This window comes from Candidatus Thiodictyon syntrophicum (assembly GCF_002813775.1).
In the GTDB taxonomy this organism is placed as follows: domain Bacteria; phylum Pseudomonadota; class Gammaproteobacteria; order Chromatiales; family Chromatiaceae; genus Thiodictyon; species Thiodictyon syntrophicum.
In genome coordinates, this window is record NZ_CP020370.1 from 5,101,455 (window position 1) to 5,159,125 (window position 57,671).

Below are 57,671 nucleotides of genomic sequence, written 5' to 3' on the forward strand. Positions count from 1 at the left end.
ATGGCCCCCTGCTCATCGCGGTAGATCACCCCCTCGGCCATGGTCTCGAAGAGGCTGCGGAAGCGCAGCTCGCTCTCGCGCAGGGCCCGGAAGTTCGCGGCCAGTGACCGCGCCATCTCGGCCACAGCGTCCGCCAGGTCGCCGGTCTCGGCCAGCAGGCCGGGGACCGGCGCGGGCCAGGGACGGTCCTCGCGGATGGCCGCCGGCAGGGTGCGGCTGTCGTCGGCCAGTTCGCGCAGGGGCCGCGCGATGCGCCGGCTCAAGCCATGCGCCACCAGCAACCCCAGCAGGGCAACGGCCAGCAACAGCACCAGGAGCCGCGCCGCCGCCCCCTGCAACTGATCGATCAGGGGGGCGGCACGCAGTTCCATGACCAGACTGAAACCCTGGGGCGCCGAGTCGGCGGGGTCGACGGGGTAGGCCGCGTCGAGGGCCGGGATCCCGTGGACCGGGATCGCCATGCGGTAACGGGCCTCATGCCACCAGGCCAGGCGCGAGGAATAGTGACCGCTCGGCAGGATCAGCGAGAACCCGGGGGCGGCGGTGGGAATGACCTGGCCCGGTCTGGCTTGCCGACCGAAGACCCAGGTCAGGGGGGACCAGGCCGCGGGCACCCGGGTCTCGGGCACCGGGGCCGGCCCGCGCTCCAGGCGCAGTTGGGGGGCGCAGGCGGCGGGCAGGTGCTCGGCCAGCGCACTGCGCATCACTTGAAGTTGCGCCTCCACGAAGGTGGGGTCGGCGACGCGGCCGGGCGGCAGTGCCATCAGTTGACGGACCGCGAGTTCGCCGAAGAGCCGCAGGCGGTCCGCCTGGGCGACCTCCAGCCGGTCCTTCAGGCCCCGATTCTCCCAGGCGTTGAGCAGGAGGGAGGGAACCAGCATCGCGGCCAGCAGGACACCGAACAGGACCTGCGCCAGCGGCAGCGCGGATTGGCGCCGGGTCAGGAGCACGCCGGCCACCAGGACCAGGTCGGCGAGTGCGGCGTTGAGGATACCGTTCTCCGCCTGCTTGACGGCAATGAGCAGGGTCGCCGTCCAACTCAACCCCAGCACGAACCGATGGGCCAGCAGCGCGAGCGGGACACCGAGCAGGAGCCAGTACAGGGCCGCGGAGACCGCGAGCGGCGGCGGGGCCAACCCGCGGCGGCGCGCCCGGTCCCGGTGCCAACCCACCGCCGCGGCCTCGGCCAGGAAGGTCAGCAGGGCATAGGGGTGGCCCCACAGCAGCCAGGTGTAGGCGCCCCCGACCAGGGCCGCCAGCAGGCCGGCCCCGGTCCCCAGCCAGGCCAGGGCCAGCATCACGGCGATGGAGCCGAACAGGAAGTCGACCCCGAAGCTGGCCGGCAGACTCAACCAATTGCCGAGGAGCGCGGCGAGTGCCAGGGCCCCGGTGAGCAGTGCGCGCTCGCGCCCCTTGAGGGGTGGCGAGACCTGGGCCAAGGGCGCGCGTGGGGGATCGGCGGCCGCGTCGCGATTCAACTCTGGCTCCCACCGGTGTGTGCATTCCCTTCGCCTTTGGCCTGCATCAGGTCACGCTGGATCTGCTCCTGGTAGCGGACCGCAGCAATCTGCTGGGCGATGAGACGGATGAGCTGGTGCCCGGGCCCACCGAGATCCAGGGTCGGCCCCGGCCCCCACAGCGACAGCACCAGGGAGTCGGTGCGTCCGTCCGCACGCGGGCCGGCGAAGGCCAGGGCGACGCAGGAGCGCAGGCCCGCAGCGAGCGCCGCGCCGGGCAGCCGCTCCGGCCCCAGCACCACCGGGCTGCCCGGATGCGTCAAGGCCTCGTCGAGAAAGGCGCGCTCGAGACCGCGCGCGACCCCGTCCTGGGTGTCGTCAGGGGCCGCGAACAGCACCCGGTGACCGCGTTCCTCGTCCATCATCACCAGGACCGCCGCGCCCAGGCCCAGGCGGCGGCAACCGAGCGACAGCAGGGTGCCGACCTGTTGGGCGAGCGGCAGCGGCAGGCTGATGGCGTCCACGAGGTCCTCGAGCTGGGCGTTGTAGCGGGTCAGGGCGAGGCGCGCCTGGAATTCGGCGGTCACGTCCGTGAAGAAGGCGATGAGTATCGTCTCCGTGCCCAGGCTCGCCAGGCCCGGGGACACCTTGCAATAGAAGAGACTGCCGTCGCGACGGCGGCAGGGCAGGTCCAGGGCGGGCGCCAGATCGGCGCGGGCCATGCGCTCGAATTCGGCCAGGACCCGGGGCAGGGACTCGACCGGATGCAGGTCCTCCACCTTGAGCCCCTGCCACTGGGTGGGACCATAGCCGAAGAGACGCAGCATGGACCCGCTGCACCACAGCAGACGGCGGGTCAGCGGGTCCACCTCCGCGATGCCGTGGGGCAAGACCTCGAGGATGGCCCGCAGCCGATGCTCGGTCCGCTTGAGCCGGGTGATGTCCGCGAAGCTGGTGAAGACCCGATAGGGGCTGGACTCACCGGGCCTGACTTGCGGGTGGGCATGGACCAGCAGCCAGCGGGTGTCGTTGGTCTGTGGGTTCAGGATACCGATGACGGCCCCGGCCTGAGCCTGACCCGTGCGCAGGGCGACCATGGCGGGGTGTTCCTCGCCCAGGTAGGGCAGTCCGTCCTCCCGTATCGCTTGCCAACGCGGATCCAGCGGGTCACGGCCCCGCAGCGCCTCGAGCGACAGGCCCAGCAGGCGCTGCGCCGCCGGATTGGCGTCCGTGATGACACCGTCGGCCCCGTGGTAGACCACCCCCTCGGCCATGGTCTCGTAGAGGGTGCGGTAACGCTCCTCCTGCTCGGCCAGGACCAGGTTCAGTGCCTCACGCTGGTCGCGTTCCTCGCGTAGCGCCCGGAAGCTCGCGGCCAGGGACCCCGCCATCTCGGCCACGGCATCCGCCAACTCGCCGGTCTCCGCCAGCAGGCCGGGGACCGGCGCGGGCCAGGGCCTGTCCCCGCGGATGGCGGCCGGCAGCGCCCGACTGCCCGCCGCCAACTGGCGCAACGGCCGCACGATCCGCAGACTCAAGCCGGCCGCCACGACCAACCCCAACAGGGTCACGCCCAGCAGCAACACCAGCAGCCGCGTCGCCACCCCCTGCACCTGATCGACCAGGGGCGCGGCGCGCCACTGCATGACGAGACTGAAATCCTCGGGCGGGGCGTCCGCGGCGCCCCCGGCGCCGGGGCCGCCGCGGGCGGGCGGCGCCTGGACGGGGAGCTCCAGGCGATACACCGCGGTACGCCACAGGCCCACACGCGAGGGATAGCGGCCGCTCGGCAGGATCAACACGAGTCCCGGGACGGCGGTGGGAATGACCTGACCTGGTTTCGCCAAACTGCCGAAGACCCGGCTAAAGGGCGACGGGGTCGTGCCCGCCGGGGGCTGCGGCACCGGGGCCGGCCCCGGCTCCAGGCGCAGTTGGGGGTCGAATGACGGGGGCAGGTTCTCGACCAGCGCCGACCTCATGACCGCCAACTGCGCCTCCCGGGCGGCGGGGTCCGCGCCGCGGCCCTGCGAGTCGACCAGCAGTTGATGGACCGCGAGTTCACCGAAGAGCCGCAGGCTGGTCGCCTGGGCGGCTTCCAACCGGTCTTTCAGGCCCCGGTTCTCCCAGGCGTTCAGCAGGATCGAGGGGATCAGCAGCGCGGCCAGCAGGACACCGAACAGGACCTGACGTAAGGACAGCGCGGATTTCTGCCGGGTCAGCAGTGCGCCGCCCACCAGGACCAGATCGGCGAGCGCGGCGTTGAGGATGCCGTTCAGTGACTGTTTGGCGACAATGAGCAGGGTCGGTATCCAACCCAGCCCCAGCGCGAACCGATGGGCCAGCAGCGCGAGCGGGACACCGAGCAGGAGCCAGTACAGGGCCGCGGAGACCGCGAGCGGCGGCGTGGCCAACCCGCGGCGGCGCGCCCGGTCCCGGTGCCAGCCCACCGCCGCGGCCTCGGCCAGGAAGATGAGCAGGGCGTAGGGATGGCCCCAGAGCAGCCAGGTGTAGGCACCCCCGACCAGGGCCACCACCAGACCGGCCCCGGTCCCCAGCCGGGCCAGGGCCAGCATCACGGCGATGGAGCCGAACAGGAAGTCGACCCCGAAGGCGAGCGGCAGACTCAACCGATTGCCGAGGAGCGCGGCGAGTGCCAGCGCGGCGATGAACAGTACGCGCTCAAGCCCTTGGGGGGCCGGCGCTACAGGGGCCCAGGGCTCGCGCGGGGGGCCGGTGGCGTCGCTATTCATCTGGTCTCCCGCCGGCGTGTCGCTGCCCGTAGCCGGTTCACAGGGTTTTTGGTCGGGTGGCGGGGCGCGCTGCCGGGTGGCGTCCGCTCGCTCAGGGCGCACCGGGGCCGCGGCTGGAGCGGTCCAGGCGCGGTCCCGGATGCGCCGGGACCCGCATTCATCCCGGCGTATGGATCGCAAAACAGTCGATGATATACCGATTGCCGGGAGGCTTGCCGTGTCCGGCCGGACCAGACAGTCGGTTTCTCAGGTTCTGATCGCACCCGCGACGACCTCGCGGCTTCGGTGTCGCACCGGGTCCCTGGTATCCTTGGGCGGTCACCCTGACTGGAGATCGCCCCCTGTGCCTGCATCATCCCACCGCGCGCGGCCGGCGGCCCGCCGCCTCCTGCCGCGGCTCTGGCTCGCCCTCTGGCTGCTCCCGACGGCGGGGCACGGCGGACCTCTGCCCGTGGACATCGACCGCGCGCTGCGGCTGCACCAGATCGACCAGGCGGATCTGAGCCTCTATGTGCGCGAGGTGACCCAGGAGCAGCCGCGGGTGGACCTCAACGGCGAGGTGCCGCGGGTGCCGGCCTCGACCATCAAGCTCCTGACCAGCATCGTCGCCCTGGGGCAGCTCGGCCCGAACTTCCGCTGGCAGACCCGCGTCTGGCTCAGCGGCCCCCTGGTCAATGGCCGACTCGCCGGCGACCTGATCATCCAGGGCGGGGGCGACCCCAGCCTGCGCCTGGAGGACCTGTGGCGCTTGCTGTGGGAGCTGAAGGCGCGCGGTCTCACCGGCATCGGCGGGGATCTGATCATCGACAACAGCGCCTTCGCCCCGCCGGAAACGACCCGGGCGGCCTTCGACGGCAAGGGGCAGTCCGGCTACAACGCCCTGCCGGTGGCCTTCAGCCTCAATGAACAACTGACCGCGGTGGAGTTGCAACTGGACCCGGCGGCCAAGACGCTGCGCGCCTATCTGTCGCCGCCGGTCGCCCATGTGGAACTGCGCAATGAGCTCAAGGTGGTCCAGGGCGCCTGTCAGGCGAAGAACCATCGGGTGCATGTGGCCGTCGCGGGGGAGGGGCCGGCGCTTATGACGCTCCAGGGGACCTTCGCCGCCGGCTGCGGGCGCGATCATGTCGAGGGACTGCTGCTGGAGCCGCTGCAGCAGGCGGGCCGCGCCACGCTCGCCCTCTGGGAGGAACTGGGCGGGACCCTGGAGGGCCAGGTGCGCGACGGGGTGCGGCCCAAGAACGCGGTCCTGTTCCACACCCACGAGTCCGCGGAACTGCCCGTGATCCTGCGCGACGTCAACAAATGGAGCAACAACCTCATCGCCCGCACCCTGTTCCTGACGCTCGGGATGGAGCGCTTCGGCCGCCCGGCCACCCCGGCCAAGGGCGAGGCGGCGGCCAAGGAGTGGCTGGCGAAACAGGGGCTGGACTTCCCCGAGCTGGTGGTCACGAACGGCAGCGGCCTGTCGCGCGAGGACCGGATCAGCGCCCGGAGCCTGGGGCGGCTGCTCGCCTTCGCCTACGCCAACCAGGGCATGTCGGAGCTGATGGCGTCGCTGCCGATCCTGGGGGTGGACGGCACCCTGCACCGGCGCTTCAAGCACGAGGCCCTGCGCGGGCACGGACACCTCAAGACCGGGACCATGGCGGGCGCCACCGGGCTTGCGGGGTTCGTGGATGACCGGACGGGCCGCCGCTGGATCATGGTGTCGATGATCAACAACCCGCGGCTGCAGACCTGGCGCGGCAAGGCGGTGGAGGAGGCCGTGCTGCGCTGGATCTATGGCGAGCCCGCCGCCGGCTGTGCCGCGGGCGGGGCGGCGCCCTGCCCCGAAAAGGTCCTGGGCACCGGGGCCAGGGTCCAGTCCCCGGCAGCCGGCAGGAAGCCCGGGGCCACCGTCTCGCAGACCACGCAGGACAGAAACCCCTGACCATAGCGCTCGATCACCCGGAAGCCGGCACAGCGCAGCATCGACTCCAGACACGAGTGGGAGAAGCCCCAGATCCAGTTGGCATAGCCCTGGGCCGGATCATAGGGGGTCGAAACCCCCAGCGCGCCCTCCCCCAGGCTCCAGAGGCGCCGCTGGCCCTGGTCCAGGTAGGGATAGAAGACCGCGAAGTTCTTGATCCCCGGGTGCTCGGGCACGGTGCTGGTGTTGAGGATCAGGACCCCGTCGCAGATCCGGCGCAACTGCATCAGGGTGTCGATCGGATTGGGGGTGTGATAGAGCAGGCCGGAGCAGAAGACCAGATCCCGGCGGCCGATCGCCTGGAGTGTCCCGGCGTCGTGGATGTCGCCTTGAATGAACTGCACCCGCGAGTCGAGCCGCACCAGTTCGGCGGTGAATTCGCGACTCGCCGGATAGATGTCGACCGCCGCCACGCGCGCCGCCCCGGCGTCCTCCGCCACGAATGAAAAGAGCCCGTTCACCCGCCACATGCAGCCGATGTCGGCAAAGGTCTTGCCCGGCACCAGGCGCCTGATCAGGTCCTCCTTGAGCCGGTCCGGGACCTCGCTCACCCCCAGACCGCGGCCGAACAGCGCCTGTGCGCGCGCGCTCAGCCGCTGCAACAGCGGCGATTTCAGGGCCCGAACCTTGAGTTGGTACAGCATTGCGAAGACTCACCGGCAGTGACATCATGACCGCGGGCGCGGCTTTTACCCGCTCCGACAATTCCAAGAGTCCACAGATGAACACAGATGAACACAGATAAACACAGATTTTCTGCAAATTGTCATGCGCTTATCGCTCCTGTCATCATCACCCGCAAGGTGAGCCCCCGACCAGCGTAAGCCAATGAATCATCTGTGTTCATCTGTGTTCATCTGTGGATGACTACTCTTTCCAGGAGAATTGGTCCGCGAACAGCGCAAGTGAACGCGCAGCTGGTCGCGGCCCGCCGGGCGCGAGGTCCACATCATGGTGGAGTCCCTTGGTCCACGCAAGCCTGGACTGTGACGGCCACCGCCGCACGGCTGTAGAACTTTGTTGTCAACTGCTTCTTCTCCGTGCCTCCGTGTCTTTGTGAAAGGATTCGAGACCTTGCCGGGGGGCCCGTGAGCCTGGGCGCGGGCCTGAGGACCAATACGCTCTGGGTCCTGACCGGCGACCTGGGCGTCCAACTGGTGAGTCTCGGCTTCGGCGTGGTCCTGGCGCGGCTCCTGGTGCCGGCCGACTTCGGGCTGCTGGTCACGGTGCAGATCCTCACCGGGGCGCTCGGTTTCCTGGCCGCCAACGGCACCAGCGAGGCGCTGGTGCGGGCCAAGGTGCTGGGCCCGCGGGACGTGCGCACCCTGTTCGCGCTCCTGCTGGTCAGTTGCACGGCCATCTGTGCCGCGCTGAACCTGATCGCGCCCGCCTTCGCCGCCTGGTTCGGCGACCCCCGCCTTGAGCCCTTGCTGCGTCTGAGTTCGCTCGGTTTCCTGCTGCGGCCCTTCATGGCGGTACCGACGGCGCTGTTGCACCGGGCCATGCGCTTTCGCGAGTTCTCCGTCCTGATGTTCGCGGGGGGCCTGAGCGCGGGGCTCGCGAGCACCCTGCTGGCCTTCCTGGGGCTGGGCGCGGCCAGCCTCGCCCTGGGCGGCCTGGTCGGCGCCCTGGTCCGGACCCTGCTCAGCGCGCGGCGGGCCGGCTGGGTCCCGGCGCTCGGTTTCGACCCGGCCGCCGCCCGCACGCTCGGCGTCTACGGGTTCAAGCTCTCGGTCAACGACATCATCCAATACGCCCGCGCCCAGACCGCCAATACCCTCATCAGCCGCCACCTCGGCGCCGGCCCGGTCGGTCTCTACAACAAGGGCGACAGCCTGGCGGAGATGCCCAACGACCTCTTGAGCGGGGCCGCCTACCAGACCCTGTTTCGCGCCCTGGCGTCGCTCCAGGACGACCGCGAGCAGTGCGCCGCGGTCTTCCTGAGCGCCCTGACCCTGGTGTCCTTCTATGCCATGCCCCTGTATGTCGGCCTGCTCTGGGTAGCGGAACCGCTGATCGTGGTCCTCTATGGCGAACCCTGGGCCGCCGCCGCCCTGCCCTTGCAGGTCCTGGCCCTGGCCGGACCGCTGCGGGTGATCGCCAACCTCTCGCGCGCGGTGGCCGCCTCCCACAATCAGTTGGGGCGCGAGATCCGGATCCAGTTGGAGACACTGGCGCTCCTGGTCTGCGGCACCGCAATCGGCCTGCACTGGGGCCTCGTCGGAGTCGCGGTCTGCGCCCTGCCCGGCTTCATCCACAACGCCGCCCGCCTGGCCGGCCTCGCCAACCGCACCCTGGGGCTGGGTTGGGGCCGGTTGGGGCGCGCCCTGTGGCCAATCCTGCGCCTCAATGGGATCATGGCGCTGGTGCTGGCCGCGACTGACCTGGCCCTGACGACCGCGGGGCTCGCCGGGTCCCGGGTCCTGTACCTGGCCGCCATGGTGGGCGCCGGGGGCGCCCTCTACGGCGCCGTCTTGCTGCTGCTGCCGCCGCTCGGCCTGCAGGGTGAGTCGCGGCGCTGGCGCACCTTGACGCAACCGCGCTTCTTAAGATCAATCATCGGCCGCAAATGAACGCGAACCAACAGACATGATTCAGACATCGGACCTTGCCAAGTGCGGCGTCTGGCTGCTCCTGCTCGCCTGGCTGACCCTGGGGGCGTCCCCGCCGCGGCCGGCGAGCGCGGCGACCACCCTCCCGGGCACCCCGACCCCGACCGAGATCGAGGCCAGGATCAAGCAGGCGCAGTCCCTCAAGGGCCTGGACGAAGCCGCCAGGACCGCCCTGATCGACGACTATCGGCGGGCCGCGGCCGCGCTGGACGCGGCCGCTGAATACGCGGCCAAGGCCGGCGCCTTCACCCGCGCCCTGGAGGAGGCCCCCAACCAGGCGGCCGAGATCCGCAAGCAGGTCGCGGCCGGCCAGGATGACGTCAAGGCGGCCGTCCCCGGCCCTGTCGGACTGTCGAGCGAGGAGCTCGAGCAGCAACTGGCCAAGACCCGCACCGAGACCGCCGCCGCCGAGGCGCGGATCGGCGAACTGGACAAGGCCATCGACGGCGCCGCCGCCCGCACGAGCGAGGCGCGCGGCCGGGTGGCGGACCTCCGCCAGTTGCTCGAGCAACTGGACACGGACGCGCAGGCCCCGGCGCCCCCGAACCAATCGCCGGAGGCGACCCAGGCGGCCGCCTGGGTCCTGGCCACGCGCCGCCAGGCCTTGACGGCAGAGTCGCGCGCCCTGGAGCAGGAACTCGCGAGCCAGAGTGCGCGCGACGAACTCTATCGCGCCCAGCGTGAGCAACAGGCGCTCAACCTGCGGCGCGTCAAGGAGCGCCAAACGCAACTCCAGGAGGTGCAGGACCAACGCCGCAAGCGCGAGGCGGAACAGGCGCGGCGTGAGACCGAGGACGCACAACGGGCCGCGGTCAACAAGCACCCGCTGGTGCAGGACGCTGCCAACGAGAATGCCAAACTGACCGGGACCCTGGGGGAACTGGCCGGGCAACTCGATCAGTTCGCCGAGTTGCTCGCCCAGACCGAACGGGAACGCAAGCGCATCGAGTCCGACTTTCGGGGTGCGCGGGAGCGCATCGATGTCGCGGGGGTCAATCAGGCCCTGGGCCAGGTTTTGATCGATCGGCGCCAGGACCTGCCGGACCTGCGCAAATTCCGCAAGGAGATCGCCGCGCGCAACGACCGGATCGCCGAGGCGACGCTGAGCCAGATCCGCTTTCGGGAGGAACAGCGCGCCCTGCGCGACCTGGACGCCGTCCTCACCGAAATGGCCGCCGCCAACCCCGCGGCGCAGACCGACGAGGTCCGCGACGAGCTCGCGCAGCTCCTGGAGAAGCGCCGCGCCCTGATCGACAAGGCCCTGGCCGGGACCGACGCCTACATCCGCAAACAGGGCGAGATCAACGACGCCGCCGAGCAGTTGATCCAGAGCGCCGCCGACTACGACGCCTTCCTCGCCCAAAACCTGCTGTGGGTCCGCAGCACCGACCCACTGTCGTTCAAGAGCCTGTCGGCCCTGCCCGGGGCCGCGGCCTGGCTGCTCTCGCCGCGGGGCTGGATGGAGGCCCTGCGGGTCCTGGGCTACGAGTCACTGCACTCACCGCTGCCCGGGGTCGGCGGGCTCGCGGTCCTGCTGCTGCTCTGGAAGCAGGGGGCCATCAAACGGGCGATCCTGGCGACCGCCGAGCCCCTGCGGCGCGTACGCACGGACCGGTTCGGCTACACCCTGGAGGCGATCGGGCTGACCTTGGTCGCGGCGCTGCCGGTGCCGCTGACCATCCTGCTGCTGGGCCATGCACTCTCGGCCTCCATTGAGGCCACCAGCTTCACCCGCGCCATCGGCAACGGCCTGACCAAGGTGTCGCTCGGGCTCTATTTCCTGCGCGCCTTTCGCCTGACCTGTCTCCCCGGGGGGGTCGCCGACCGGCATTTTCGCTGGGAGAGCGATGTCCTCAAGAAAATTCGTCGCCACCTGCGCTGGTTCACCCCCTTCATCGTCGTCAGCAGCCTGATCGCCTATGCCCTCTACCTCAACCGCGATAGCGTCAACAGCGACAGCCTGGGCCGCCTGGTCCTGATCGGCGCCATGCTGGGGACCGCGGTCTTCCTGGGTACCCTGCTCAATCCCCGCTCCGGGGTCCTGGCGCGGCTCCTGGCGGCCCACCCGGACGACTGGGCCAACCGCCTGCGCAACCTCTGGTATGCCATCATCGTCGGCGCCCCCCTGGCCCTGGGGTTACTGGCGGGGCTCGGTTTCCTGTACACGGCCGGCACCCTTTTCGAGTCCCTGGTGCAGAGCGCCTGGCTGGCCCTGGGGCTGGTCATGCTGCAACAGGTGATCGTGCGCTGGCTGGTCTATACCAGGCGTGATCTGGCCTTGCAGGCGGCCATGGAGCGCCAGAGCACCCGCCGCGCCGCCGCCGCGAGCGCGGGCGGCCGGGGCGCGGCACGCGACGGCGAGGCCACGGACGCCCCGCCGCCCGTCGAGGAGCCGGAGCCGGACCTGGCAATCCTGGATGAACAGACGCGCAAGCTGCTGCACGCGAGCATCTTCATCCTGGCGGTCCTGGGCCTGTGGTGGCTCTGGTCACCGACGCTGCCGGCCCTGAACATCTTCCGCAAGATCGTCCTGTGGCACTCCGCGACCACGGTGGACGGGGCCCAGCAACTGGTCCCGGTGACCGCCGCCGACGCGGGCCTGGTGGTGGTCATCCTGTCGGTCGCCCTGATCGCGGCCAAGAACCTGCCCGCCCTGATCGAGATCCTGCTGTTGCGGCGCAGCTCGGTGAACGCCGGCACCCGCTACGCGGTGCGCACCCTGGTGAGCTATGCCATCACCGCCATCGCCATCCTGACGGCCTTCGGCGCCCTGGGCCTGCGCTGGTCCCAGGTCCAGTGGCTGGTGGCGGGGATGAGCGTGGGCATCGGCTTCGGCCTGCAGGAGATCGTCGCCAACTTCATCAGCGGCATCATCATCCTGTTCGAGCGCCCGGTGCGGGTCGGGGACACGGTCACGATCGGCGGCGTCACCGGCATCGTCACCAAGATCGAGATCCGCGCCACCACCATCCGCAACTGGGACCGCCAGGAACTGATCGTCCCCAACAAGGAGTTCATCACCGGGCGCCTGCTCAACTGGACCCTGACCGACCAGCTCAACCGGATCGTCATCACCGTCGGCATCGAGTACGGCAGCGACGCCCGCCTGGCCCTGACCCTGCTGACCGAAACCGCCGCCGCCAACCCGCGCGTGCTCAAGGACCCGCCCCCGCTGGCGACGCTCGAGGCCTTCGGGGACAACGCCCTGACACTGGTGCTGCGCTGCTACCTGGAGACCATGGAGATCCGCCAGGGGGTGACGACCGAGATGCATCTGGCGATCGAACAGGCCTTTCGCGAACACGGCATCGGCATCGCCTTCCCCCAACGCGAGATCAACATCAGCGCCCGGGATACCATCGACGTGCGCCTGCACCGGGTGGAACCGGTCGACCACCAGCCACCGCCGGGGCCGTGAGCACGCGGGAGCAGCAGAAGAAGATTCGTCCGCACATGAACGCGCAACCGCCGCGTCGCGGCAGCGCCAGAAAAATAAGCTAAAACAATGCGGCGGCCTACTGGCCGCCGCATTGTTCAGGTCAAGTCATCGAAATCGGGATCGTCCAAGAGCTCACGCAGGCTCTTGAGTTCACGCATCCGCTCGATGCGGCGACGAATCGCCAGGTTGGGGGCTGAGCCCCGGGGGTCATCCGCGTGCATGGGAGGAGGCACGGCCTCGATCGTCTCCTCGCTAAAGCGGCCTTCAGGATCCAACATTTCCGTTACCTCGGAACATGCGTGCAACACAACGTCGGTTATCTAACGCAACGCCGCCCGCTACGCAAGTAAATAGTTGTAATACTCTGGATCAGTTTTCTGAATTCAGCCACCGCACGCGGACCCGGGGCGTGCGGCGCGGCAGTCCCCAGGCCCCTCCTGATACCATAACCGCAACTCCCGATCGCCCCCGCTGGACTGCACCATGCCCGAAGCCACACCCCCGCCCACCACCGGCGTGCCGCACGAGACAGTGGCGGCCGTCGACCTGGGTTCCAACAGCTTCCACATGATCGTCGCCCGGATCGCCGACGATCACATGCAGATCGTCGACCGGCTGAAAGAGCCGGTGCGCCTGGGCGAGGGCCTGACGGACGACCGGCGCCTGCTGCCCGAGGTGGCGGAACGCGCGCTCGCCTGCCTGGGGCGTTTCGGCCAGCGCCTGCGTGAATTCCCCCTGGGCAGCGTGCAGGCGGTCGGCACCAACACCCTGCGCCAACTGCGCCCGGCGACCGAGTTCGTCGAGCGCGCCGAGGCGGTCCTGGGTCACCCCATCGACATCATCGCCGGGCGCGAAGAGGCGCGACTGATCTATCTGGGGGTGGCCCACGGGCTGGCCGCCGGCCCCGAGCGTCGGCTGGTGGTGGACATCGGCGGCGGCAGCACCGAACTGATCGTCGGCCAGGACTTCACCGCCCAGTTGCGCGAGAGCCTGCACATGGGCTGCGTCAACATGAGCCTGCGCCACTTCGCCGACGGCAAGGTCTCGGCCAAGACGATGGACAAGGCGCAGTTGGCCGGCGCCATCGAGTTGCGTCCCGTCCGCGAGACCTTCCGGCACGCCGATTGGCAGACAGCAGTGGGCAGTTCCGGCACCATCAAGGCCATCGCCGCGGTGGTGCAGACCGAGGGCTGGAGCGAAGACGGCATCTCGGCCGCCGCGCTCAGGCGCCTGCGCGAGGCCCTGATCGGCGCCGGGCGCGTCTCCTCGCTCGATCTCAAGGGGCTCCCGGACGAGCGCAAGCCGGTCTTCGCCGGCGGGGTGGCCGTCCTGTGCGCCGTCTTCCAGACCCTGAACATCGCGCACATGCAGGTCTCGGACTATGCCCTGCGCGAGGGCCTGATCTACGAGATGATGGGGCGCCACCACCACCAGGACGTGCGCGAGCGCACCATGCGCACCCTGTCGCGCCAGTACCAGGTCGACGAGGCCCACGGGCGTCGCGTCCAGGCCACTGCGCTGGGCCTCTACCGCCAGGTCGGGGGGCCCTGGTGCCTGGGCGACGCCCGCTACCCGCGCATCCTCGCCTGGGCCGCCCGCCTGCACGAGATCGGCCTCATGGTCGCCCACAGCCAATACCACCGGCATGGCGCCTACCTGCTGCGCAACGCCGACCTGGCCGGCTTCACCCGTCAGGAGCAGACGATCCTGGCCGCCCTGGTGCTGGGGCACCGCCGCAAATTCCCCACCCAGGACTTCGCCGCCCTGCCCCCCGGCATCCGCGACTGCACCAAACGCCTGTGCGTCATCCTGCGCATCGCAGCACTGCTGCACCGCGGACGCGCCCCTAACAACAGACCCAGGCCGATCTTGCAGGTCGAGGGCGACAACCTGTCGCTGGTCTTCCCCGACGGCTGGCTCAACCAGCATCCGCTCAACGTCCTCGAATTGGAACAGGAGTCGGACTTTCTGAAGGGGGCGGGGGTGAGGTTGGCGTTCAAGTGACAAAGGAGCGTGGGCGTCCCGCCCGCGCGGGCTGCAAGTCCGCACTCAAGCCCGACGTGGTCTCCTGACCGATCGATGTACCCCGGACATTGACAAGCCGCGCGACATTTGATCGACTACCCTGGGGGCCAAGTTCCGAGGACACCATGCAAACAGACATTCGAGACGCCGCACACAAGTTGATCGACCACTTGCCGACTCAGGCCACTTGGGATGACGTGATCTACGAAATGCTCGTGCGACGTGAAATCGAGGCAGGGCTGGCGGACAGCGATGAAGGTCGGACCCGACCGGTTGAAGATATCATGCGCTCGTTCGGCATCGTGGAGTGATCTTACACTGGACAGCGCGTGGGGAAACGCGCCTGCGGCGGATGCATGTTCGGCAACTCTTGCCCGATAACCTGAACAGACTTCGATGAGGTGAACCCGAGGCACAATTCAGGCGGACATCGGGGGAATAATGTCTAGCTGGGAAGTGCCCTCGCCGTTAGTGTCAGGCGGCGAATTTGCCGCCCAAACACTATCGGCGGCATAGTTTGTGAAACTGGAAGCATTACCGGCGGACTTGAGTTGCCAGCATTTTTTTGACTCTCAAACCAGAGAAGGCATGTCAGGCTCCCCTGTATGTGCAGCTTATTATGGCATCTGGGATACCACAAGTCCGTATACCCCCGTTGATCCAGACGCACCAGACTTCTTTCAAAGAGATGATATTGTACTGGGTGATAATAGAATGGAATTTGTCGGTTGCTACAGTGGAAGAATTGGTAAAGTCGAAGATGGTGCTGCACTTGGGTTGTGCTGGACATGTGACACCATTGAAAAGATATGTCGGCTTAGGAGTCTAGGCAAACGCCCTCATGTGCTATTAGCGTCCCCCTAGAATTCCGGCGACAGTTTACTTAATTCGAGCCGGGGAAGGGGTCAAGCCGGGAAACAGGGCCAGGCACGAGTGCTTTTTCGAGAGTAAAGAAGGAGCCAAGATAAGACCTTCCGCCCGCTAGTATTGCGGAGCCAGTCCCGCCTGTTTGCATAGCGCGGCAGGTTGGGGTAAGGAACGAACCCCAACAGCCTTGAACCTGCGCCATCGGACGCCATTGCGTTGGGGTTCCTTCATCACCCCAATCTGCCGCCCGATGGTCTTTGGCATTGGGCAACTCAACCGCGACACTCAGGAAAATCCGCACATCGCGCCGACCATCGTCCGCGATGGGCAATTCCGACTATTCTTCTTCTCTCGCGAGGAGACCCGTATCCACGTTCACGTTGCACATCCGGACGGGGAGGCAAAATTCTGGCTCACACCGACGATACATCCGGCGCTGAACCTGGGTCTGACACAGGTGCAGGTGCGGCAAGCGCAGTCAATCGTCGAAGCGCACATTCAGGAGATTGAAGATGCCTGGCATCGTCACTTTGGCGGCTGAGGTCACCAACATATCGCCGCACTGCTTATGGATTCTGCTTGGCGATGAGGAACTTGCGATACCATTTTCCGAGTTCCCTTGGTTCAAGTCCGCTACCATTGAGCAACTCATCAGGGTCGAGCGCCCGACCAAGAATCATCTGTATTGGCCGGAGATCGACGTTGATCTGGCGGTTGAGTCCATTCGTAAGCCTGAGGACTTTCCGCTTGTATCCAAGATGCCGGATTATGCATAAGGACGCGGGAGCCCGGGGCCGACCGCGCTTTGCGCTCCGGCAAAGCGCCGTAGGTTCGGATGAGAAACGAACATCAACATCCCGCATTCGACGCCATCGCGTTGGGGTTCCTTCGTCACCTCCACCTACGGGTGCCGGAATGACGGCGGCAAGGGACCTGGGCCAATAGGTGGCACGAGGTATCAGCGCCCCAGCACCATGTCGATACCCGCCAGGATCGCGTCGAGTTGCGGCTTTGCGAGCCTACCGATCCGCTCGGTCAAGGTGCCGCGGTCAATGGTCAGGAGTTGGGAGACATTCGCGACCGAGTCCTTGGCCAACCCGGCTCCGCGTGACTCAAGCAGGACATTACCTGGGGCGTCGGCCCACTTGAGGTTGCTGGTCAGCGGGACGCAAACGACGGTCGCGAGCCGGCTGCGGTTGAACGCATCGCACTGGACGATGACAACGGGGCGCCGATAACCCGGTTCGGAGCCGACCGGTTCGCCCAGGTCTGCCCACCAGAGATCACCCTGCCGGATCACCACTCGGTGCTCCGAAGCACCTTGCGGGCCGACCGGACCAGGAATTCGTCCGGCTTACTGTCGATGTCACTGCAGAGGGTGTCGAGGGTCGTTGTCACTTGGTCAGCGTGTCGCTCCAGGAATTCCTTGAGCGCCCGCGCATAGAGATCACTACGGGAAATCCGCAGGCGGGCGGCGAGGTTTTCGGCCTCACCGAACACGTCATCTGGAACCGAGATAGCTGTTTTCATACCCGGAGTATAACGGCCAGGGCAAACTCAGTGCACGGACTTACCACGGTCACTGATCCTGCGTCATCCTGTCGCCCGGGGCGCGGGCAGCCCGCCGCCGAGCAGGGACGCGGCCGGTCACTCGCGGGCGAGACGCCCACGCTCCCGGGTTGCGATCCGCCACCGCTCGCGCCGCACCAGACCGGTGCCGCCGACCCTCCATCAAGGCCCCTTTGTCGTAGATGCGACAGACCCGCCTACCCTCCGCCGCCTTACGGAACAGAAACTTAAAGACTGGCACGAGGTCTGCATAGACACTCCCAAACGCGGACTGCGGAGTGCCCATGAACAAGAAAGAGATCGCCGCCCTGCTCGACGAGCCGGCCTGCGCCCACAACAGCAAGGCCAAATCCGGCTGCGCCAAGCCGAAGCCGGGGGCCACCGCGGGCGGTTGCGCCTTCGACGGCGCCCAGATCGCGCTGCTGCCGATCGCGGACGTGGCCCATATCGTCCACGGCTCCATTGCCTGCGCCGGGAGTTCCTGGGACAGCCGCGGCACCCGCTCCTCCGGGCCGACACTCTATAAGATGGGCATGACCACGGACCTGACCGAACAGGACGTGATCATGGGCCGGGGCGAGAAGCGCCTCTTCCACGCCATCAAGCAGGCGATCGACACCTATCACCCGGCGGCGGTCTTCGTCTACAACACCTGCATCCCGGCGATGATCGGCGACGATATCGAGGCGGTCTGCCGCCAGGCGCAGACGCGCTGGGGCACCCCGGTGGTGCCGGTGGACGCGGCCGGCTTCTACGGCACCAAGAACCTGGGCAACCGGATCGCCGGCGAGACCATGGTCAAGCATGTCTGCGGCACCCGGGAGCCGGACCCGCTGCCACCCGGGATCGAGGGCCCTGGCTTCAAGGTCCACGCCATCACCCTGGTGGGTGAGTACAACATCGCGGGCGAGTTGTGGCACGTCTCGCCGCTGTTCGACGAACTGGGCCTGCGGGTGCTGGGCAGCCTCTCGGGCGACGCCCGCTATCGCGAGGTGCAGACCATGCACCGCTCCGAGGTCAACATGATGGTCTGCTCCAAGGCCATGATCAATGTGGCCCGGATGCTCAAGGAGCGCTTCGGCACGCCCTGGTTCGAGGGCAGTTTCTATGGGGTGGCGGATGTCTCGCAGGCGTTGCGGGACTTTGCCCGGATCATTGAGGACCCGGACCTGACCGCCCGCACCGAGACCCTCATCGCCCGCGAGGAAGCGGCCATCCATGCCAGGCTCGAACCCTGGCGGGCGCGGCTCGCGGGCCGCAAGGTCCTGCTCTACACCGGCGGGGTCAAGTCCTGGTCGATCATCTCGGCCCTGCAGGACCTGGGGATGACGGTCGTCGCCACCGGTACCAGGAAGTCCACGGAGGACGACAAGGCGCGCATCCGGGAACTGATGGGGGAGGACGCGGTGATGATCGAGGACGGCAATCCCCGCGCCCTACTCAAGATCGTGCACGACCAAGGGGTGGACATCCTGATCGCCGGGGGCCGCAACATGTATACCGCGCTCAAGGCGCGGGTGCCCTTCCTGGACATCAACCAGGAGCGGGAATTCGGCTACGCGGGCTATAGCGGCATGTTGGAACTGGCCAAGCAACTGTGCCTGACCGTCGAGAGCCCGGTGTGGGAGGCGGTGCGGCGGCCGGCGCCCTGGTCTGTCGGGTCCGGCACCGCTGCTGCGGTTGACCCGCTTGGTGCTGGTCCGCGCAGCGGACCCTACGAGAGCGACACCGGTGCGCACGACGCGGAGTCGGCACATGCCTGAAATACTCAAACGCAGCAAGGCGCTCTCGGTCGGCCCGCTGAAGGCCAGTGCGACCATCGGGGCGGCGCTCGCCTTCTTAGGGATGCGCCGCGCCATCCCCATGCTGCACGGCTCCCAGGGCTGCACCGCCTTCGGCAAGGTCTTTTTCGTCCGCCACTTCCGGGAACCCATCCCGATCCAGTCGACCGCCATGGAGCAGGTGAGCGCGATCATGGGGGCCAATGAGAATGTGATAGAGGGGCTGCGCGTCCTGTGCGAGAAGAACCACCCGGACCTGATCGGCGTGCCCACCACCGGGCTGGCCGAGGCCCAGGGCGCGGACATCCACATGGCCGTGCGGGAATTCCGTGCCAAGCACCCCGAATTCGACCAGATACCGGTGGTGGCGGTCGCCACCCCGGACTTCAGCGGCTGCCTGGAGTCCGGCTTCGCACTCGCGGTCCACGCCATCATCGAGGCCCTGGTGCCGACGGCGGACCTGGCCGGCACCAGGCCGGGCCGGCGCCGCCGCCAGGTCAATGTGCTGGCCGGCTCGGCCCTGACCCCCGGCGACCTGGAGCACCTGAAGGAGATCATTGAATCCTTCGGCCTGCGCCCGCTGGTGCTGCCTGACCTCTCGGACTCGCTCGACGGCCACCTGCCGCCGGAAGAGTTCAACCCGCTCACCATCGGCGGCACCCTGGTCAGTGAACTGGCGACCCTGGGCGATGCGGTCGCGACCCTGGTCATCGGCGCCTCCATGGACCACGCGGCGGACCTGCTGCACCAGCGCACCGGGGTGCCCGACCACCGCTTCGCGCACCTGATGGGACTGGATGCGGTGGACGCCCTGGTCCAGACCCTGGCGTCCATCTCGGGCAACCCGGTCCCGGAGCGACTGGAGCGCAGCCGCGCCCAACTCCAGGACGCCATGCTCGACAGTCACTTCATGCTGGGACTCACCCGCTTCGCGATCGCCGCGGAGGCCGACCTGCTGGTCGGCTTCAGTCAATTGCTGGCCGGTGTCGGCGCCGCGACCGTGGCTGCCGCCACCCCGATCAATACCCCGGCGCTGGCCCAGGTGCGCTGCGAGCGGGTGCGTATCGGCGACCTGGAGGACCTGGAGGCGGACGCCCGGGACCAGGTGGCGGAGGTGCTGATCGGCAGTTCGCACGCGGCGCATACGGCGAGCCGCCTGGGTATCCCATTGCTGCGCGCCGGCTTCCCCCAATACGACCGGGTCGGCGGCTACCAGCGCACCTGGATCGGCTACCAGGGCACCCGCGCCACCCTCTTTGATCTCGCCAACATCCTGCTGCAATTGGAGCGCGGGGAGATCCACCCCTACCGGTCGCGGTTATCACCGCGGCCGGATGAGGCGGTGCGGGCGCACCAGGGTTAGGAAAGATGATTGGTCCGCAAATGAACGCGAATGAACGCAAATAAAGTCGTTGGGTGGGGTGGGTTTGCGGTGACGGCTTGCGATCCACCAACCTCTTTCTCATTTGCGTTTATTTGCGTTCATTTGCGGACAAACAGTTTCTCGGTGAATGGGCGATCGATAACCCGAGGCTAGGCGATGACGCTCGAACGACGACTCAAGGTGATGAACTTCGGAGCCGATACCATGGGCAGTGAGACCGCGGTGAGGGTGGCCTTCGCCACCGGTGATATGCGCCATGTCGACCAGCACTTCGGCGCCGCAGAGTCCTTTGCCATCTATGCGATCGACCCCGAGCGTTCCCGCCTGGAGGAGGTGACCCAATTCGGCCGACTGGATATGGACGGCAACGAGGACAAACTCACCGCCAAGATCGCGGCCCTGGCGGGGTGCATCGCCGTCTATTGCCAGGCGGTCGGGGCCTCCGCCGTCAATCAACTGCGGGCCCAGGGGGTACAACCGATCAAGGTCACCGCGGGGACGCCGATCGCCGATCTGATCGGCGCCCTGCAAGAGGAACTGCGCGCCGGCCCCAGCGCCTGGCTCGCCCGCGCGCTGGAGGCCCGCCAGCCCCGCGACGGGCAGCGCTTCGACGCCATGGAGTCCGAGGGCTGGAGCGAGTAACCCGGATCCGCGGCGCGGATCGAGACTGAAAGGTATAACCTAAGAAAAGCAGTTTAGCCGCAAATGAACGCAAATTGACGCAAATAATCAAGAACCTGGATCTTACTGCATATTCACTGTCCGGGTGACGCCCGCGACGATGATAACCAGCAGAGTTATTTGCGCTTATTTGCGTTCATTTGCGGCCAAACACTCTTTCTGCGATAAAGCAATTGGTCCAGAGTTTGCGCCGATGAGTCATGCCCAGGTCCGAAGCTCTGAAAAGGTTCGCAATGGGGCGGCTCACCCTATCCCTTTGCACATGATAATCCCATCACCATACCATCCCGATTCGCAGCGCGAATCGGGACCGCAACGAGGTCATTCCAATGAGCGCGGCAGTGGCAGAAATCAGCGAGACGGACCCGGTCCTTACCACCGAGTTCGGTGTGGAAATGGTGCGCCAGATGCGCGCCATCGACAGCTTCGGTACCTATGACAGTTGGACGGTGGCGCAGATCCTGGAGCCCTATGTCTTGACGAAGGAGAAGAAGCGCGAGATCCCGATCATCGGCGACCCGGACGAGATCATCATTGCCCGCATCAAGGCCTTTTATAACGCCATCTCGGCCATGATCGAGAAGGAGTGCGGGCTGATGGCCGTCCCCATGATGAACCTGACCCACGAGGGCTTCGGGCGCGCCCTGATCACCGTCGGCAAGCTGGTTGTCATGGACCGGACCCTGCGCGATGTGCACCGCTTCGGCTTCCCGTCACTGTCCAAGATGAAGGACGAGGCCGACAAGATCCTTTCCGTCGCCCTGAACCTGGTCGGCGAATACCCGAAGGTCGCGGGGCTCTAGAGGACTGCCGGCCATGAGTGATCAGACCATTGCCGACCTGGAGAAGGCCGTCAAGCGGGCCAAGCGGATCGCCTCCGAGCGGGCCGGGGAACTGCACGACCTGGTGGAGGAGCGTCTGCCGGCCGCCTTCGACGAGATCCCCGGCATCGCGGCGGCTACCTACGACGCCTGCCAGGCCTGGGCGCAGGCCGAGGCGCGCCTCAAGGCGGCCCTGAGCGCGGGCGCCTAGGACAACTGCCGTCAAACAGGCCCGGCGCTTGCCGCCCCGCGTTGGGATGGCATCGACCCCCTAAAGAAAGGTATACTGAGTATGAGTAACATCACTGGCATCACCCGCGGCGGGACCCCATGGACGCCCGCCTTCGTCACCAGCATCAACCAGGTCCGCTGCATCGGCTGCGGTCGCTGCTACAAGGTCTGCCCCCGCGACGTCTTCGATCTCGTCGACCGGGACGACCTGGACCTGGAGGAACTGGAGGCGGACGACAGCGACGACGATGACGATTTTGAGGAGGCGCCGGGAATGGTGATGAATCTCAAGAACATGCTGGACTGCATCGGCTGTCTGGCCTGCTCCCGCGTCTGCCCAAAGAAATGCCTGACCCACGAACCCCAGGCGGTCGCCGCCTGAGGGCGCAGGTCGGGCCACGACCAACCAAGCGAAACGAGGTAGCCCACATGCCAAGACCAAAGACGGACGCCATTTACGGCACCGCCGCCGCGGCCCAAGCACGCTACGACCAGATCGCGCCCCTGGCCCGACAGATCCGCGCCGCCCTGCGGGCGGAAATCGACCGACTCGGCTTCGACCTGGGTTCAGTCCCCATCGGCGACCCGTCCGCCGCCGACTACCGGCTCGACCGCGACCCGGCCTCCGGCCAGCACCGCCTGGTCGGCGAGTGGCGGGACTTCCAGGGCCAGCCCCAGGGCAAGCTCGTCTTCCACCCGGACGGCAGCTTCTACGTCGAACACGACGTAATCCGCACCCACCCCCAGGACGCCCGCTGGTTCGTCGAGGCCGTCCACGCCTGGGGCCGGGGCAACGACATCCGCGCCGAGCCGCGACTCCTGGCCGGGCCTGACTGACGCTGCTTGGCCGACCCTCTTCTCCTGGGAGCGCCGCACCCCAGTGCGGCACGATCTCGCAGATAACCCAGCCGGTGGGGGTTGAGCAGAGGCCGCACCGCACTGGGGTGCGGCGCTCCCAGTAGCCGTTGCGGCTTAACGTAATGGCAGTGAGGCTCCGGCGTGGGAGCAAGTCCGGACGCTCCCGCGTCCCGTAGGGTTGGAGCAACCCGCGCAGGGCCGACCAGATAGTGACGGTGCAGTGGACGCACGGGCAACGACTCACCACTCACTTGCGTTCCTGAATCGAAGCCACTAGCCTCAGCCCCCATGGACGCCATCACCACACCCCACGACGCCTTCTTCCGCGAGAGCTTCGGCCGCCGGGAGATTGCCTTGGACTTCCTGCGCCACCACCTGCCGCCGGAGTTGCTCGCCGCAATCGACCTCGACACGCTGGAGATCTCCAAGGACACCTACGTCTCGAAAGAACTGCGCTCGACCTACTCCGACCTGGTCTACCGCGTGCGGTTTCAGGGCGGGGAGCTGGTGATCTACCTGCTGTTCGAGCACAAGAGCAGCCCCGAGCACTGGACACCCCTGCAACTCCTGCGCTACATCGCGGCCGAGGGCGATCAATACCGCAAGCAGCACCCCGAGGCCCTGCACCTCCCGCCCATCTATCCGCTGGTTCTCTACCACGGGACGCGCCAATGGCGTGTACCGGCCAGTTTCCACGAACTGGTCCGCCCGCTGCCGCCGGCCCTGGTTCCCTTCGTGCCCCAGTTTCGCTACGCCCTGCACGATATCTCCGCACGGACCGATGCCGAGATCAAGGGGGATGTAATGACCCGATTAGTCCAGCTCGCGATGCGCGGTATCTTCAGCGACGAACCAATTCAGCGATTACACGAGTTGCTCGGCCTGATTGCGCAAATAAGCGACCAGGGGAGCGCCTTGGAGATCCTCGAATCACTGCTGCGATACTACGTCCAGGGCACGCGGCGAGTGGAAGAACACCAGGTCAGAACCCTGCTGCAAGAGCTACCTACCGGAGACCCCATCATGCAAACCTTCATCGAACGCTACATCGAACAGGGCGAAAAGCGGGGTGAACAACGGGGTGAAGCCAACCTCCTGCTGCGACTGATCGAGCGCAAATTCGGCCCTCCGACCGAACCCGTGCGGCAACAACTGCTGGAGGCGGACCCCGAGACCCTGCTGCGCTGGTCCGATCAAATCCTCACCGCCGACAGTCTCGAGGCGATGCTGCACTGAGCAGGGACGGCTGGAATGGCGGAGTGTTTGCGCGCTCGCTCAAGTCCGGGGCGGGGGCAACCTTCTGAAGGTGCCAGGATGTCGGGCGCTATGCAACCTCACGCATCGGCCTGACCTTCGCTGCTGGAAGACTCCGGGCCTCCGCCTGAAAATGGATGATTACATCTTCGACGACCGCGCATAACTCACTGTACAGGGCGACGGGGTCGCCCCCATGGATTCCAGTAATGAGATCCGGGCATTTTCCAACGTATACTTGATCTTCGTCGCTCCACTCCACCCACTTGTGGTATCGGTCGCTGTCTTTCATTTCGTGACGGTCTCGATGGCGCTGGTGACTTCCCGTTTCTTGATAGTGTTTCACATCATCCCCGAGACTTCCGCTGACCGTGACGGCACCGGAAAATTTCGGGTGTACAAGCTTTCGGTGCGATCCCTTGCCCGCGCCGGGTATTGCCCTGAACCCAGCGCGTCTCAGATGCCTTAGCAGATCGCGAATTTTCCGTGGCAGTTAGCCGCTTGCTGACTCATGAACCTGCGGCGCGAAGCCATTCTTGTACATCTTGACGATGGAGAATGGGGTCAGCACCTTCACCACCTGGCTCGGCTGGGGCAAGGCCCCAACCTCGGTATAACCGCTAGGCGACCATTTCCTTAGCTGCATCTGCCAGTATAGGTAGGCTTCGTTGTCACGCTCGATGAAGGCTCCAGACGGAAGGTCTCGAAATTCCATCAGGTGGGATGCTTTTTTGCCGCCCGGCACGACTCGTTCCTTATGCAGTTGCTCATCGATCTGCGCAATGGCGATCTCAGGCAAACCAGCGCCGTTAGTCCTTCGCCATGCTTCCTTGAACTCCAAATACCGCTCCCGACGACATTCCGCGCATGGACGATGCCCAGCGGAAAACGCTGTAGCCTCATCGAGAAAAAACAGCTCAGAGTAGCTGTCGGGGCTGAATATCTGTCGCTTTCTCCCCTTATACGCCAATTGGCATACCTTCCATTGCTTATGCTTCCATAGGGCAACGATTTCTTTGTTTTCATCATGAAGCTTGCCGCGATTGCCAAGCCATGCGCCTCGCGCATCGGCCACGATCAGGTTCCCCCAAGGATCTACGCGATTTTGTAATGGCATCGGTTATGCGGCTAACTCGTTTTCATCGGACGGACTACCTGATAACCCGTCAGGTCTCGGGCAGTGGAACAAATTTCCCGCGGTCTGTCAATGTCCTGAACGCGGATTCCGGCAACGCCGCCATTCGGCGGACGAACTACGCCATAGGCCCGGATGCCTTGCGCAATCAAGAAATTTTCCTTTTTCTGATCAACGGTCTGGACGCACCTTCTCGTTGCACCTTGCGGCCTTGATTATAATCCCGACCCATCAGCCAACGACTACGTCTGTGGTCCGCACAGCGGACCCTACGACCGCCCCTGTAGGGTCCGCTGTGCGGACCAGCGACCTCCCGTCCGGCAGGGTGGCCGGAGTCATGATCAAGGCCCACCTTGGGTGCGTCAGGGCGCAACCGGCCCAGCCGCGGTAAGAATCCCGCGAGGCAGCCTCCGCCACGACGCCGCTATATCCCCAGACCCAACCGCTCGACCAGGCCTTGCCCCGCCTCACCGTGCAGGCTAAGGGTCAGTCTCCGCCCATCAGGAAGGTATTCGATCCCGATACTCAAATCCGCCGCCGGCAACAGCCCTGCCCCACGCTCGGGCCATTCCACCAGCCACAGGGCCGCGTCGCCGAGCAGGTCGCGCAGCCCCAGGTATTCGAGTTCTTCGGGATCGGCAAGCCGGTAGAGGTCGAGGTGATAGACCCGGCGGGGGCCGATCTCATAGGGTTCGATCAGGGTATAGGTGGGGCTGCGGGCGGCGCCCTGGTGGCCCAGGCCGCGCAGGATGCCGCGGGCCAGGGTGGTCTTGCCGGTGCCGAGATCCCCGTGCAGGTAGATCACGAACTGGCTGGGCAGGGCGGCGGCCAGACGGGCGCCGAAGGCGGTCTGGGACTCGGCGTCGGGCAGCAGGATCTGCATCAGCCCTCCCCCACCTCGTATAGGCCGGCGGCGACCCTGTTTGCGACCGGGCGCAGGGCGGCGAGGATGTCGCCGGCGATCAGCCCCCGCTCGCCGTCCCGGGCGGCGCGGTCGCCGGCCGCCGCGTGGAGACAGACACCGAGACCGGCCGCCTGCCGCGCGTCGAGTCCCAAGGCGCGGCTTTGAGCCAATAGGGCGGCGATCACGCCGGTCAGCACGTCCCCGGCACCGGCGGTGGCCATCCCGGGGTTGCCGTCGGTGCAGACCGCGGGCGGGTGCTGGGGCTCGCCCTGGATCAGGGTGCCGGCGCCTTTCAAGACCACCACCCCGCCGTAGCGCCGCTGGATCTCGCGTACGGCCTGGAAGCGGTCGGCGCCGACCGCGGCCGTGCCGCACCCGAGCAGGCGTCCGGCCTCGCCGGGGTGGGGGGTCAGGACCCAGTCCGGGTTGGTCGCGGGCGATTCGGCCAGGAGATTCAGCGCATCGGCGTCGACCACCAGCGGCTTGCCGCTCAGCCGTGCCCGCTCCCAGAGTCGACGGCCCCAGTCGGCGCGGCCCAGGCCGGGGCCGATGGCGATGACCGTGGCCCGCGCGACCAATGCATCCAGTGCCGCGGGGTCCGCGACCGGACTGACCATGAGTTCCGGGCGGGTGAGGTTGAGCAGGGCGGCGTGGTCCGGGTGGGTGGCGACCGTGACCAGTCCGGCCCCGGCGCGCAGGGCCGCCTCAGCGGCCAGGCGGGCGGCGCCGGACATGCCGGGGGCACCGCCGATGATGAGCACATGGCCGAAGTCGCCCTTGTTGGCGGTGCGTCGCCGCGGTTGCAGGCTTGCGGACTCCGGGGACCAGTCGATGCGGCAGGCGGATGGGGTTTGCGTGGCGTAGACGGTTGCGGGGACGCCCAGGTCACTGAAATGGACGGCGCCGCACTGGTCCGGTCCGGCCCCGGTAAAGAGGCCCTGTTTGAGGCCGATGAAGCTGATGGTCGCGGCGGCGCGCACGGCGATCCCGAGCACGGCGCCGGTGTCCGACTGGAGTCCGGAGGGGATATCGATGGCCAGCACCGGCGCACCGCTTGCGTTGACCGCCGCGATGGCCGCGGCCCAGGGGCCTGTAACCGGGCGGTCGAGACCGGTGCCGAAGAGCGCATCGACGATGACACCCGGTTGCGCGGGGAGGGCGTCGAAGGGTTCGATCGGACCGCCGGCCTCCCGGTAGGCGGCCAAGGCCAGCGCGGCGTCGCCGCCGACCCGATCGCTGTCGCCGAGCTGAAGCACCGTCGCCGTCATACCGTCCGCCCGCGCCAGCCGGGCGATGACATAACCGTCGCCGCCGTTGTTGCCGAGGCCCGCGAGGACCGTCAGGCGCTTGAGCTGCGGCCAGCGGGTGCGCAGCAGCGCATAGGCGGCGCTCCCAGCCCGGTTCATCAACTCGATCCCGGGGATGCCGTGGACCTCGATGGCAGTGCGGTCCAGGGCGCGGACCTGGTCGGCGCGATAGAGTGCCTGGGGAAGAGTGGGGGTATCTGGGATTGAGCGGCACATGGAGTTCTGGTAGCCGTAGCAGCGGATAATACGGAATCAAACCGCGACATCGACAGCGGCTTGAGAATAAATGGACAGGATTAGTAACGAGTCAGAAATAAATCGTCGTCGCGGTCGTTGGTTGTCGTTGTCGTTGTCGTTGTCGTTGTCGAGATTATCTTAGCGCCACGGATTCTCTCTCACGCCAAACTATGTCGCTTCTCCGATTACGATTTCGACAACGACAACGACAACGACAACGATTGTGCTTGTTCTTGACGCGTCACTCAGTTGCGCAGATGGTGATAGATATCGAGGTACGATTGCCCCGGCCGGTTCCAGGAGTTATCGGCGCGCATGCCGTTGACGCGCAACTGCCGGAAGTATTCGGGGAAGCGGAACCACAGGCCGATGGCGCGGCCCATGGCGGCCTCCAGGGCACTCTCCGTCAGTTCGTCGAAGAGATAGCCATTGCGCTCCTCGAAGGGCCGGTCCGAATAGTTGGCATCGAATACGGTGTCGGCCAGACCGCCGACCCGGCGCACGATGGGGACCACGCCGTATTTCATGGCGATCATCTGCGTCAGGCCGCAGGGCTCATAGACGCTGGGGATCAGGATCATGTCGGACCCGCCATAGATCAGGTGCGACAGTTCCTCGTCATAGGTCAGTTCCAGGTGACAGTCGGGGTTTGAGTCCATTTCGCGCTTGATGCCCCAGAACCGCTCATTCACCGCCGGCTCCGGGGCCGAACCCAGGAGTACGAACTGGCAGCCGCTCTCCAGCGAGAAGTAGATGGCCCGGCGGATCAGGTCCACCCCCTTCTGGCGGTCCAGACGGCTCACCACCGTGATGATCGGTTTGAAGACGTCAGCCAGACCCAGGCGCTGACGCAGGGCCTTTTTGCTGGCGGCCTTTTGCGGCAGGGTATCGGGGCCGTAGGGCTGGGGGAGGTGGGGGTCCAGTTCCGGGTTCCACACCGAATAGTCGATGCCGTTCAGGACGCCGCCGAACTTGCGGTCGTAATACTGGAGCAGCCCCTGGAGCCCCATCCCCTGGTCGGTATGCTGGATCTCCCAGGCGTAGCGCGGCGAGACGGTGGTGACGAAGTTGGAGAACACGATCCCGCCCTTCATCAGGTTCACTGCCCGGTGATTGACGGGGTCGAGCATCCGCTCCATGACCATCATACGCTCGGGCTTGAGGCCCACTTGGCGCAGGATGGAATCCCCCGTCACGCCCTGGTGCCCCATATTGTGCAGGGTGTAGCAGACACGGGTGTGCTTCATCCCCAGGCCCTGGTAAATCTCATAGAGCAGCACCGGGATCAGGCCGGTCTGCCAGTCGTTGCAGTGGATCACGTCCGGGTGGCGGCCGGATTTCAGCATGAACTCCAGCACCGCCCGGCAGTAGAAGGCGAACCGGTTGGCGTCGTCCGGCTCCCCGTAGATCTTGCCGCGCCGGAAGAAGTTCTCCCGGGCGTGCTCGTCGATGAAGTAGCACTTGAGTCCGTCGACCTCACCGTATTCCACGTCACAATGGACCCATTGGTCGTAATAGGGCACCCACAGACCCTCATAGACCTTGGTCAGGCCCCAGATGCGATCGAAGCGCAGGCTGTCGTACTTAGGAAGGAAGATCTCGACCTGATTGCCCCGAATCGACAACTCTCGGGCCAGACCCTGGACGAAGTCCCCGAGACCGCCGGCCTTGGCGATCGGCGCGCACTCGGCGCTGACCATGGCGATGTACATGCGCCCTGCCCCCTTTGGGATGGCTCGTGAGTGGGTGGCGGCCGTGACCGCCGCCGGGTTAGGAACGGTTCACTAATAAGTTAAACACGTCTATTAGAGAATGCAACTTGCGCCAATCTCGTTGTCGTTGTCGTTATCGTTATCGTTATCGTTGTCGTTGTCGTTGTAGGCCTCGCTCATCGTTCCGGCCACCGTGGTGTGTCGGTCGGCCTTCAGGCCGACCGACTGGGAGCGCCGCACCCCAGTGCGGCCCGGCCTGTCCGCAGCGCGCAACGCAGCGGTCGCCAGCGAGATCGCGCCGCACTGGGGTGCGGCGCTCCCAGTGGCCGGGACTAGGATCGAGGCCGACAACGACAACGATTGTGTCCGTGTTTAGCTTGTTCCTGGCGCGGTATTTATCCAAGAAAGACCCTGACATCGATCCGCTAAGCCGGTAAGTATACCCGCTGGGGGTCCTGACCGAACGCCGACCTCAGTCGGAGGCATTTGCGCTGTGCCCAGATGTTGTGGTCACTGGGGCCTTACAGGCACTAGATGATGCGGTTTTTCCGTCACAGCGCAAACGCCTCAGTCGTCCCTGGTCAGGGTCAGCTCGGGCGGCGGGTTGAGAAACAATGCCATGCGCAGGAGGGACGGATCATCCACCCGCACGACCAATTGGAAGCGCCCCCCGGGACCGACCCGGAAGGGGTGGCCGAAGAGATCGACCAGGGTCCCGGGTGCTGCCTGCCCGGTGATACGCAGTTGCGCCTCCAGCTCCAGGCCGGTGCGCCGCAGCGGGGCCTGTTCATAGGTCAAGGACCAGCCGGGGGCCATGAAGACCGGCGCGGGCTGGGCCGGACCGGCGGGGCCCAGGTCGAGCGCGCCGGGTGGCGCCGCGGCGGGTAGGTCCGGACCCTCCGCCGGCTCGCCGGGGGCCGGCAGGCGCAGCGGCCGACCCTCCAAGGCGGGCTGACGCGGCCCCGGCGCGGAGGTCGGCGGGGTCCATCCGTCCTGGTGCCGGGCCGCGGGGATGGGCGCGAGCGGGAGCGTGAGCTCGGGGGCCAGGGGTAACAACCCGAGCATCAGCTGCAATCCCGCGGACTCCCCTTGCACCGCCCCGGGGGCCGCGTCGAGCGCGACCGACGGCGCGGGTCCATGCCACGGGGCCGCCCCCGTGGTCGCAGGCGCCGGGGCCGGCGCCCAAGGCGGGGGCGCGCAACGCTCCACCAGCGGAAAGGACCCCGTCAGGGAAACCGCGGACCCCGGCCTGAGTGCCGGCTCCTGGTCGTCGGTGGTGAGGCAGACCAGGGGCGCAGTCACCGCCGCCGCCAGCGGCAACGGGGTAACCGGCGGGGGGGGCGATGGGGGAACCGGGGCAGTCAGGACCCTCGGCGGGGCCGCCTCCAGCCGCGCCAGGTCCACCCCGACCTGGGAGACGTTGTCCAGCGCGTTGGAGCGGGCCAGCATCAACCAGCCGCCGTCCCCATTGGTCAGGCCAAGCTCCGCGTGATAGAGCCCGTGATCCGCCGCGACCTGGAATCGCGTCTCCCCGGCGCCCGCGCGCACGACGGCGCCCAGCTCGGCCTGGTCCACCGGATCGGCGCCCCCGCCGGGGCGGACCCGCCGCAGCCGCACCACCGGCCACGGCCGACCGCCCTCGCCCGGGAAGCTGCCGCCGGCCCGCTCCAGGTCATTCGCCGTCAGGCGCCAGTGTGCACACAGTGCCCCATCGACACCGAAGAGGACCAGACCGGTCCCAGGGTCGCGACCGGGGAAGCGCGGCGGCAAGGCCGCGGCGGCGGGAGCCGCAGGCCCGATCGTCGGATCAGGCCCTGGATCGGGTTCGGGACCGGACGGCAGCGCGCACGCCGCGTCCGGGTCTGCGGCTTCATTGCTGCACGCGGGCTGCGCGACCTCCACGGCGGGCGCCCGCGGGCCGGTGCTCATGGGCTCAGACCCGGACCGCCCGCCCCCACCCCCGAGGTCGATCACCGGCCGTCAGCGCCCGGACGTCGGTTGCGGCCCGCATCCACCGTCACCGCGGTGCGGCGCGGGCGCGGTCGAGTCCGGGAGGGGGGCGATCTGCGTGGTCGCAACCACGGCTGCGGCTGGCGGCGATGCCGCGGCGGGTGGTGACACCGACGCCTGGGCGCCGACTGGGGCCGCGGACTCCGACTCGCCGAGCGGATGCCCGGGGGTCCCGGGGACGGCAGACTTCAGTGACGCCTCGGCCGCATCCAGTTCCGCGGCGGCCGGGATGGTGCGCTCGTAGAGGAGCGGAATCCAGGCCGGTCCCCAGAACAGGAAGCAACTGGTCTGCGCCTCCAGAATCAGACTGCGGGCGCGCTCCAGGGCCGGATGGGGGCGCCCGGCGGGCCACCGCTCGCACAGGTCCCAGTAGCGGGCGCTCAAGCCGCTGACCGCGGCCGCGGCCGTGCGCTGCTGGTCGCTGCCCCCCCACTGGGAAAAGTCATAGCCGGAGCCGGTACCGAGGTTCCAGGCCCCCGTCTGGACCTGCGCGCGGGCGACCGCCGGGTTGCTCGTCAGATAGGCGCTGAGCGACACCGGTGTGACCGGATACTCGCCGCCCCGGAAGTGCTCCATGTAGGGGGCGAAGAAATGCCCGAAGAAGCCCGCCCCTTCCTCCGACTGGCGGAACCAGGCCCCGTTCTCGCCATCGGACCAGGTGGTGACCAGGCGCGCCTCGTGCGGGCGCGGCGATCCGCCGGTGCGCCAGCGGACCTCGTTCTGGAACCAGTTGGCGTCGAGTCCGCTCTCCTGGGCGTTGGAGACGTCGCGGTCGCGCGCCACCACCGTGATGCAGACCCCCTCATGGCAGGCCTGGTAGGGGCGAAAGACGTCGCTGATACCGTCCTCCGGGCGCACATGCACCCCGTCCACCACCAGGTACTCGTAGCCGGCCTCGACCAGGGCCGGGATCATCTCCATGGTGAAGGCCATCTCCGGCGGCCAGAAGCCCAGCGGCGTGCGGCCAAAGGCGCGCAACATGACCAGGCGTTCGCGCTCCAACTGTTCGGGCCAGTCGGCCTGCGGAATCAGGGGGAAGATCGGGTGGAAGTGGCCGGTGCCGATCAGCTCGATGTTGTCCGCCTGGGCATAGCGCGCCAGCATCTCGGGGATGTCCAGGATGTGGCGGTAGCGGTCGATGATGTCCGGGTCGAGCAGTTGATCCAGCAAGACACCGGAAAACCCGATGTGCAGCCGGGCCACGTCCGGATAACGGGCGGCATACCGGACGGGACGCTCGTAGCAGCGCAGGATCTGCTCCGCCTCCCAGGGGTTGGCCTCGATCAGCAGGCGCAGGTTTCCCGGCGGCTGGTGCATGTGCAACCCCAAGGCATGAAAGATCGTACTGCCAGTCATCGTCTCCACCACGCATCCGGCCGACCCCGGGCGGGGCCGCGCTAACTGCCGCGATGATCGCACGGCCACTGCCCAGGCGCCAGACGGGGCGCCCTGGCGGCAGCGAGGACCGGCTAGCGGCGCTGCAGTACGCCCGCTCCACCCTGGCGGCGGCCGGGATCCATGCCGTTGGAGTTTCGTCTCGCGGTACTGGACAAATGTAGGGTGCGCCGCGCGCACCTTCAGAGGCTGCGCCCGCGCGCCGCGGCCAGGGTCTCGGGTGGCGCCATGGTGCGCACGGCGCACCCTACGGCGGTGGCGCGGTCACTGGTTCGGGCACTTACAGCTCGCGGTACTGGAGACCAGACCCACCAACAACCACCGGCCGCCCCTCCAGCACCACCACGCTGCGCGCGCGCAGCACGAGCGGCCCCGGTGCGACCGGCCGCTGGTCCTCGGGCTTGGTCGCGTCGAGCAGCGCACCGGCCCCGGTGTCCAGGGCGCGATGCCAAAGCTGGCCGGCGAGCGGCGGCAGATCGAAGGGCTGCGCCGCCGCGGCCATGTTCATGGCGATGTACAGGGGCTCTTCCGCCGGTGTCAGGGGTGCCAGCGTGAAGGCCAGGGCCTGGGCCTCCGGGTCCGACCACGGCGGGTCACCGACCTCGGGACCGTGCCAGGTCACGTCCGGCTGGTCGGCCCCGTGCCGGGGCGCGCCGGCCAGGAAGCGGCGGCGCCGTAGCGAGGGATGGCGCTTGCGCAGCGCAATCAGGCCGCGCACGAAGCGCAGCATGTCGCGGTTGCTCTCCACCAGGGACCAATCGAACCAGCCGAGCGCGTTGTCCTGGCACCAGGCGTTGTTGTTGCCCGCCTGGCCGCGCAGGACCTCATCCCCGGCCAGCAGCATCGGGATGCCCTGGCTCAGGAACAGGAGCGCCAGCAGGTTCTTGGCCTGGCGGCGGCGCAGGTCCAGGATCGCGGGGTCGGCGCTCTCGCCCTCCACCCCGCAGTTCCAGCTCAGATTGTCGTCGGTACCGTCCCGATTGCCTTCCCGGTTGGCCAGGTTGTGCTTGCCGTTGTAGGAGACCAGATCCCACAGGGTAAAACCGTCATGGCAGGTGACGAAGTTGATGCTGTTGATGGGTTGGCGCAGATTCGCCCCATAAAGGTCGCTGCTGCCGGCGAGCCGTGTAGCCACCTCCGGGATCAGCCCCGGGTCGCCGCGCACGAAGCGCCGGATGCTGTCGCGGTAGCGCCCGTTCCACTCCATCCAGCGATAACCGGGGAATGAGCCGACCTGATAGAGACCGGCCGCGTCCCAGGCCTCGGCGATGATCTTGGCGGCGGCCAGGGTATCGGAGAGCTCGATCCCCCACAGCACCGGCGGGTGTTCCATCGGACGCCCGGTCCCGTCGCGCGCCATGGCGCTTGCCAGATCGAAGCGGAAGCCGTCCACATGCATCTCGCGCACCCAATACTCCAGGCAGTCCAGGATATAGCGGGCGACGAAGGGGTGATTGGCGTTGACGGTGTTGCCGCAGCCGGTGAAGTCGAGATACATGGACTTGTCGAGCTGATCCAGGCAATAGAAGGTCTCGTTGCCGAAGCCCTTGAAGGACAGGGTGGGACCACGGGCGTTGCCCTCGCAGGTGTGGTTGAACACCACGTCCAGGATGACCCCGATTCCGGCCTTGTGCAGGGCCCGCACCATATCGCGGAACTCCCGGCGATGGCTGCCCGACTGCGGCGTCACGCAGTAGCCGGGGTGGGGCGAGAAGAAGCCGAAGCTGCTGTAGCCCCAGAAGTTTTTCAGGCCCGCCTCCCCCACCGCCGCCGGTACGTCCTGCTCGTCGAAGGCCATCAGCGGCATCAGTTCCACATGGGTGATGCCGAGTTCCCGCAGATAGGGGACCTTCTCGACCAGCCCGGCGAAGGTCCCGGGGTGCTGCACGCCGGAGGAGGGGTGCCGGGTGAAGCCGCCCACGTGCAGTTCATAGATGATCATCTGCTCCGAGGGCACGCGCAACGTCGCGTCGCCGCACCAGTCGTATTCGTCGGCGAGCACCACGGCCCGCGGTGAATCATGCGGGCGGACACCCTCCACCGCACGGCGCGGGCGGTCCCAGTCGCAGATGTTCACCGCCCGCGCCCAAGGGTCCAGGAGTTCGATCGTGGGGTCGAAGCGCCAACCGTGACCGCGCGGGTCATTGGGTCCGTCCATGCGCCACGTATAGTGGGTGCCGGGCGGCAGGTCCACCACCAGCAGGTGCCAGGAAAAGAAGCTGTGATTGACCTCCGGGTCCAGGCGAATGACCTGGAAGGGCTTGGGGCTGTCCGCCGCCGCGTACAACAGCAACTCGGCCCCGCACGCGTGGCGGCTGTAGACCGAAAAGTTGACCCCGTGGTCCTCCAGCGTGGCGCCCGGCGGATAGCGACGCCCCGGAAGGGTGCGATAGGGACCGTGAAACTCGTGCATGATCCTGACCTGATTCGTTAGACCGCGTGCGAGGCGGGTAAGGCAAGGACGCGGAAGACTCAGGGGTACACGCAACGCCATGCAGTCGCTGACCCGGTCCGGGGGCTGCGCAGCAATGCGCGGCGCACCCGCTGTGTAGGCGCCCAAGCAATAGTATTTATTTGAGAAGTTCGCCCTGATCGCCGCGGATACAAGGGCGGATAGTTAAGCATAGCACGCGTCCTGCGGCGGGCGATGCGGAAAGCTGCCGAAGCCAGCCGATCCGCGGACGGCAGGTGCCCCGGCCGACCGCGGGGATGCTCCGCGACTCGGGGCCGCGTTCGCAACCATCAGGCGTCCACGGCTTGCGCCTTGGGGCCTAGGGCGGAACGCGCAGCGGTTCCGCCATCTTCGGGGGTGACGCCTCCCAGCCACTAAGCCAAGCCGCACGGCGACTGGGAGCGCCGCACCCCAGTGCGGCGAGGCCTCTGCTCAACCCGCGCCGCCGGGGTTATCCGCGAGATCGCGCCGCACTGGGGTGCGGCGCTCCCAGGCCGGGCCGAACCGGAAGTGAGGCTTAACTCAATGGCAGTGGGGTGACGCCTAAGGCTTTGATCGTAATCCCGGCCAGCGGAGTGCGTAGTCAGGGCTTCCAGCCCTGACGGTGTCAGGCCAAGATGGCCTGACTACGCACCCGGCGCGCCCAAGTGGCCGGAATCTTGATCGAGGCCACGCCTAAGACAACCCAATCCTCAACAAGCGGATCGAAAGATCGCATCGTGTACTGACCAGACGCACTCGACAACGCCCACTTGCGAAAAGCTCCCGTTTCTGCTAAACCATGCGCAACATCGGCTAGTCGGCAGCAAGTGATCCGCTGACCAAGGGCCGGTGTTTGACGCACCAACGCAACGCCATGGGGCCTGCAATCCAAGGTCGCCGCGGCCTTGTGCATTAGCACGGCAGCCGAGAGGACACATAAAGTGGAATGTCGCCCCCCCCCCCCCCCCGAGCCGCGGCCCTGCTCTTCCCGCTGGCCTTGGCCGTTGCGCCCGCGGCCCTCGCCGTCAGCCTGACCAACGGCGACTTCGCCACCGGTAACTTCACCGGCTGGACCCGCGATACCGACGGCGGCCCCGGCGGCAGTCCGGACTTCAGCATCGTCGGCCCCCCCGGCGCCTATGCCGCTCAACTCCAGGCGGACTACTGGTCCGACCCCGGCAATACCGCCAGTACCCCCGTGAACAACGTCCTGTTCGCCAACACCCTCGTGCAGGAACTGGACACCGCCCTGTCGCCGGGCGCCGCGATGCGCCTCACCTTCGATTGGCTCTTCACCGGCGAGGACGGCGACCCCGCGAGCGGTGACACCTTCTCCGTCGCACTCTAACGACGGCCAGGGCAACCTCTACGGCGCCGACGGCCTGCTCGGCTTCCTCATCGACCCCGGCCGCCTCTACGACAGCGGCACCTACAGCGCCGTGCTCGACCGGACCCGCTTCGGCAACCAGACCGGCTGGTTCCTCGAGGTCCAACTCGGCGTCGGTGTCGATGAATCAGGTCAGCCGAACGGCTTCGGCTCCACCGTCCAGTTCAGCAACGCCGCCCTGACCCAGTTCTTCGACGCCCCGGCCCCGGCCCCGCTCGCCCTGGTCCTGCTGGGCCTACCGCTGCTCGCGCGCCGCGTGCGGCAGAGGCGGGAGGGGACGGGGGAGGGGGTATCCACCCGTCACCGCTGCGGGACGGTGTATGCCCCACCAACCGCGGCGGGACGGGGTACGGGGCGGGAGTACGCGGCGGGACGGGGCATTCGCCCCGTCCCGAACGTTTATTCCGTCGCCGATGTGTGCCGCGGGCCCGCAGGACCAGGAGAAAACGTTTCGGACGGGGCGAATGCCCCGTCCGGCCCGGAGAGGTATCCACCGGCGCGGGACGGGGTATCCACCCCGTCCCTAACGTTTAATCCGTCGCCGCCCCCCGGAACAGCCCGGCAGGCCCGGTAAATCCCCCACCGCCACCAATCCCCAAGGCCGCTAAGCCCAGCCCCAGCCCAGGAGCCCGCCATGTCCACCGGATGCCCCGCCTACTGCGCAGACCCCTCGGGCCGCCGCCTGCTGCACAAGCCCCTCGCCTTCCTCGCCGCCCTCTGGTGGACCCTCCTCGCCGGCCTCGCCGCACCCCCGGCCGCCATTGCCGACTTCGCCCCCCGCACCGGCATCACCGTCGAGACCACGCTCCCGGTCTTCGACCGCATCAACAACCAATACAGCGTCTATGCCAACCTGCGCAACGACAGCCCCGCTCCGCTGACCGGCCCGACCCGCCTCGTCGTCACCCAATCGAGCCTCGCCGTCCAGAACGCCCAGGGCACCACGCCCGCCGGTGAGCCCTGGTTCAGCATCTCCGCCGCGCCGGACTTCAGCCTCGCCCCCGGGGCCCGGACCAACCGCCTGCGCATCGGCTTTCCGGCAACCCGCGCGAAACTGACCCACGGCTTCCGCGTCGAGACCGATGCCCCCAACCGGCCCCCGGTCGCCAACGCCGGCCCCGACCAGACCGCCGCCGTCGGCACCGGCATCACCCTGGACGCCGGTGCCTCCACCGACCCGGACGGCGATTCACTGACCTTCGACTGGTCCTTCCTCGCCCGCGCCCCCGGCAGCGCTGCCGTCCTCTCCAACCCGACCGCGCTCAACCCGAGCTTCACCCTGGACCGCTTCGGCAACTACGACCTCGGCCTCACCGTCACCGACAGCCACGGCGCCAGCGCCGCCGACAGCGTGACCGTGACGACGGAGAACTCCCAACCGGTCGCCGACGCCGGCCCCGACCAGTCCGTCTTCGTCGGCACCACCGTCACCCTGGACGGCGGCGCCTCCCACGATGTCGACCGCGACCCCTTGACCTGGCTCTGGTCGCTCACCGCCCCGTCGGGCAGCGCCGCGACGCTGAGCGGCGCCACCCTGAGCGCGCCGAGCTTCGAGGTCGACCTGCCCGGTGCCTACCTCGGCCAGCTCATCGTCAATGACGGCAAGCTCGACAGCGACCCGGACACCGTCACCGTCTCCACCGAGAACTCCCGCCCCCTGGCCTGCATCGTCGCAGTGCCGCCCGCCCAGGTGGGCACCGCAATCGACCTCGTCAGTTGCTCGACCGATGCCGACCAGGACCCGCTGACCTTCGCCTGGTCCCTGACCAGCGTCCCGGACGACGCCGCCCCGGACCTCTTCGACACGGCCGCCGCCACCGCCACCCTGGTGCCGGACCTGCCCGGGGCCTATCTCGTCCAACTCATCGTCTCGGATGGCAAGCTCGCGAGCGTCCCCCCCGCGACCCTCACCGTCACGGTCACCCCGCCGCCCCCCAACCAGGCCCCGCGGATCGACTCGACCGCGCCCGCCCAGGCCACCGTCGGCCAGCCGTATAGTTATGCCGTCGCGGCCACCGACGCCGACGGCGACACCCTGACCTACAGCCTGAGCGCCGGCCCCGCCGCCATGGCGATCGACCCCGTCACCGGCCTCATCCAGTGGACCCCGGCCGCGTCCGATGCCGCCGCCTCACCGGTCGCCGTCGGCGTGCGCGTCGTCGATGGCCACGGCGGCAGCGCCGCCCAGCCCTTTGAGATTACCGTCGCGTCGGGGACCGACCAGACCCTGGTCCCCACCCTGGTGGGCCAGACCAGGGCCGCCGCCATGGCCCTGGTCGCCGAGGCCAAGCTCGGTCTCGGCACCCTGAGCTACCGGCACGACACCGCGCACCCGGACGGCGAGGTGCTTGCCCAAGGCCTGGCGGCCGGAACCCTGGTGGACCTGGGGACCGCGGTCGATCTGAGCGTCTCGCTCGGCCCGGATCAGGGGTTGCCGCCCAATCCGGAGACCGTGGCGCCGCCGCTCGACCCGACGGTGACGACCCAATTCGGGACCGCCACCGAATTCCTCTACACCGGCCCGAACGCGGTCCAGACCGGTGTCGCCGCCGACACCATCGAGGAGCGGCGCGCCGCCGTCATCCGCGGCCAGGTCTTCGACCGCGCCAAGAACCCCTTGCCGGGCGTCACCATCCGCGTCCTGGACCACCCCGAACTCGGCCAGACCTTGAGCCGCGCCGACGGGGCCTTCGACCTCGTGGTCAATGGCGGCGGCCTGCTCACCCTGGTCTACGAAAAGGCCGGATTCCTGACCGCCCAGCGGCAGGTCCAGACGCCTTGGCAGGACTATGCCTTTGCGCCGGATTGCTCGCTGGTTACGCTCGATCCGGTGGTTACGGCGATTGACCTCAGCGCCCCCGCCGGCATCCAGGTCGTTCGCGGCAGCCCCAGCACCGACGGCGATGGTACGCGGCAGGCGACCATGCTCTTCACCCCTGGAACCACGGCCCAGATGGTCCTGCCCGACGGCAGCACCCAGCCGCTTTCGAGCCTGCATGTGCGCGTGACCGAATACACCATCGGCCCGGACGGGCCCCAGGCCATGCCCGCCAAGCTGCCGCCTACCAGCGGCTATACCTACGCGGTTGAGATCAGCGCGGATGAGGCGCTGGCGGCGGGTGCTACGTCAGTCGCTTTGAGCCAGCCCGTTCCTTATTATGTCGAGAACTTCCTCGGCTTCCCGGTCGGGTCGCCGGTGCCGGTGGGGTATTACGATCGGATCAAAGGGCAGTGGATTCCGGCGCTGAATGGGCGGGTGATCAAGGTCGTCAGCGTCACCAGCGGGATGGCCGATCTGGATACGGACGGCAATGGGACCGCGGATACCCCGGCGGTCTTGGCGACGCTTGGTATCGACAACGCCGAACGGGTCAAGCTCGCGGAGATCTATAGCGCAGGGCAAAGCCTGTGGCGCGTCCCGCTGGACCACTTCACGCCTTGGGACTGTAACTGGCCCTATGGTCCGCCTGCAGGGGCGGACGGGCCTGATGGCCCGGTGGCCGGCCCGGATCAACCAGACCCGAAAGACGACTCCTGCAAGCTCGGCGGCTCGATCATCGCCTGCGAGCCCCAAACCTTGGGCGAGGCGGTCCCAATCACCGGCACGCCCTTCAGCCTGCACTATCAGAGTCAGCGTACGCCAGGTTATGCGGCCGGCCGGAGCCTCAAAGTCGATCTGACAAAGGCCGTGTTACCGCCCGGTGTCAAGCGGATCAAGCTCGCTATCTGGGTTGGTGGCAGGAGGCTCGATCAGACCTTTACGCCGCTGCCCAACCAGCGCATCGCCTACACTTGGGACGGCAGAGATGCCTTTGGCCGGCCCGTGGCCGGCAAGCGGAAGGCCAGTGTCACCGTGAGCTATGTGTACGATGCCGTCTACTATGCAAGCCCAACAGCCTTTACGCGGAGCTTTGGCCTGACATCTGGCCAGCCAACGACTATTCGGCGCCAGGGTTCGGAGATCGGTCTTGAACAGACCTCAGAGGTTGAGTTGGGCGCTGCTGGTGCGGACGGAGCGGCCCTGGCTAGTTGGAGTTTGAGTGCACACCATCGCTTGGATGCGGCGCGGGGCTTACTGGTGAGGGGAGACGCGACTGAGAGTCGCGCCGATGCCTTCGGAGCGAACATCACGACCGTGGGCGGCAATGGCACCCAGGGCTTCTCCGGCGACGGAGGGCCAGCGACAGCGGCGAGCCTGCGTAACCCATCAGGTATTGCCGTCAGCGCCAATGGTGACCTCTATTTCTCGGATCGACTCAATCACCGTGTCAGGCGTATTGATCTGAATGGAGTCATAACAACCATCGTTGGCACTGGCACCCCGGGCTTTTCCGGAGACGGCGGGCCGGCAACTGTAGCGAAGCTAAATTCGCCACTTGGCCTCGCTTTCAACTCCGATGGCGCCTTGTTCGTCGCGGACTACTCCAATCACCGAATCCGTAGAGTAGGAAAGGACGGCGTCATTACAACGGCAGCTGGCACTGGCGTCGCTGGATTCTCCGGTGACGGAAGCCCTGCGAGTTTAGCGACCCTAAATTACCCAGAGGCTATTGCTATCGGCTCCGACGGTAGCTTTTTCATTGCAGACACAGGCAACCAGCGCATCCGACGAATAGGAATGGATGGTATCACTACCACCTACGCAGGCAACGGCGTTCCGGGATTCTCCGGCGATGGCGGTCCAGCTATCGAGGCGAGCCTGCATGGCCCAAGCGATGTGCAAATCGGCTCTGACGGCGCTGTTTTAATCTCAACCTACTTTAGTAATCGTATCCGCCGGGTGGCACAAGACGGCACCATCACCACAGTGGCGGGCAGCGGGGCATCAGGTTTCTCAGGCGACGGTGGCCCAGCAACCGAAGCAGCGATGCAGGGTCCGTCTGGACTCGCAATAGGCTCTGACACTGCGGCGTATGTGGCAGAGTACGGCGGTAATCGCATCCGGCGTGTCGGTCCGGAGGGACTGATTTCTACGCTGGCGGGCAATGGTGCCGCAGGGTTCTCCGGCGACAGTGGTCCTGCGATGGCTGCGCGAATCAACGGCCCAATGAGTGTCGCCATCGCATCGGACGGTTCGTTATACATCACGGATTATTCAAACCACCGCATCCGCCGTGTCGCGGCAACCCCTGGGGGATTCTCGCTGTTCGCCGCTTCCGCCGACGGAACCGAAGTCTACGAGTTCGATCAATCCGGCCGACACCTGCGCACCCAAGACGCACTAACCGGCGGCACGCTCCATACCTTCGGTTACGACCCGAAAGGGCGCTTGATCTCCATCACCGATGGCTCCAGCAACATCACCCGGATCGAGCGCAACGGCGCGGGCGACCCCACGGCGATCATCAGCCCCGAAGGCCAGCGCACCGAATTGACCCAGGACGCCAACGGCTATCTGGCGACGATCACCAACCCGGCGGGCGAAGCCCACCGGATGGCCTACACCACCGACGGCCTCCTGACCCGCTTCGAGGACCCGCGCGGTCAGGCGTCCAACATGACCTACGATGCAGCCGGGCGGCTGGTGCAAGACTCGAATGCCGCGGGCGGCAGCCAGACCCTCACGCGCACGGTCCAGGAAAGCCCACCCGGAACCGCGGTCACGGTCACGACGGCCGAGGGCGCTGCCACCGTCTACAAGCTCGAAGACCTCACCATCGGCGACCAACGCCGCACCGTCACCCAGCCGGACGGTACCCAGACCGTCTCCGTCACCGGCACCGACGGCAAGACCACGAGCACCGCGGCGGACGGCACAGTCTCCTCCCTTACCCGCGGACCCGACCCGCGCTTCGGCATGTCCGCCCCGGTAACCAGCCAGACGGTCGTGACCCCCGGCGGCCGGACCGCGACCATCGCCACTACGCGCAGCGCGAATCTCACCAACCCGAACGATCCGCTGAGCCTGGTAACCCTGACCGACACCGTCACCACCAACGGCCGCGCCTCCACCAGCCTCTACACCGCCGCGAGCCGCACCACCACCAGCACCAGCCCGGCGGGCCGGGTCTCCACGACCGTCAGCGACACACTCGGCCGCCCGACCCAGACCCAGACCGCGGGTCTCGAGCCCGTCGCCTACACCTACGACACCCGCGGGCGCCTGGAGACCCTCACCCAGGGCACCGGCCCCGAGGCCCGCGCCGTGACCTTCGCCTACGACACCGACGGCTATCTGGCAGGCATCACCGACGCACTCGACCGCACCGCCGCCTTCGCCTACGACCTCGCCGGGCGCGTCACCCGCCAGACCTTCCCCGATGGTCGCCAGGTCCAGTTCGGCTATGACGCCAAGGGCAACCTGACAGCGCTGACGCCCCCCGGCCGACCCGAACACGGCTTCAGCTACACCCCGGTGGACCTGACCGCCGACTACACCCCGCCCGAGGTCGGCGCCGGCACCAACAGCACCCACTACAGCTACAACCTGGACAAGCAACTCACCCGCGTCCTGCGCCCGGACGGCCTGTCCGTGGACCTCGACTACGACACCGCCGGACGCCTGAAGACCCTCACCGTCCCCGAGGGGACCCTGAGCTACGGCTATCACGCGACTACCGGCCGCCTCAACCGGATCACCGCCCCGGACGGCGGCGCCCTGGGCCTCACCTACGACGGCTCACTCCTGACCGGCGCCACCTGGACCGGCACGGTCGTCGGCAGCATCGGCTTCGGCTATGACAACGACTTCCGCATCGCCTCCGTCAGCGTCAACGGCGCCAACCCCATCGCCTACCAATACGACCCGGACAGCCTGCTCACCCAGGCCGGGGCACTCACCCTGACCCGCAATGCCCAGCACGGCCTGCTCACCGGCAGCACCCTGGGCCGTGTCACCGACACCTGGACCTACAACGGCTTCGGCGAACCCAAGACCTACGCCGCCGCCCAGGCCGGCGCCGCGCTGCTCGACATCGGCTACACCCGCGACAAGCTCGGCCGTATCGTCGAAAAGACCGAGACGATCGGCGGCGTGACCAGCACCGATGGCTACGGCTATGACGACGCCGGCCGCCTGGTGGAGGTCAGAAAGGACGGCGTGGTCCAGACCACCTGGGGCTATGACGACAACGGGAACCGGACCCAGGTCAATGGGCTGGAGGTTGCCCACTATGACGATCAGGACCGGTTGCTCGACTACCAGGGGGCCGGCTATGCCTATACTGCCAACGGGGAGTTGCTGACCAAGACGCAGGGGGCCAGCGTCACCCGCTACGGCTACGACGTGCTCGGCAATCTGCGGCAGGTTACGCTGCCTGGCGGTACGGTCATCGACTATGTCACCGACGGCAAGAACCGGCGGATCGGCAAGAAGGTCAATGGCGTCCTGACTCAGGGCTTTCTCTACCAGGACCAGCTCAAACCGCTGGCGCAACTCGATGGTGCCGGCAACATCGTCAGCCGGTTCGTCTACGCCACCCGGGTCAATGTGCCCGATTACATGGTGAAAGGCGGCGTGACCTACCGGCTCATCACCGACCACCTCGGCAGCCCGCGGCTGGTCGTCAATGCCGCAACCGGCGCGATCATACAGCGGATGGATTATGACGCCTGGGGCAACGTGCTGCTCGACAACAATCCGGGGTTCCAGCCGTTTGGGTTTGCTGGGGGGGTGTATGACCGGGATACGGGGCTGGTGCGGTTTGGGGCGCGAGATTATGATGCAGGGCTGGGTAGATGGGTAGTGAAAGATCCGATCTCATTTCTCGGTGGTGCAATGGGACTTTACTCCTACGTCCTAAGTGACCCCGTGAACGGAACCGATGCTAGCGGCCTGTCCGCGCTGGACCTGTATCAGCCCTGGGATCTTGGTAACGGCCTGCAAGACTATTATGATCTGGTCAATCCAGGTATAGACGACTCAACGATCATTGATCGCATTGAGGATTCTTCGCATAAATCCAAACGGCCAGCCAAAGTCTGCGATATAGATTGGACCCATCGTATCCCATCACCCGACATTAACATTAAGGATGCCTTGCGTAACCCGCTAGATGCGTTGCGGGATGCGTGGAAGCACTACACCGACTGGGATACGTATCGGCGCGGGGAGTATGGCGCAAAGCTGAATTACCGATTCTGACTGTCAAGCTTTCGAGCCGGACGGGTATACTTCGAGCCAGACGGGGCATGCCCCATCAACCCCGGCGGGACGGGGCATTCGCCCCGTCCCGAACGTTTATTCCGTCGCTGACCATTGGTATGAGCCCGCAGATCCGGAGAAAACGTTTCGGACGGGGCGAATGCCCCGTCCGGCATCCTGCGTGAGCGTTCGCGCGTGACAGGCTGCAACATCGGCGTCCGCGGGCGGGACCGAGCCCGCGTCGGGCAGAACTCGCGCCAGACGGGAGATGCCCCATCAACCACGGCGGGACGGGGCATTCGCCCCGTCCCGAACGTTCATTCCGTCGCTGACCGTTGGTATGAGCCCGCAGATCCGAAGAAAACGTTTCGGACGGGGCGAATGCCCCGTCCGGCATCCTGCGCGAGCGTTCGCGCGTGACAGGCTGCAACATCGGCGTCCGCGGGCGGGACCGAGCCCGCGTCGGGCAGAACTCGCGCCAGACGGGAGATGCCCCATCAACCACGGCGGGACGGGGCATTCGCCCGGTCCCGAACGTTCATTCCGTCGCTGACCGTTGGTATGAGCCCGCAGATCCGAAGAAAACGTTTCGGACGGGGCGAATGCCCCGTCCGGCACCCTGCGTGAGCGTTCGCGCGTGACAGGCTGGAACCTCGGCGTCTGCGGGCGGGACCGAGCCAGCGTCGGGCGGAACGCGCCAGCAGTTCCGCCATTCGAGCCGGACGGGGTATATCCCATCAACCGCGGCGGGACGGGGCATTCGCCCCGTCCCGAACGTTCATTCCGTCGCTGACCGTTGGTATGAGCCCGCAGATCCGGAGAAAACGTTTCGGACGGGGCGAATGCCCCGTCCGGCATCCTGCGTGAGCGTTCGCGCGTGACAAGCTGGGCCTTGATCATAACCCCGGCCGAGCCGCACCGGGGAGCGCACGCGCGCGCGTGAGTCCGCTCGGACGATGGGAGCGCCGCACCCCAGTGCGGCGCGGCCTCGCAAGCGAACGCAGCGTTGCGTTCTGCGGATAGGCCGCTCCCCACTGGGGTGCGGCGCTCGGCGAACCCGCGTAGGGCGGAACGCCGAAGGCGGTTCCGCCATCGGGTCTACTACTTCTGCAATGATAAAACCAACGTCAACGGGTTGGTCAGTGATGCGACGAAACCGTGATGCGTATAAAAGGCGGCAGCCGTCTCCGAAGGAAAAGCGGTCGATCCGATGCGCTTGGGTCAGTGGTGCGGGAGCTTCCAGACTCACTGCTTCCAAGGACTCGGGGCCTGCATCAACCGGTCGAAGCCTTCGCCGCCAGGCGGCTGGTCAAGCACTGTCAGGAACTGTTCATAGGTCTGCCGATCGACCCTGACGAGGGTCTGATCGAGCAAGGCTTCCTCGGCTGCCCGCCGGGCGGCGTCGATCATGAATTCGGCGCGTGACCGACCCTGGCTCTTGGCCGCTTGATCGATCAGGTCGCGGATAGCTCTCCGCACCCTGAGGTTGACAGGTAGAGTCAGGGGCTCAGCGTTGGCCGTGGTTGGGGGTAAGGAGGGCATCTGACACCTCGCCTCAGGTTGCGCGCCGTTTGGTCTGGACATTGTATGCTTGTTCTTGGTGATATCGCTCCTGGGGTGTCGCGCGCCCGAGCAGCTTCAGCCGCGACCAGGCCACGGCTGCGTGCGAGAGCGCGTCGCGGCTGAAGCCGCTCCCACCGGGTCCCGGCCTCCACCCGACGGGGTTCGTGCGGGCCGGACGGGTGTCCCCGAGTGGGAGAGGGCGTTTGCCTCGCGCCGGACGGGGTATGCCCCATCAACCCCGGCGGGACGGGGCATTCGCCCCGTCCCGAACGTTTATTCCGTCGCTGGCCGTTGGTATGAGCCCGCAGATCCGGAGAAAACGTTTCGGACGGGGCGAATGCCCCGTCCGGCATCCTGCGTGAGCGTTCGAGCGTGATAGGCTGGAACCTCGGCGTCTGCGGGCGGGACCGAGCCCGTGTCGGGCGGAATCGGCAAACGCGAGCTGAAGCGAGAACGCTATCTGGACTGATCATGACAGACCAACCTGTTGCTTCTATTCAATTTGTCGTCTGTATCGACAATCGCGACTATCCCGCGTCCCTCGAACTGCACAAGATCTACCCGGTCGTTCCCGACGAGGACGCGCTGGCCGATGGGGATTTTCGGGTGATCGACGAGAGTGGCGAGGATTATCTCTACGCGGCCGACCGCTTCGTGGCGATCTCAATCCCGCTCGAGGTCCAGAAATCGATCGATCGCTCGATCCCGCGGCGGGCGGGACGCGGCTGAGCCCGGGTCGGGCAAAACGCGATATCGGTCAGTGGTGCGGGAGCTTCCAGACTCACTGCTTCCAAGGACGCGGGGCTTGCATCAACCCCGCGGGCAGAACGCCGCAGGAAGTTGCGCCATCTGCTCTTGCCAACTTGGACGCGGCGTGCTGCACTACCGTTATCCAGTCAAGTTTGAGGGTCAACACATGCCATCGGTACGCATCGACGAGGAGACTCAGCGGCGCTTGAACGAGGTCTGTCGCCGCCACGGGTGCAGTAAGAGCGATGCGGTGAAGCGCAGCTTGGATGCCTGGCTGACCAGCCCGGAGCCGATGCCCGACGACGCCTACGTCCTCGGCGCGGACCTCTTCGATCTTGGGGGTGCCGCTGAGCCGCCGACGGATCCGCTGCGGCGGCAGATCTGGGAGCGCTTGCATGCCAAGTACCGTTCTGGTTGACACCGGCTTTCTCGTCGCCCTGTTCAATGCCAAGGACCCACTACACGCAAGCGCCAAGGCGGTGTTGGCTCAGACCCTCAGACCCGAGCGGGTCCTGTTGGTGAGTGTGTGGCCGACGGTCGTCGAAACCTGCTTCTTCCTTGATGTCCGCGGCAAGACCGCGTTCTTGGAATGGATTCGGCGTGGTGCCCTGCGGCTACGCCACATTGAGAATGAACACCTGCCGACCATCATGGCGATCCTGGACCGCTTCGGCGAGCATGAGATCGATCTGGCAGATGCCTGCTTGGTTTGGCTGGCTGGGATCGAGCGCAGCAACCGCATCCTGACGACGGATCGGCGCGACTTCGATATGCTTCGTACACCAGACGGACGGCCCTTTGAGCGTATCTGGCTCAGTCCCTAGCCCGCGTAGGGCGGAACGCGATAGCGGTTCCGCCTTTCGGTCCGCGGGTGATGGCGGATCGCCCTGCGGGCATCCGCCCTACGGCATCCGCCATTTCGGCGGGTGGCTGATGGCTGGAATCAGCGCCATTACGGGACCGTCAGCAAGTCCGTTGATACGCCATGTTGGTTAGCCGCCGCGGCCAGTCCGACGTCGAAGGTGGCGAGGCGCGTCCCCAAGCGTGTGCATACGGCGCAATGCAATGCATCGCCGGCCCGCAGCGCAATCGCGCTATGGTCAGACATTCCCGCGGCGACAGCGAAATCCTCTGATTCGAGATTCACCACCTGCAAGCGCAGTGCGCCGAGATAGCGACGCATCAGAAACGCGCGTCGGCCCGCATGTCACCGACAAATTGACCGGCACCGGCACCGCTATGCATGGGCTGCCCGTCGACGAATGCGAACAGTTCGGCGAGATCGAATTGCGGGACCCGGACCGCGGGTTCCGCCACAATGCGCGCGATTGCAACACCGCGCCGTGTAATGATGACCTCTTCGCCCGCTTCAACCTGGGCCAACACGGCAGACAAACGCGCCTTCGCCGCCGCCACGCTGAGTGTTTGCATCAGTACCTCCAGACGAGTTGCTCATCTGACTATATCATGACGGGGGTCAAGGTGGTGCGCCGCGGCTGGTCCTTGGTTTCCGCTTGTCGGCGGGGGGCGGAACGCGCTGGCGGTTCCGCCATTTCGGTGCTCAGCGCGTATGGTCCGCTGCGCGGACCGGTGTTGGCGCTGGGGTGCTCCTGCGTCGCGCCGCCCCACCGGTGCCGACCGGTCCGCACGGCGGACCCTTGTATGTTCTGTTCCCAGGGATTGACAGGGACGGTTGATACACGGATGTTGCGGAGAGTGCCCGGGAAGCCGTCGGACCCTACGGGGCTTGATCGGTATGGCGTCCTTGATCGTCGTTGCGGTCCCCAGGGGACAGGAGGCCGATACTTTACCCTGATGTCGCGCAGCGGCGCTGTGGGAGCGGCTTGCGCCGCGACGAGGCCGCGGCAGCGTGCGAGACGGTTGCGAACCTGCCCGCTATTGCCTATCGTGCAAGGGATGAAGGCCAGGCGCATCATTGAGTCCAAAGAGGTCTGGCCCGACGGCACCCTGGTGCAATTGGTGGTCTGGCGCTTACCGGCGGCCTCGACGGAGCGCCCGCACGGGCTGAAGTACCGCTTGTACTGCGGGCGCAACGGGCGCTGCCTGGTGCGTTACGACAACGAGGCGGGCAAGGGGGACCACCGGCACGCCACCTGCGCGAGGGGCCCTATCTGTTCACGACCCTGTCGCGGCTGCTCGCGGATTTTCGCGCCGACGTACGGCGCCTGGCGGGAGATGCTTATGTCTAAGGCGATTGTCGAGATCCCGCGTCGCGGAGAGTATTTCCAGCGGGCATTGGAGGTTGCGGCCCTGGTGGACGCTGGTCAGGCGGTGCCGGAGGCGGATTACCACCTGGGCTACTCCAGCGCGGCCCAACTCTTTGGCGAACTCACCCCGGTGCGCCTGGCGCTGCTGGAGGCGCTCAAGGGGCTGGGACCCGCGTCCATCGAGGCGCTGGCTGGACGCCTGGGGCGCAACGAAACCGATGTGCACGCCGACACGCTTGAACTGTTGGACCTGGGGCTGGTGGAGAAGACTGGCGCGGGGCTCCTGTGGGTGCCCTGGGAGGAGATTCAGATCCGCGTGAACTTGTGCGGGGCCCAGGCGGCATGACTGCGGGCCCGCGGGTCCGCGACACGGAATAGAACTTCGAGCCGGACGGGGTATGCCCCATCAACCGCGGCGGGACGGGGCATTCGCCCCGTTCCGAACGTTTATTCCGTCGCTGACCGTTGGTATGAGCCTGCAGATCCGGAAAAACGTTTCGGACGGGGCGAAAGCGCCGTCTACAATCTTGCGTGAGGGTTCGAGCAACTCCTCATAAATCGACGGATCGGTTTTCATGTCATCCTCTGCGCTGCCGCCCACGGCGACAGGATAGCCCAGGATAATCAGTACCGCCGCCCCAAATCCACCCAACGCCACGCCGCCCAAAGCCCCAAAAGCGCGGCGATGGCCCCCACCCCGAAGGCCGCGAAGGGCCCTGGCGTGACCCACAAGGCACCGCCGATCAGGCTGCCGGCCGCGCCGCCCGCACCGAAGCTCAGGCTGTTGTAGAGGGCCTGGCCGCGCCCCTGGGTGGGGCCCGGAAAGTAGTGATGGATGAGATGGATGGCGGCGACATGAAAGGTGCCGAAGCTGGCGGCATGGAGACTCTGGGCGAGGACCTGGAGCGGCAGGCTGCCGATGAAGGCGCCGATCAGGAGCCAGCGCAGCGCCCCCAGCCCCAGGCTCCAGAGCAGCACCCGGCGCGCCCCGAAGCGCCGCAGCAGGCGATGCATGATCAGAAAGACCAATACCTCCGCCACCACCCCGAAGACCCAGAGCCCCCCCATTGCCCCGGTCGAATAGCCGGCCGACTTGAGATAGATCGAGTAGAAGGCGTAATAGATGCCGTGGCTCAACTGCATCAGGAAGCAGGCCCCGAGCAGGGCCCGGACCTCGGGGCGGCGCAGCAGCAGGCGCAGCGCCGGGGCGGGACCGGCCCCCGCGGCGGGCGGGCTGTCGGGGACCAGCAGGGTGCTGAGCAAGGTCCCCAGATACAGGGTCAGGACCCACAGCGGCACGCTCGCCAGCGACGCCTGCTCCAGGTGCAGACCGAGCGCCCCGACCACCAGGATGAAGCCCACGGACCCCCACAGACGCACCCGCGCGTAATACGCCGGCCGCACCCCCAGGTGATTGAAGGTGACGGACTCCAGGAGCGGCAGGGAGGCGTTCCAGAAGAAGCTGAAGAGCGTCATGGCCGCCGCCATGGTCCAGAACCCATCGGCGATGAAGACGCTGCCGAAGACCAGCACGGTGCCCAGGTTCGCGAGGCGCACCAGCGGCATCCGCCGGCCGGCGCGGTCCGCCCAGTGCCCCCACAGCAGCGGGGCGACGATCTTGGTGGCCCCCAGGATCGCCATCAACTGGCCGACCGCCAAGGCATCGAACCCACGCGACTGGAGATACAGGCCCCAGTAGGGGACCAGGGCGCCCAGGGCGGCAAAGTAGAAGAGATAGCTGGCCGAGAGGCGCCAATAGGGCAGCGCGCCCCCGGCATCGGCGGCCATGGTCGCGGGCTTCAGCGCGGTGCCGCGGCCGGGATCGGCGGGGTGGGCGGGGTTACATCGCCGTTCTGGGCGCGCTGGCGCAGCCAGTGGTCCAGCAGGACGATGGCGAGCATGGCCTCGGCGATCGGGGTGGCACGGATGCCGACGCAGGGGTCGTGACGGCCGGTGGTGATGACCTGCGTCGCCTGGCCGTCGGTGCCGATGGTGCGCCCCGGCAACCGCAAGCTGGACGTGGGCTTGAGCGCGATGCGGGCATAGATGTCCTGCCCCGAGGAGATCCCGCCCAGGATGCCCCCCGCATTATTGGACAGGAAACCCGCCGGGGTCAGCTCATCGCGGTGCTCGGTGCCCTTCTGCTCAATGCAGGCAAAGCCCGCCCCGATCTCCACCCCCTTGACCGCATTGATGCTCATCAGGGCGTGCGCAATGTCGGCGTCCAGCCGGTCGAAGATCGGCTCACCGATCCCGGCCGGGACCCCGCTCGCCACCACGGTGACTGCCGCGCCGATGGAATTGCCCTCCCTGCGCAGTGCGTCCATGTAGGCTTCCAGTTCAGGCACCGTCTGTGCACAGGGGCAGAAGAAGGGGTTGCGCCCCACCTCCTCCCAGTCGAACCCGCGGGGTCGGATCGGGCCGAGTTGGGAGAGAAAGCCCCGCACCAGGACGCCGCAGCGCTCCCACAGGTACTTCTTGGCAATCGCCCCCGCCGCCACCCGCACCGCGGTCTCCCGCGCCGAGGACCGGCCGCCGCCGCGGTAGTCGCGCCGGCCGTATTTCTGGTCATAGGTGTAATCGGCGTGACCGGGGCGATAGCGGGCGGCGAGGTCCGCATAGTCCTTGGAGCGCTGATCCTCGTTGCGGATCAGGAGCCCGATCGGCGCCCCGGTGGTCAGACCGCCGAAGACCCCGGAGAGGATCTCCACCTGATCGGACTCACGGCGCTGCGTGGTATGGCGCGACTGACCGGGCTTGCGCCGGTCGAGATCCCGTTGCAGGTCCGCCGCGCACAGTGCGAGCCCCGGCGGGCAGCCGTCCACGATCCCGCCGATGGCCGGGCCATGACTCTCACCGAACCCGGTGACGACGAAGAGTTTGCCGAAGCTGTTACCTGACATTTTGGGGTTCGGGGTTCGGGGTTCGGGGTTCGGGGGTCGGGGGTCGGGGGTCGGGGGTCGGGTCTTCAGTACGCCGGCGGCGCGACCTTCTCGGCCGGATTGAGCCAGGCATTGCCCTTGGCCAGGACCTCGCGGGTGAGGGTACTGGTCGCCTGGTGGAGCTTGACCCCGTTGATGATGTATTTGTACCTGGAGGTCAGGTACTCGAACTCCGCCTGGAAGTATTGGCGCTGGGCCGTGAGCACGTCCACCTGGGTGCGGGTGCCGACCTCCAGGCCCGCCTGGGTGGATTCCAGGTTGGAGCGGGTGGAGAGCACGGCCGCCTGCCGCGCCTTCACGGCCTCGATGCTGGACTGAATCCCGCGAAAGGCGTCCTTGACCTGCTGATCCACCTTGCGGCGCGTCTGGTCCAGTTGGTCCTGAGCGGCACGGAAATTGTAGCCTGCCTGACGGGTGCGTGACGCCACGGCCCCGCCCTGGTAGATCGGCACCGTCAGGGTCAGGCCGACGAAGCCGGTATCGGTGTTGCTGCCGATCTCGGCCCCGGAGCGGACCACGTCATAGCCCGCCTGAAGGTCCAATTGGGGATAGAACCCGGACTTTTGGATTTCGATGTTGGTCTTGGCGGAGGCCGCCGCATCGCTCGCGGCGATGATCGAGAAGTTATTGCGCTGGGCGCTGTCGGCCCAGACGCTGACCTCGTTGGGTTGCGGCGGGGCCAGCGGGAGCTTGTCGCCGAGCCGGGCCAGCGGTATGCGGATGGGACCCACGATCACGCGCAGGGCCTCCCAGGCGTTGTCGAGCGCGGTCTGATAGTTGATCAGATTGGCCCGGGACAGGTCATAGGCCGCCTGGCTGTTATTGACGTCGGTAATCGCCACCAGGCCCACGTCGAAGCGCTGCTTGGACTGCTCCAACTGACGCTCGTCCGCCCGCAGATTGGCCTCCCCCACCGTCACCGCGTCCGCCGCCGTCAGGACGTTGAAATAGGCCTCCGTGGTGCGCACCATCAAATCGATCTGGGCATTGCGATACAGGGCCTCCGCCTGGGCGATCACGGTATCGGTCTGCCGCAGGGTCATCCAATGGGCGCGGTTGTAGACCGACTGCTTCACCAGCGCCTGACCGGTCTGGGTGCTGAAACGGTCGTTTTGACTGAAGCTTACGACATTGCCCCCGACGTTCGAGCGGCCGTTGGAGGAGAAGTCGTTGTAATTCGCCTTTCCGGTCAGCCCCACATTGGGCAGCATCGGGGCTATGGCCTGGGGCCGGACCTCCTTGGTGGCAAAGAGTTTTTGCTCCGCCTCACGCAGCAGCGGATCGCTCTGGACCGCCAGGTCGTAGATCTGGATCAGGTCGTCGGCGCGCGGCAGGCACGGGGCCAACAGGGCGGGCGTGACCACGAGGGCGGCGATCAGGGAGGGTAGCGGTTTCCGCATCACGAGAGTCCTGGTGCTGGGGGCGGCGGGGTCCGTCGACCTTCAGACCCGCGAGTATAGGCGAGGCGCCCGACCGGGCTCAATGCGAACGGACATGGCGCCCCGCGTCCAGTGCCGCAACCGGCAACCTAAGATAATGACGAACAAGACACTTATGTCACCTGGACGCTCAGCATAGCACACGATGAAGCGTCCCCGCCGGTGCTTGCGACCAGCGCCGCCCCCCGGACGCGGAGGGCCGGCCCGGACGCCGATGCTCTTTAGGGTGACGATGGGCAGTCCGGTCAGCGCGTCCAGTGCCGAGAGGCGCACCAGGGCGTCACCCGCGCGCTTGGTCGCCGGATGGTTGCGCACGCGCCCACACCACCTCGCGTTCGCTAGGGCTTATGGAAATAGTCCACCGCGCCCACCTCCAGGCCATGGCGTTCGTCCTCAGGCCCACCCGCGCGCGCTGATGAAGGTCCGATTGCTTTTGCCAACCGGCGGGGCCACGTCAGGACCACCCGCCCCGGCCGCCGCCCCAGCCCCAAGCCCCATGCCCGCCACGCTCCTACTCGACAACGGCTCCTCCCGCCCTGAGTCCACGCGGGCACTGCGCCGGCTCGCCCGCGCCCTGGCCGAGCGCAGCGGGCGGGCGGTGCACCCGGTGTCGCTCCTGCACGCGGACCAGGTGCCCGCCGAGGCCCTGGGCGGGCACGGCGCGGACACCCTGGAACCCTGGCTGCGCCGCGCCCTGGCCGCCGGCCGGCGTGACTTCCTGCTCATCCCACTCTGGTTTGGACCCAGCCGCGCCCTGACCCGGTTCATCCCCGAGCTGACCGCCCAACTGCGCCGCGAACGGGGCCCCTTTGAACTGCGCTGCACCCCGGAACTCTGCCCCCTGCCGGACGGGGAGCCGCGCCTCACCGAGATCCTGCTCGGGAACATCGAGCGCGCCGCCGCCGCCCTGGGCCTGGCCCCCCGGCGCCTGGTCCTGGTCGACCACGGCTCGCCCATCCCGGCCGTCACCGCCGTGCGCACCTGGCTCGCCGCCCGGCTGCGCGAGCGGCTCGGCCCCGGCGTGGTACTCGATGAGGCGGTGATGGAACGGCGCCCCGGCCCCGACTACGACTTCAACGGCGACCTGCTGGAGACCGTCCTGCACCGACTCGCCGCCGCGGACCCGGCAAGCCCCGTCCTGCTCCCGCTGCTCTTCCTCTCCCCCGGGCGCCACGCCGGACCGGGCGGTGACCTGGGCGCCATCTGCGCCCGGGTCGAGTCGGCGGTCCCGGGCTTTCGCGTCTACCCCACGGCGTTGGTCGGTGCCCACCCGGGGCTCATCGACATCCTCGCCGGGCGGATGACCGCCTCCGCCCGTCCGGCTGAAGCCTCGACCTCCGGTTGAGGCTTAATCGCCCTGGGGCTTGAGGCCGTACCCTGAACCCCAGGCCGGAGCGCGGTGGGGGCGGCTTGAGCCGCGCCGCGAGTGCGCACGCGGCCCTGGCCGCGGCATGGCTGAAGCCGCCCCCAGGCCCGCCTTTCATCCTCCGGGCCTGTGACATGCCTTGCCCATATACGGGTTTGCGCGGTAAAATTGAACTGCCCCCGCAGGTACACGGGATACACCGTGACCAAGTGACCAAGCCCCGTGGCCGTCTAAGGGCCGTGACCCGCAACGCCGGGCCCGCGCGCGGCGGCGCCGGTTGTTCGCGGCGCTGAGTCCACGGGACACCCGGCACGGGGCCAACCACGCTGTCATTCACTCACCGGGAATCGCTGGATAGAGGTCAACGGACGCACCGTCCCTCCAATTGGCTTCCCCTCATCGTCTGACCAGGAGATCAAACCGATGCCCGCCCTCTTTCCAACCACCCCCCCACCCACCCAGCCGCCGGATTGGCCGCGGCCGCGGCGGCTGACCTGGCGCAGCACGCTGTTGTCACTGCTTGCGGCCGGCGGCCTGCTCGGTTCGCAAGCCGCGTTGGCCGCAAACTGCTCGCTCTTTAACCAGACCACACCCGGGCTTTACACCTGCGAGGTGGACCCGGGCTACACCTCGCTGAATTATGTGGTCACGGGCGCGAATGGCGGTGATGTACTCGGGGGCAAGGGGGCGCAAATCACGGGCACCCTGAGCGGCCTCACGCCCGGTCAGACCCTCTATATTGCGGTGGGGGGCGACGGCGAGGACGGCAGTGCCAACTTAGTGGGCAGCGGTGGTGGTGGATACTCCGCCATCTCGACCGGGTCGGCCACCACCGGTCCGCTGGTTGTTGCCGGCGGCGGCGGCGGAGAAGGTGATCATAATACCAGCCCGCCCAACCCGCCCGGCGGGGCTGGCGGCAATGGCGGCACGACGAATGCCGGCGGCGGCGGCGCGGGCGGCGCCGGGGGGGCTTTCGGGCCTGGGTCTACGGGCGGAGTCACCCTCGCGATAGGCGGCGCCGGCGGGACCAATCCCGGCGTTCCTGGTGAACAGGGTGGCGCCGGCGGGAACTTGGGCGCCAACGGTGTGGACGGGGTCACGACCTCCGCCGGCGGCGGCGCCGGTTTTGGCGGAAAAGGGGGTGTTGGCTCGGGGATTACTGTCACCGCCGGAGGCGCGAACGGCGGCGGCGGCGGCGGCTACGGCGCCGGCGGCGGCGGCGGCGGCTGGGGCGGCGGCGGCGGCGGCGCCGGCAATGACCCAACCTTCGGCGGCGGCGGCGGCGGCGGCGGCAGCAGCCTCTTCCCCCTAGGTGCCATCGCGGCGGTGTCCACCGGTACGGCGTCGGTATCCTTCTCCTTGCCGGCGCCCGGTCCCACGGTGACGGCCATTAACCCGACAACGGGTCCGACGACGGGCAACCAGCCCGTGACCATCACCGGTACGGCCCTGACCGGTGCGACGGCGGTGACGATCGGCGGTGCGAACTGCACCGGGGTGAACGTCACGTCCCCGACTTCGTTGTCCTGTACGACCACGGCGGGCCCGGCGGGCCCGGCGAGCGTGGTGGTCACGACACCTAGCGGGACCAACGTACCCAATGCGCTCTACACCTATGTATCCCCACCGACGGTGACGGCCATCGCCCCGGCCACGGGTCCGACGGCAGGCGGGCAGTTCGTCACCATCACCGGTGCGAACCTGACCGGTGCGACGGGGGTGACGATCGGCGGTGCGGCCTGTACCGTGGTGGTCGTCGGTTCCCCAACCTCGCTGACCTGCACGACCGGGGCGCACGCGGCGGGCCCGGCGAGCGTGCTGGTCTCGACGATTTATGGGAGCAATGCACCCAATACACTCTACACCTATGCGGCCGCACCGACGGTGACGGCCATCAACCCGGCTACGGGGCGCGTGATAGGCGGAGAGCCCGTGACCATCACCGGTACGGACCTGACCGGTGCGACGGCGGTGACGATCGGCGGTGCGGCCTGTGCCGGGGTGGTCGTCGGCTCCCCGACCTCGCTGACCTGCACGACCGGGGCACACGCGGCGGGCGCGGCGAGCGTCCTGGTCACGACGCCTTCCGGGGTTAATGGGGCCAATACGCTCTTCACCTACGTGGCGGCACCGACCGTGACGGGGATCGCCCCGAACGCGGGTCCGACGGGCGGCGGACAGTCCGTGACCATCACCGGTACCGACCTGACCGGTGCGACGGCGGTGACGATTGGCGCTGTGGCCTGCACCGGGGTGAGCGTCGTTTCCCCGACCTCGCTGACCTGTACGACCGGGGAGTACATGACGGGCACGGGGAGCATTCTGGTGAACGTCAGTGTTACGACACCTTATGGGGTTGGCACGGCCAATTCGGCCTACACCTATCAGTGGTTAATGCCGACGGTGACGGGCATCGACCCGGTCTCCGGTCCGAAGACGGGCGGAACGTTGATGAGAATCACCGGTACGAACCTGAACGGTGCGTCACAGGTGTTGATTGGCGGGTCGCCCTGTACCGGGATTGTGGCCACCGCGACCTTGCTGACCTGTACGACCGGGCCTTACCCACCCGTGTCGGCCACGGCGATGAACGCTGTGACGGCGAGTGCGCTGGTGGACGTTAGGATCATAACGCCTGGTGGGGACCTCGTATTGCAGTCGCGATTCACCTATTTAGACTCGGTGCCGACATCGAGCCTGCCGATCCCCACGCTGTCGGGTTGGGCGCAGTTGATACTGGTCTCGCTGCTGTTCGGCATCGCGGGCTGGTATAGGAGGACCAGGGCCTGATAGAGGCCCATCCGGGGGCGGGACGGGGCTCAGGCCCCGTCCCGCTCGGATGAACAAAGTCCCTTGTGGGAGCGGCTTCAGCCGCGACGCGACCGGCGCGGTCGCGTCGCGGCTGAAGCCGCTCCCACAGGGTCCAGGCGCGACAATAGTGGACCCCATGTTCAGGACAGTTTTCCCCCGAATTTAAGCTGTCGTGCCGCCGTCCATCGCAGCGGTTTGGCGCTGCCCCAGCCGCGGCGGAACCGTCGTTCACGACGGCATCCGAACCAGCGATCAAGAGAAGACGTT

At 67.3% G+C, this 57,671-nt stretch carries 44 protein-coding genes and 2 pseudogenes (1 of these 46 only partly in view); 25 read left to right on the top strand and 21 right to left on the bottom strand.

The window, feature by feature from the left end; translation table 11 throughout:
• Together THSYN_RS21505 and THSYN_RS21510 are read right to left on the bottom strand one after the other, a co-directional pair.
• Positions 1-1,478: the 5' end (the start) of a hybrid sensor histidine kinase/response regulator gene (locus THSYN_RS21505; RefSeq protein WP_100920928.1), read on the bottom strand. 3,181 nt of this gene lie to the left of the window's left edge; only the first 1,478 of its 4,659 coding nucleotides appear in the window; it begins with the start codon at positions 1,476-1,478; its stop codon lies beyond the left edge, outside the window.
• A complete protein-coding gene (locus tag THSYN_RS21510; protein ID WP_157817844.1) occupies positions 1,475-4,207 on the bottom strand; it encodes a PAS domain S-box protein in 2,733 nt (910 codons plus the stop codon). Before THSYN_RS21510 ends, THSYN_RS21505 begins: the two co-directional genes overlap by 4 nt.
• 169 nt (positions 4,208-4,376) lie before the next feature.
• Here THSYN_RS21510 and dacB point away from each other — a divergent pair.
• Positions 4,377-5,927 (top strand): annotated as a pseudogene (gene dacB, locus THSYN_RS21515) (D-alanyl-D-alanine carboxypeptidase/D-alanyl-D-alanine endopeptidase); the annotation flags it as partial.
• Positions 5,928-5,989: 62 nt separating this feature from the next.
• Here dacB and THSYN_RS36090 read toward each other — a convergent pair.
• Entirely contained in the window at positions 5,990-6,823 is an 834-nt protein-coding gene (locus THSYN_RS36090; RefSeq protein WP_100920931.1) for a class I SAM-dependent methyltransferase, read from the bottom strand.
• A gap of 444 nt (positions 6,824-7,267) precedes the next feature.
• On the opposite strand from THSYN_RS36090, the gene THSYN_RS21525 reads away from it, so the two are divergent.
• Together THSYN_RS21525 and THSYN_RS21530 are read left to right on the top strand one after the other, a co-directional pair.
• Positions 7,268-8,752 (top strand): lipopolysaccharide biosynthesis protein, encoded by a 1,485-nt coding sequence (locus THSYN_RS21525; RefSeq protein ID WP_157817846.1) that lies wholly within the window; start codon positions 7,268-7,270, stop codon positions 8,750-8,752.
• Positions 8,753-8,768: 16 nt separating this feature from the next.
• A complete protein-coding gene (locus THSYN_RS21530) occupies positions 8,769-12,209 on the top strand; it encodes a mechanosensitive ion channel domain-containing protein (protein WP_100920933.1) in 3,441 nt (1,146 codons plus the stop codon).
• Positions 12,210-12,325: 116 nt separating this feature from the next.
• Here the strand turns inward: THSYN_RS21530 and THSYN_RS21535 are convergent, their stop codons facing one another.
• Positions 12,326-12,508 (bottom strand): PA3496 family putative envelope integrity protein, encoded by a 183-nt coding sequence (locus tag THSYN_RS21535; RefSeq protein ID WP_100920934.1) that lies wholly within the window; start codon positions 12,506-12,508, stop codon positions 12,326-12,328.
• Positions 12,509-12,713: 205 nt separating this feature from the next.
• On the opposite strand from THSYN_RS21535, the gene ppx reads away from it, so the two are divergent.
• The 4 genes from ppx (at position 12,714) to THSYN_RS21555 (ending at position 15,898) form a co-directional block, all read left to right on the top strand.
• Positions 12,714-14,234 (top strand): exopolyphosphatase, encoded by a 1,521-nt coding sequence (gene ppx, locus THSYN_RS21540; protein ID WP_100920935.1) that lies wholly within the window; start codon positions 12,714-12,716, stop codon positions 14,232-14,234.
• Positions 14,235-14,380: 146 nt separating this feature from the next.
• Positions 14,381-14,566, top strand: a complete 186-nt coding sequence (locus tag THSYN_RS21545) for a hypothetical protein (protein WP_100920936.1) — start codon at positions 14,381-14,383, stop codon at positions 14,564-14,566.
• Positions 14,567-15,309: 743 nt separating this feature from the next.
• Complete coding sequence (locus tag THSYN_RS21550) at positions 15,310-15,663, top strand: DUF4160 domain-containing protein (protein ID WP_236848642.1); 354 nt, start codon at positions 15,310-15,312, stop codon at positions 15,661-15,663.
• On the top strand, positions 15,635-15,898 hold the full coding sequence (locus THSYN_RS21555) for a DUF2442 domain-containing protein (RefSeq protein WP_100920937.1): 264 nt from the start codon (positions 15,635-15,637) through the stop codon (positions 15,896-15,898). Before THSYN_RS21550 ends, THSYN_RS21555 begins: the two co-directional genes overlap by 29 nt.
• Before the next feature lie 182 nt (positions 15,899-16,080).
• Here THSYN_RS21555 and THSYN_RS21560 read toward each other — a convergent pair whose 3' ends face one another.
• Both THSYN_RS21560 and THSYN_RS21565 read right to left on the bottom strand, forming a co-directional pair.
• Positions 16,081-16,425: a type II toxin-antitoxin system PemK/MazF family toxin gene (locus THSYN_RS21560; protein ID WP_100920938.1), complete on the bottom strand. Its 345-nt coding sequence runs from the start codon at positions 16,423-16,425 to the stop codon at positions 16,081-16,083.
• Complete coding sequence (locus THSYN_RS21565; RefSeq protein WP_100920939.1) at positions 16,419-16,652, bottom strand: ribbon-helix-helix domain-containing protein; 234 nt, start codon at positions 16,650-16,652, stop codon at positions 16,419-16,421. The genes THSYN_RS21560 and THSYN_RS21565 overlap by 7 nt, the downstream gene beginning before the upstream one ends.
• Positions 16,653-16,975: 323 nt before the next feature.
• Here THSYN_RS21565 and nifE point away from each other — a divergent pair, with 323 nt between their 5' ends.
• The 8 genes from nifE to THSYN_RS21605 all read left to right on the top strand — a co-directional run bounded on the left by nifE (position 16,976) and on the right by THSYN_RS21605 (position 23,683).
• On the top strand, positions 16,976-18,454 hold the full coding sequence (gene nifE / locus THSYN_RS21570; RefSeq protein ID WP_100920940.1) for a nitrogenase iron-molybdenum cofactor biosynthesis protein NifE: 1,479 nt from the start codon (positions 16,976-16,978) through the stop codon (positions 18,452-18,454).
• The gene (nifN, locus tag THSYN_RS21575; RefSeq protein WP_100920941.1) at positions 18,447-19,835 is read left to right on the top strand and encodes a nitrogenase iron-molybdenum cofactor biosynthesis protein NifN; all 1,389 of its coding nucleotides are present in this window, start codon (positions 18,447-18,449) and stop codon (positions 19,833-19,835) included. The genes nifE and nifN overlap by 8 nt, the downstream gene beginning before the upstream one ends.
• Positions 19,836-20,012: 177 nt before the next feature.
• On the top strand, positions 20,013-20,498 hold the full coding sequence (locus THSYN_RS21580) for a NifB/NifX family molybdenum-iron cluster-binding protein (protein WP_100920942.1): 486 nt from the start codon (positions 20,013-20,015) through the stop codon (positions 20,496-20,498).
• Between the two features lie 368 nt (positions 20,499-20,866).
• On the top strand, positions 20,867-21,340 hold the full coding sequence (locus tag THSYN_RS21585) for a NifX-associated nitrogen fixation protein (RefSeq protein ID WP_100920943.1): 474 nt from the start codon (positions 20,867-20,869) through the stop codon (positions 21,338-21,340).
• A gap of 13 nt (positions 21,341-21,353) precedes the next feature.
• Entirely contained in the window at positions 21,354-21,569 is a 216-nt protein-coding gene (locus THSYN_RS21590) for a CCE_0567 family metalloprotein (RefSeq protein WP_100920944.1), read from the top strand.
• An 81-nt stretch (positions 21,570-21,650) separates the two neighbouring features.
• Positions 21,651-21,971 (top strand): ferredoxin III, nif-specific, encoded by a 321-nt coding sequence (gene fdxB, locus THSYN_RS21595; protein ID WP_100920945.1) that lies wholly within the window; start codon positions 21,651-21,653, stop codon positions 21,969-21,971.
• A 47-nt stretch (positions 21,972-22,018) separates the two neighbouring features.
• Entirely contained in the window at positions 22,019-22,426 is a 408-nt protein-coding gene (locus THSYN_RS21600; protein WP_100920946.1) for a hypothetical protein, read from the top strand.
• A 309-nt stretch (positions 22,427-22,735) separates the two neighbouring features.
• Positions 22,736-23,683 carry an Rpn family recombination-promoting nuclease/putative transposase gene (locus THSYN_RS21605; protein WP_100920947.1) on the top strand — a complete coding sequence of 316 codons (948 nt, stop codon included), beginning with the start codon at positions 22,736-22,738 and terminating at the stop codon, positions 23,681-23,683.
• An 88-nt stretch (positions 23,684-23,771) separates the two neighbouring features.
• On the opposite strand, the gene THSYN_RS37030 is transcribed toward THSYN_RS21605, so the two are convergent.
• The 9 genes from THSYN_RS37030 to glgX all read right to left on the bottom strand — a co-directional run bounded on the left by THSYN_RS37030 (position 23,772) and on the right by glgX (position 34,814).
• The gene (locus THSYN_RS37030; protein ID WP_335582521.1) at positions 23,772-24,194 is read right to left on the bottom strand and encodes a type II toxin-antitoxin system HicA family toxin; all 423 of its coding nucleotides are present in this window, start codon (positions 24,192-24,194) and stop codon (positions 23,772-23,774) included.
• On the bottom strand, positions 24,195-24,776 hold the full coding sequence (locus tag THSYN_RS21620) for a hypothetical protein (RefSeq protein ID WP_216644605.1): 582 nt from the start codon (positions 24,774-24,776) through the stop codon (positions 24,195-24,197).
• A 484-nt stretch (positions 24,777-25,260) separates the two neighbouring features.
• Complete coding sequence (gene tsaE / locus THSYN_RS21625; protein WP_100920950.1) at positions 25,261-25,719, bottom strand: tRNA (adenosine(37)-N6)-threonylcarbamoyltransferase complex ATPase subunit type 1 TsaE; 459 nt, start codon at positions 25,717-25,719, stop codon at positions 25,261-25,263.
• Positions 25,719-27,263, bottom strand: a complete 1,545-nt coding sequence (locus THSYN_RS21630) for an NAD(P)H-hydrate dehydratase (protein ID WP_100920951.1) — start codon at positions 27,261-27,263, stop codon at positions 25,719-25,721. Before THSYN_RS21630 ends, tsaE begins: the two co-directional genes overlap by 1 nt.
• A 266-nt stretch (positions 27,264-27,529) precedes the next feature.
• On the bottom strand, positions 27,530-28,996 hold the full coding sequence (locus THSYN_RS21635) for a glycogen synthase (RefSeq protein WP_100920952.1): 1,467 nt from the start codon (positions 28,994-28,996) through the stop codon (positions 27,530-27,532).
• 93 nt (positions 28,997-29,089) lie between these two features.
• Complete coding sequence (locus tag THSYN_RS21640) at positions 29,090-29,353, bottom strand: hypothetical protein (RefSeq protein ID WP_100920953.1); 264 nt, start codon at positions 29,351-29,353, stop codon at positions 29,090-29,092.
• A 210-nt stretch (positions 29,354-29,563) separates the two neighbouring features.
• Complete coding sequence (locus tag THSYN_RS21645; RefSeq protein ID WP_100920954.1) at positions 29,564-30,925, bottom strand: hypothetical protein; 1,362 nt, start codon at positions 30,923-30,925, stop codon at positions 29,564-29,566.
• Between the two features lie 51 nt (positions 30,926-30,976).
• The gene (locus THSYN_RS21650) at positions 30,977-32,362 is read right to left on the bottom strand and encodes a polysaccharide deacetylase family protein (RefSeq protein WP_216644606.1); all 1,386 of its coding nucleotides are present in this window, start codon (positions 32,360-32,362) and stop codon (positions 30,977-30,979) included.
• A 319-nt stretch (positions 32,363-32,681) separates the two neighbouring features.
• Positions 32,682-34,814, bottom strand: a complete 2,133-nt coding sequence (gene glgX, locus THSYN_RS21655; protein ID WP_100920955.1) for a glycogen debranching protein GlgX — start codon at positions 34,812-34,814, stop codon at positions 32,682-32,684.
• Between the two features lie 967 nt (positions 34,815-35,781).
• On the opposite strand from glgX, the gene THSYN_RS21660 reads away from it, so the two are divergent.
• From THSYN_RS21660 to THSYN_RS21670, 3 genes are read left to right on the top strand one after another with little or no spacing between them, the layout of a single operon-like run.
• Complete coding sequence (locus THSYN_RS21660; protein ID WP_100920956.1) at positions 35,782-36,183, top strand: hypothetical protein; 402 nt, start codon at positions 35,782-35,784, stop codon at positions 36,181-36,183.
• Positions 36,158-36,796: a hypothetical protein gene (locus THSYN_RS21665; protein ID WP_100920957.1), complete on the top strand. Its 639-nt coding sequence runs from the start codon at positions 36,158-36,160 to the stop codon at positions 36,794-36,796. The genes THSYN_RS21660 and THSYN_RS21665 overlap by 26 nt, the downstream gene beginning before the upstream one ends.
• Positions 36,797-36,856: 60 nt before the next feature.
• Positions 36,857-44,305 (top strand): NHL domain-containing protein, encoded by a 7,449-nt coding sequence (locus tag THSYN_RS21670; protein WP_100920958.1) that lies wholly within the window; start codon positions 36,857-36,859, stop codon positions 44,303-44,305.
• Between the two features lie 1,245 nt (positions 44,306-45,550).
• On the opposite strand, the gene THSYN_RS21675 is transcribed toward THSYN_RS21670, so the two are convergent.
• Positions 45,551-45,847 (bottom strand): type II toxin-antitoxin system TacA family antitoxin, encoded by a 297-nt coding sequence (locus tag THSYN_RS21675; protein WP_100920959.1) that lies wholly within the window; start codon positions 45,845-45,847, stop codon positions 45,551-45,553.
• 492 nt (positions 45,848-46,339) lie between these two features.
• On the opposite strand from THSYN_RS21675, the gene THSYN_RS21680 reads away from it, so the two are divergent.
• From THSYN_RS21680 to THSYN_RS21690, 3 genes are all read left to right on the top strand, one after another.
• Positions 46,340-46,597 carry a hypothetical protein gene (locus THSYN_RS21680; RefSeq protein ID WP_100920960.1) on the top strand — a complete coding sequence of 86 codons (258 nt, stop codon included), beginning with the start codon at positions 46,340-46,342 and terminating at the stop codon, positions 46,595-46,597.
• A gap of 187 nt (positions 46,598-46,784) precedes the next feature.
• Complete coding sequence (locus tag THSYN_RS21685; protein WP_157817847.1) at positions 46,785-47,036, top strand: ribbon-helix-helix protein, CopG family; 252 nt, start codon at positions 46,785-46,787, stop codon at positions 47,034-47,036.
• Positions 47,014-47,442 (top strand): type II toxin-antitoxin system VapC family toxin, encoded by a 429-nt coding sequence (locus THSYN_RS21690; RefSeq protein WP_100920962.1) that lies wholly within the window; start codon positions 47,014-47,016, stop codon positions 47,440-47,442. Before THSYN_RS21685 ends, THSYN_RS21690 begins: the two co-directional genes overlap by 23 nt.
• A gap of 128 nt (positions 47,443-47,570) precedes the next feature.
• Here the strand turns inward: THSYN_RS21690 and THSYN_RS21695 are convergent, their stop codons facing one another.
• Both THSYN_RS21695 and THSYN_RS21700 read right to left on the bottom strand, forming a co-directional pair.
• Positions 47,571-47,801, bottom strand: coding sequence for a PIN domain-containing protein (locus THSYN_RS21695; RefSeq protein WP_100920963.1), 231 nt, complete (start codon positions 47,799-47,801; stop codon positions 47,571-47,573).
• The gene (locus tag THSYN_RS21700; protein ID WP_100920964.1) at positions 47,801-48,049 is read right to left on the bottom strand and encodes a type II toxin-antitoxin system Phd/YefM family antitoxin; all 249 of its coding nucleotides are present in this window, start codon (positions 48,047-48,049) and stop codon (positions 47,801-47,803) included. The genes THSYN_RS21695 and THSYN_RS21700 overlap by 1 nt, the downstream gene beginning before the upstream one ends.
• Positions 48,050-48,535: 486 nt before the next feature.
• On the opposite strand from THSYN_RS21700, the pseudogene THSYN_RS36115 reads away from it, so the two are divergent.
• Together THSYN_RS36115 and THSYN_RS21710 are read left to right on the top strand one after the other, a co-directional pair.
• A pseudogene (locus tag THSYN_RS36115) lies at positions 48,536-48,667 on the top strand (toxin-antitoxin system TumE family protein); the annotation flags it as partial.
• 153 nt (positions 48,668-48,820) lie between these two features.
• Positions 48,821-49,192 carry an HVO_A0114 family putative DNA-binding protein gene (locus THSYN_RS21710; RefSeq protein WP_100920965.1) on the top strand — a complete coding sequence of 124 codons (372 nt, stop codon included), beginning with the start codon at positions 48,821-48,823 and terminating at the stop codon, positions 49,190-49,192.
• A gap of 278 nt (positions 49,193-49,470) precedes the next feature.
• On the opposite strand, the gene THSYN_RS21715 is transcribed toward THSYN_RS21710, so the two are convergent.
• From THSYN_RS21715 to THSYN_RS21725, 3 genes are all read right to left on the bottom strand, one after another.
• On the bottom strand, positions 49,471-50,634 hold the full coding sequence (locus THSYN_RS21715; protein WP_418219891.1) for an MFS transporter: 1,164 nt from the start codon (positions 50,632-50,634) through the stop codon (positions 49,471-49,473).
• An 11-nt stretch (positions 50,635-50,645) separates the two neighbouring features.
• Positions 50,646-51,749 (bottom strand): chorismate synthase, encoded by a 1,104-nt coding sequence (aroC, locus tag THSYN_RS21720; RefSeq protein ID WP_100920966.1) that lies wholly within the window; start codon positions 51,747-51,749, stop codon positions 50,646-50,648.
• A gap of 65 nt (positions 51,750-51,814) precedes the next feature.
• Positions 51,815-53,188, bottom strand: coding sequence for a TolC family outer membrane protein (locus tag THSYN_RS21725; protein WP_100920967.1), 1,374 nt, complete (start codon positions 53,186-53,188; stop codon positions 51,815-51,817).
• A gap of 535 nt (positions 53,189-53,723) precedes the next feature.
• Here THSYN_RS21725 and THSYN_RS21730 point away from each other — a divergent pair.
• Together THSYN_RS21730 and THSYN_RS36845 are read left to right on the top strand one after the other, a co-directional pair.
• Positions 53,724-54,572 carry a sirohydrochlorin chelatase gene (locus tag THSYN_RS21730; RefSeq protein WP_100920968.1) on the top strand — a complete coding sequence of 283 codons (849 nt, stop codon included), beginning with the start codon at positions 53,724-53,726 and terminating at the stop codon, positions 54,570-54,572.
• A gap of 444 nt (positions 54,573-55,016) precedes the next feature.
• Positions 55,017-57,383, top strand: coding sequence for an IPT/TIG domain-containing protein (locus THSYN_RS36845; protein ID WP_100920969.1), 2,367 nt, complete (start codon positions 55,017-55,019; stop codon positions 57,381-57,383).
• Positions 57,384-57,671 lie beyond the last annotated feature (288 nt).

Excerpts from the sequence above, each read along its gene's own strand:
- THSYN_RS21510 (WP_157817844.1), bottom strand. The coding sequence starts at position 4,207 with ATGAATAGCGACGCCACCGGCCCCCCGCGCGAGCCCTGGGCCCCTGTA.
- THSYN_RS36090 (WP_100920931.1), bottom strand. The coding sequence starts at position 6,823 with ATGCTGTACCAACTCAAGGTTCGGGCCCTGAAATCGCCGCTGTTGCAG.
- THSYN_RS21530 (WP_100920933.1), top strand. The coding sequence starts at position 8,769 with ATGATTCAGACATCGGACCTTGCCAAGTGCGGCGTCTGGCTGCTCCTG.
- THSYN_RS21535 (WP_100920934.1), bottom strand. The coding sequence starts at position 12,508 with ATGTTGGATCCTGAAGGCCGCTTTAGCGAGGAGACGATCGAGGCCGTG.
- ppx (WP_100920935.1), top strand. The coding sequence starts at position 12,714 with ATGCCCGAAGCCACACCCCCGCCCACCACCGGCGTGCCGCACGAGACA.
- THSYN_RS21545 (WP_100920936.1), top strand. The coding sequence starts at position 14,381 with ATGCAAACAGACATTCGAGACGCCGCACACAAGTTGATCGACCACTTG.
- THSYN_RS21555 (WP_100920937.1), top strand. The coding sequence starts at position 15,635 with ATGCCTGGCATCGTCACTTTGGCGGCTGAGGTCACCAACATATCGCCG.
- THSYN_RS21565 (WP_100920939.1), bottom strand. The coding sequence starts at position 16,652 with ATGAAAACAGCTATCTCGGTTCCAGATGACGTGTTCGGTGAGGCCGAA.
- nifE (WP_100920940.1), top strand. The coding sequence starts at position 16,976 with ATGAACAAGAAAGAGATCGCCGCCCTGCTCGACGAGCCGGCCTGCGCC.
- nifN (WP_100920941.1), top strand. The coding sequence starts at position 18,447 with ATGCCTGAAATACTCAAACGCAGCAAGGCGCTCTCGGTCGGCCCGCTG.
- THSYN_RS21580 (WP_100920942.1), top strand. The coding sequence starts at position 20,013 with ATGACGCTCGAACGACGACTCAAGGTGATGAACTTCGGAGCCGATACC.
- THSYN_RS21585 (WP_100920943.1), top strand. The coding sequence starts at position 20,867 with ATGAGCGCGGCAGTGGCAGAAATCAGCGAGACGGACCCGGTCCTTACC.
- THSYN_RS21590 (WP_100920944.1), top strand. The coding sequence starts at position 21,354 with ATGAGTGATCAGACCATTGCCGACCTGGAGAAGGCCGTCAAGCGGGCC.
- fdxB (WP_100920945.1), top strand. The coding sequence starts at position 21,651 with ATGAGTAACATCACTGGCATCACCCGCGGCGGGACCCCATGGACGCCC.
- THSYN_RS21600 (WP_100920946.1), top strand. The coding sequence starts at position 22,019 with ATGCCAAGACCAAAGACGGACGCCATTTACGGCACCGCCGCCGCGGCC.
- THSYN_RS21605 (WP_100920947.1), top strand. The coding sequence starts at position 22,736 with ATGGACGCCATCACCACACCCCACGACGCCTTCTTCCGCGAGAGCTTC.
- tsaE (WP_100920950.1), bottom strand. The coding sequence starts at position 25,719 with ATGCAGATCCTGCTGCCCGACGCCGAGTCCCAGACCGCCTTCGGCGCC.
- THSYN_RS21630 (WP_100920951.1), bottom strand. The coding sequence starts at position 27,263 with ATGTGCCGCTCAATCCCAGATACCCCCACTCTTCCCCAGGCACTCTAT.
- THSYN_RS21635 (WP_100920952.1), bottom strand. The coding sequence starts at position 28,996 with ATGTACATCGCCATGGTCAGCGCCGAGTGCGCGCCGATCGCCAAGGCC.
- THSYN_RS21645 (WP_100920954.1), bottom strand. The coding sequence starts at position 30,925 with ATGAGCACCGGCCCGCGGGCGCCCGCCGTGGAGGTCGCGCAGCCCGCG.
- THSYN_RS21650 (WP_216644606.1), bottom strand. The coding sequence starts at position 32,362 with ATGACTGGCAGTACGATCTTTCATGCCTTGGGGTTGCACATGCACCAG.
- glgX (WP_100920955.1), bottom strand. The coding sequence starts at position 34,814 with ATGCACGAGTTTCACGGTCCCTATCGCACCCTTCCGGGGCGTCGCTAT.
- THSYN_RS21660 (WP_100920956.1), top strand. The coding sequence starts at position 35,782 with ATGTCGCCCCCCCCCCCCCCCCGAGCCGCGGCCCTGCTCTTCCCGCTG.
- THSYN_RS21670 (WP_100920958.1), top strand. The coding sequence starts at position 36,857 with ATGTCCACCGGATGCCCCGCCTACTGCGCAGACCCCTCGGGCCGCCGC.
- THSYN_RS21675 (WP_100920959.1), bottom strand. The coding sequence starts at position 45,847 with ATGCCCTCCTTACCCCCAACCACGGCCAACGCTGAGCCCCTGACTCTA.
- THSYN_RS21680 (WP_100920960.1), top strand. The coding sequence starts at position 46,340 with ATGACAGACCAACCTGTTGCTTCTATTCAATTTGTCGTCTGTATCGAC.
- THSYN_RS21685 (WP_157817847.1), top strand. The coding sequence starts at position 46,785 with ATGCCATCGGTACGCATCGACGAGGAGACTCAGCGGCGCTTGAACGAG.
- THSYN_RS21690 (WP_100920962.1), top strand. The coding sequence starts at position 47,014 with ATGCCAAGTACCGTTCTGGTTGACACCGGCTTTCTCGTCGCCCTGTTC.
- THSYN_RS21695 (WP_100920963.1), bottom strand. The coding sequence starts at position 47,801 with ATGCGTCGCTATCTCGGCGCACTGCGCTTGCAGGTGGTGAATCTCGAA.
- THSYN_RS21700 (WP_100920964.1), bottom strand. The coding sequence starts at position 48,049 with ATGCAAACACTCAGCGTGGCGGCGGCGAAGGCGCGTTTGTCTGCCGTG.
- THSYN_RS21710 (WP_100920965.1), top strand. The coding sequence starts at position 48,821 with ATGTCTAAGGCGATTGTCGAGATCCCGCGTCGCGGAGAGTATTTCCAG.
- THSYN_RS21715 (WP_418219891.1), bottom strand. The coding sequence starts at position 50,634 with ATGGCCGCCGATGCCGGGGGCGCGCTGCCCTATTGGCGCCTCTCGGCC.
- aroC (WP_100920966.1), bottom strand. The coding sequence starts at position 51,749 with ATGTCAGGTAACAGCTTCGGCAAACTCTTCGTCGTCACCGGGTTCGGT.
- THSYN_RS21725 (WP_100920967.1), bottom strand. The coding sequence starts at position 53,188 with ATGCGGAAACCGCTACCCTCCCTGATCGCCGCCCTCGTGGTCACGCCC.
- THSYN_RS21730 (WP_100920968.1), top strand. The coding sequence starts at position 53,724 with ATGCCCGCCACGCTCCTACTCGACAACGGCTCCTCCCGCCCTGAGTCC.
- THSYN_RS36845 (WP_100920969.1), top strand. The coding sequence starts at position 55,017 with ATGCCCGCCCTCTTTCCAACCACCCCCCCACCCACCCAGCCGCCGGAT.